The organism is Lichenibacterium minor, assembly GCF_004137685.1.
GTDB classification, from domain to species: domain Bacteria; phylum Pseudomonadota; class Alphaproteobacteria; order Rhizobiales; family Beijerinckiaceae; genus Lichenihabitans; species Lichenihabitans minor.
In genome coordinates, this window is the sequence record NZ_QYBB01000009.1 from 1 (window position 1) to 56,438 (window position 56,438).

The 56,438-nt window shown below is 72.5% G+C and carries 50 protein-coding genes (1 of these 50 running past the window's edge); 17 read left to right on the top strand and 33 right to left on the bottom strand.

Translation table 11 applies throughout. The features are described from left to right. Window positions 1-65: 65 nt before the first annotated feature. Both D3273_RS09880 and D3273_RS09885 read right to left on the bottom strand, forming a co-directional pair. Window positions 66-434, bottom strand: coding sequence for a hypothetical protein (locus D3273_RS09880; protein WP_129225979.1), 369 nt, complete (start codon window positions 432-434; stop codon window positions 66-68). A gap of 93 nt (window positions 435-527) precedes the next feature. Beyond that, complete coding sequence (locus D3273_RS09885; protein WP_129225981.1) at window positions 528-1,430, bottom strand: SDR family oxidoreductase; 903 nt, start codon at window positions 1,428-1,430, stop codon at window positions 528-530. A gap of 178 nt (window positions 1,431-1,608) precedes the next feature. Between D3273_RS09885 and D3273_RS09890 the strand changes: the two genes are divergently transcribed. From D3273_RS09890 to D3273_RS09900, 3 genes are all read left to right on the top strand, one after another. Beyond that, the gene (locus D3273_RS09890; protein ID WP_129225984.1) at window positions 1,609-3,645 is read left to right on the top strand and encodes an SDR family NAD(P)-dependent oxidoreductase; all 2,037 of its coding nucleotides are present in this window, start codon (window positions 1,609-1,611) and stop codon (window positions 3,643-3,645) included. A gap of 118 nt (window positions 3,646-3,763) precedes the next feature. Beyond that, window positions 3,764-4,189, top strand: a complete 426-nt coding sequence (locus tag D3273_RS09895) for a GtrA family protein (RefSeq protein WP_129225987.1) — start codon at window positions 3,764-3,766, stop codon at window positions 4,187-4,189. Window positions 4,190-4,250: 61 nt separating this feature from the next. Next, window positions 4,251-7,328: a rhamnosyltransferase WsaF family glycosyltransferase gene (locus tag D3273_RS09900; protein WP_129225990.1), complete on the top strand. Its 3,078-nt coding sequence runs from the start codon at window positions 4,251-4,253 to the stop codon at window positions 7,326-7,328. 112 nt (window positions 7,329-7,440) lie between these two features. Here the strand turns inward: D3273_RS09900 and D3273_RS09905 are convergent, their stop codons facing one another. Next, window positions 7,441-8,316 carry a peptidylprolyl isomerase gene (locus D3273_RS09905; RefSeq protein WP_129225993.1) on the bottom strand — a complete coding sequence of 292 codons (876 nt, stop codon included), beginning with the start codon at window positions 8,314-8,316 and terminating at the stop codon, window positions 7,441-7,443. A gap of 303 nt (window positions 8,317-8,619) precedes the next feature. On the opposite strand from D3273_RS09905, the gene secA reads away from it, so the two are divergent. Further along, window positions 8,620-11,448, top strand: a complete 2,829-nt coding sequence (gene secA, locus D3273_RS09910; protein WP_129225996.1) for a preprotein translocase subunit SecA — start codon at window positions 8,620-8,622, stop codon at window positions 11,446-11,448. Between the two features lie 132 nt (window positions 11,449-11,580). On the opposite strand, the gene D3273_RS09915 is transcribed toward secA, so the two are convergent. The 7 genes from D3273_RS09915 to D3273_RS09945 form a co-directional block, all read right to left on the bottom strand. After that, window positions 11,581-11,991 carry a hypothetical protein gene (locus D3273_RS09915; protein WP_129225999.1) on the bottom strand — a complete coding sequence of 137 codons (411 nt, stop codon included), beginning with the start codon at window positions 11,989-11,991 and terminating at the stop codon, window positions 11,581-11,583. A gap of 81 nt (window positions 11,992-12,072) precedes the next feature. Next, on the bottom strand, window positions 12,073-13,731 hold the full coding sequence (betA, locus tag D3273_RS09920) for a choline dehydrogenase (RefSeq protein ID WP_129226001.1): 1,659 nt from the start codon (window positions 13,729-13,731) through the stop codon (window positions 12,073-12,075). Window positions 13,732-13,836: 105 nt separating this feature from the next. Further along, window positions 13,837-14,943 carry a GlxA family transcriptional regulator gene (locus D3273_RS09925; RefSeq protein WP_129226003.1) on the bottom strand — a complete coding sequence of 369 codons (1,107 nt, stop codon included), beginning with the start codon at window positions 14,941-14,943 and terminating at the stop codon, window positions 13,837-13,839. A 264-nt stretch (window positions 14,944-15,207) separates the two neighbouring features. Continuing rightward, window positions 15,208-15,873 carry a TenA family protein gene (locus D3273_RS09930; protein WP_129226006.1) on the bottom strand — a complete coding sequence of 222 codons (666 nt, stop codon included), beginning with the start codon at window positions 15,871-15,873 and terminating at the stop codon, window positions 15,208-15,210. Between the two features lie 144 nt (window positions 15,874-16,017). Next, window positions 16,018-17,361, bottom strand: a complete 1,344-nt coding sequence (locus tag D3273_RS09935; protein WP_129226009.1) for an 8-oxoguanine deaminase — start codon at window positions 17,359-17,361, stop codon at window positions 16,018-16,020. Beyond that, the gene (locus D3273_RS09940) at window positions 17,358-17,840 is read right to left on the bottom strand and encodes a nucleoside deaminase (protein ID WP_129226012.1); all 483 of its coding nucleotides are present in this window, start codon (window positions 17,838-17,840) and stop codon (window positions 17,358-17,360) included. The genes D3273_RS09935 and D3273_RS09940 overlap by 4 nt, the downstream gene beginning before the upstream one ends. Before the next feature lie 87 nt (window positions 17,841-17,927). After that, a complete protein-coding gene (locus D3273_RS09945) occupies window positions 17,928-18,368 on the bottom strand; it encodes a VOC family protein (protein WP_129226015.1) in 441 nt (146 codons plus the stop codon). Between the two features lie 180 nt (window positions 18,369-18,548). Between D3273_RS09945 and D3273_RS09950 the strand changes: the two genes are divergently transcribed. Next, complete coding sequence (locus tag D3273_RS09950; protein ID WP_129226018.1) at window positions 18,549-19,139, top strand: hypothetical protein; 591 nt, start codon at window positions 18,549-18,551, stop codon at window positions 19,137-19,139. 13 nt (window positions 19,140-19,152) lie between these two features. Here D3273_RS09950 and D3273_RS09955 read toward each other — a convergent pair whose 3' ends face one another. Together D3273_RS09955 and D3273_RS09960 are read right to left on the bottom strand one after the other, a co-directional pair. Continuing rightward, window positions 19,153-19,896 carry a tRNA1(Val) (adenine(37)-N6)-methyltransferase gene (locus D3273_RS09955; RefSeq protein ID WP_245501092.1) on the bottom strand — a complete coding sequence of 248 codons (744 nt, stop codon included), beginning with the start codon at window positions 19,894-19,896 and terminating at the stop codon, window positions 19,153-19,155. Further along, complete coding sequence (locus D3273_RS09960; RefSeq protein WP_129226024.1) at window positions 19,889-20,113, bottom strand: putative signal transducing protein; 225 nt, start codon at window positions 20,111-20,113, stop codon at window positions 19,889-19,891. The genes D3273_RS09955 and D3273_RS09960 overlap by 8 nt, the downstream gene beginning before the upstream one ends. 146 nt (window positions 20,114-20,259) lie before the next feature. Here D3273_RS09960 and D3273_RS09965 point away from each other — a divergent pair, with 146 nt between their 5' ends. Further along, a complete protein-coding gene (locus tag D3273_RS09965; RefSeq protein WP_129226027.1) occupies window positions 20,260-21,273 on the top strand; it encodes a polyprenyl synthetase family protein in 1,014 nt (337 codons plus the stop codon). A 119-nt stretch (window positions 21,274-21,392) separates the two neighbouring features. Here D3273_RS09965 and D3273_RS09970 read toward each other — a convergent pair whose 3' ends face one another. From D3273_RS09970 to D3273_RS10000, 7 genes are all read right to left on the bottom strand, one after another. Next, window positions 21,393-22,949 (bottom strand): SpoVR family protein, encoded by a 1,557-nt coding sequence (locus D3273_RS09970; protein WP_129226030.1) that lies wholly within the window; start codon window positions 22,947-22,949, stop codon window positions 21,393-21,395. Beyond that, window positions 22,946-24,274 carry a YeaH/YhbH family protein gene (locus tag D3273_RS09975; protein ID WP_129226033.1) on the bottom strand — a complete coding sequence of 443 codons (1,329 nt, stop codon included), beginning with the start codon at window positions 24,272-24,274 and terminating at the stop codon, window positions 22,946-22,948. The genes D3273_RS09970 and D3273_RS09975 overlap by 4 nt, the downstream gene beginning before the upstream one ends. A gap of 25 nt (window positions 24,275-24,299) precedes the next feature. Beyond that, window positions 24,300-26,237, bottom strand: a complete 1,938-nt coding sequence (locus D3273_RS09980) for a PrkA family serine protein kinase (RefSeq protein ID WP_129226035.1) — start codon at window positions 26,235-26,237, stop codon at window positions 24,300-24,302. Window positions 26,238-26,867: 630 nt separating this feature from the next. Then, the gene (locus tag D3273_RS09985; protein WP_129226037.1) at window positions 26,868-27,737 is read right to left on the bottom strand and encodes a 4-(cytidine 5'-diphospho)-2-C-methyl-D-erythritol kinase; all 870 of its coding nucleotides are present in this window, start codon (window positions 27,735-27,737) and stop codon (window positions 26,868-26,870) included. Window positions 27,738-27,845: 108 nt separating this feature from the next. Continuing rightward, a complete protein-coding gene (locus D3273_RS09990) occupies window positions 27,846-29,612 on the bottom strand; it encodes a chloride channel protein (RefSeq protein WP_129226040.1) in 1,767 nt (588 codons plus the stop codon). A gap of 143 nt (window positions 29,613-29,755) precedes the next feature. After that, complete coding sequence (locus D3273_RS09995) at window positions 29,756-30,640, bottom strand: MBL fold metallo-hydrolase (protein WP_129226043.1); 885 nt, start codon at window positions 30,638-30,640, stop codon at window positions 29,756-29,758. A gap of 171 nt (window positions 30,641-30,811) precedes the next feature. Next, a complete protein-coding gene (locus D3273_RS10000) occupies window positions 30,812-31,231 on the bottom strand; it encodes a hypothetical protein (protein WP_129226046.1) in 420 nt (139 codons plus the stop codon). Between the two features lie 304 nt (window positions 31,232-31,535). On the opposite strand from D3273_RS10000, the gene D3273_RS10005 reads away from it, so the two are divergent. Next, on the top strand, window positions 31,536-32,003 hold the full coding sequence (locus D3273_RS10005) for a nuclear transport factor 2 family protein (protein WP_129226049.1): 468 nt from the start codon (window positions 31,536-31,538) through the stop codon (window positions 32,001-32,003). A 42-nt stretch (window positions 32,004-32,045) separates the two neighbouring features. On the opposite strand, the gene D3273_RS10010 is transcribed toward D3273_RS10005, so the two are convergent. Beyond that, a complete protein-coding gene (locus D3273_RS10010) occupies window positions 32,046-32,474 on the bottom strand; it encodes a hypothetical protein (RefSeq protein ID WP_129226052.1) in 429 nt (142 codons plus the stop codon). A gap of 301 nt (window positions 32,475-32,775) precedes the next feature. Between D3273_RS10010 and D3273_RS10015 the strand changes: the two genes are divergently transcribed. Beyond that, window positions 32,776-33,732, top strand: a complete 957-nt coding sequence (locus tag D3273_RS10015) for a ferritin-like domain-containing protein (RefSeq protein WP_129226054.1) — start codon at window positions 32,776-32,778, stop codon at window positions 33,730-33,732. Window positions 33,733-33,807: 75 nt separating this feature from the next. On the opposite strand, the gene gspM is transcribed toward D3273_RS10015, so the two are convergent. From gspM to gspD, 5 genes are read right to left on the bottom strand one after another with little or no spacing between them, the layout of a single operon-like run. Further along, window positions 33,808-34,395 (bottom strand): type II secretion system protein GspM, encoded by a 588-nt coding sequence (gene gspM / locus D3273_RS10020; protein ID WP_129226275.1) that lies wholly within the window; start codon window positions 34,393-34,395, stop codon window positions 33,808-33,810. Beyond that, window positions 34,392-35,489, bottom strand: coding sequence for a PilN domain-containing protein (locus tag D3273_RS10025; protein WP_129226057.1), 1,098 nt, complete (start codon window positions 35,487-35,489; stop codon window positions 34,392-34,394). The genes gspM and D3273_RS10025 overlap by 4 nt, the downstream gene beginning before the upstream one ends. Window positions 35,490-35,499: 10 nt before the next feature. Further along, window positions 35,500-36,522, bottom strand: a complete 1,023-nt coding sequence (locus tag D3273_RS10030) for a type II secretion system protein GspK (protein ID WP_129226059.1) — start codon at window positions 36,520-36,522, stop codon at window positions 35,500-35,502. Continuing rightward, a complete protein-coding gene (locus D3273_RS10035; RefSeq protein ID WP_129226061.1) occupies window positions 36,516-37,178 on the bottom strand; it encodes an A24 family peptidase in 663 nt (220 codons plus the stop codon). The genes D3273_RS10030 and D3273_RS10035 overlap by 7 nt, the downstream gene beginning before the upstream one ends. A gap of 12 nt (window positions 37,179-37,190) precedes the next feature. After that, on the bottom strand, window positions 37,191-39,515 hold the full coding sequence (gene gspD, locus D3273_RS10040; RefSeq protein WP_165359448.1) for a type II secretion system secretin GspD: 2,325 nt from the start codon (window positions 39,513-39,515) through the stop codon (window positions 37,191-37,193). A gap of 113 nt (window positions 39,516-39,628) precedes the next feature. Here gspD and D3273_RS10045 point away from each other — a divergent pair, with 113 nt between their 5' ends. From D3273_RS10045 to D3273_RS10070, 6 genes are read left to right on the top strand one after another with little or no spacing between them, the layout of a single operon-like run. Next, window positions 39,629-41,296: a GspE/PulE family protein gene (locus D3273_RS10045; RefSeq protein WP_129226067.1), complete on the top strand. Its 1,668-nt coding sequence runs from the start codon at window positions 39,629-39,631 to the stop codon at window positions 41,294-41,296. A 58-nt stretch (window positions 41,297-41,354) separates the two neighbouring features. After that, window positions 41,355-42,548 (top strand): type II secretion system F family protein, encoded by a 1,194-nt coding sequence (locus tag D3273_RS10050; RefSeq protein ID WP_129226070.1) that lies wholly within the window; start codon window positions 41,355-41,357, stop codon window positions 42,546-42,548. Further along, on the top strand, window positions 42,549-43,043 hold the full coding sequence (gene gspG, locus D3273_RS10055; protein ID WP_245501093.1) for a type II secretion system major pseudopilin GspG: 495 nt from the start codon (window positions 42,549-42,551) through the stop codon (window positions 43,041-43,043). Continuing rightward, complete coding sequence (locus D3273_RS10060; protein WP_129226073.1) at window positions 43,015-43,494, top strand: hypothetical protein; 480 nt, start codon at window positions 43,015-43,017, stop codon at window positions 43,492-43,494. Before gspG ends, D3273_RS10060 begins: the two co-directional genes overlap by 29 nt. After that, complete coding sequence (locus tag D3273_RS10065; RefSeq protein ID WP_129226075.1) at window positions 43,469-43,972, top strand: type IV pilus modification PilV family protein; 504 nt, start codon at window positions 43,469-43,471, stop codon at window positions 43,970-43,972. The genes D3273_RS10060 and D3273_RS10065 overlap by 26 nt, the downstream gene beginning before the upstream one ends. Continuing rightward, on the top strand, window positions 43,959-44,615 hold the full coding sequence (locus D3273_RS10070; protein WP_129226078.1) for a PulJ/GspJ family protein: 657 nt from the start codon (window positions 43,959-43,961) through the stop codon (window positions 44,613-44,615). The genes D3273_RS10065 and D3273_RS10070 overlap by 14 nt, the downstream gene beginning before the upstream one ends. 40 nt (window positions 44,616-44,655) lie before the next feature. Here the strand turns inward: D3273_RS10070 and D3273_RS10075 are convergent, their stop codons facing one another. From D3273_RS10075 to osmF, 5 genes are all read right to left on the bottom strand, one after another. Beyond that, window positions 44,656-46,749: a molybdopterin-containing oxidoreductase family protein gene (locus tag D3273_RS10075; RefSeq protein WP_129226081.1), complete on the bottom strand. Its 2,094-nt coding sequence runs from the start codon at window positions 46,747-46,749 to the stop codon at window positions 44,656-44,658. Window positions 46,750-46,770: 21 nt separating this feature from the next. Continuing rightward, window positions 46,771-47,496, bottom strand: a complete 726-nt coding sequence (locus tag D3273_RS10080) for an ABC transporter permease (RefSeq protein WP_129226278.1) — start codon at window positions 47,494-47,496, stop codon at window positions 46,771-46,773. Window positions 47,497-47,561: 65 nt separating this feature from the next. After that, window positions 47,562-48,512 (bottom strand): ABC transporter ATP-binding protein, encoded by a 951-nt coding sequence (locus D3273_RS10085; protein WP_129226084.1) that lies wholly within the window; start codon window positions 48,510-48,512, stop codon window positions 47,562-47,564. Beyond that, complete coding sequence (locus D3273_RS10090) at window positions 48,509-49,699, bottom strand: ABC transporter permease (protein ID WP_129226086.1); 1,191 nt, start codon at window positions 49,697-49,699, stop codon at window positions 48,509-48,511. Before D3273_RS10090 ends, D3273_RS10085 begins: the two co-directional genes overlap by 4 nt. Continuing rightward, the gene (gene osmF, locus D3273_RS10095; RefSeq protein WP_129226089.1) at window positions 49,696-50,622 is read right to left on the bottom strand and encodes a glycine betaine ABC transporter substrate-binding protein OsmF; all 927 of its coding nucleotides are present in this window, start codon (window positions 50,620-50,622) and stop codon (window positions 49,696-49,698) included. Before osmF ends, D3273_RS10090 begins: the two co-directional genes overlap by 4 nt. A 206-nt stretch (window positions 50,623-50,828) precedes the next feature. On the opposite strand from osmF, the gene D3273_RS10100 reads away from it, so the two are divergent. Beyond that, entirely contained in the window at window positions 50,829-51,311 is a 483-nt protein-coding gene (locus tag D3273_RS10100; protein WP_165359449.1) for an NUDIX hydrolase, read from the top strand. Between the two features lie 27 nt (window positions 51,312-51,338). Here D3273_RS10100 and D3273_RS10105 read toward each other — a convergent pair whose 3' ends face one another. The 3 genes from D3273_RS10105 to gshB all read right to left on the bottom strand — a co-directional run bounded on the left by D3273_RS10105 (window position 51,339) and on the right by gshB (window position 54,561). Continuing rightward, on the bottom strand, window positions 51,339-52,574 hold the full coding sequence (locus tag D3273_RS10105) for a HAMP domain-containing sensor histidine kinase (protein ID WP_129226090.1): 1,236 nt from the start codon (window positions 52,572-52,574) through the stop codon (window positions 51,339-51,341). After that, a complete protein-coding gene (locus D3273_RS10110; protein ID WP_129226093.1) occupies window positions 52,571-53,305 on the bottom strand; it encodes a response regulator in 735 nt (244 codons plus the stop codon). The genes D3273_RS10105 and D3273_RS10110 overlap by 4 nt, the downstream gene beginning before the upstream one ends. A gap of 308 nt (window positions 53,306-53,613) precedes the next feature. Beyond that, a complete protein-coding gene (gshB, locus tag D3273_RS10115; RefSeq protein WP_129226096.1) occupies window positions 53,614-54,561 on the bottom strand; it encodes a glutathione synthase in 948 nt (315 codons plus the stop codon). Window positions 54,562-54,788: 227 nt separating this feature from the next. Here gshB and D3273_RS10120 point away from each other — a divergent pair, with 227 nt between their 5' ends. Both D3273_RS10120 and D3273_RS10125 read left to right on the top strand, forming a co-directional pair. Continuing rightward, the gene (locus tag D3273_RS10120; RefSeq protein WP_129226099.1) at window positions 54,789-55,454 is read left to right on the top strand and encodes a gluconate 2-dehydrogenase subunit 3 family protein; all 666 of its coding nucleotides are present in this window, start codon (window positions 54,789-54,791) and stop codon (window positions 55,452-55,454) included. After that, window positions 55,451-56,438, top strand: the 5' portion of a protein-coding gene (locus tag D3273_RS10125; RefSeq protein ID WP_207210752.1) for a GMC family oxidoreductase. The gene runs 563 nt beyond the window's last position; the window shows 988 of its 1,551 coding nt (coding positions 1-988); the start codon lies at window positions 55,451-55,453; the stop codon falls past the right edge of the window. The genes D3273_RS10120 and D3273_RS10125 overlap by 4 nt, the downstream gene beginning before the upstream one ends.

Genomic DNA, 56,438 nt, shown 5'->3' on the forward strand with positions numbered 1-56,438 from the left:
CCTTCATCTGGACCGCCTCAGCCGCCAGCGTCATGGCCAAGCTCAGGGTGCATCAAACGAATGACTCAGAGCACTAGGGCGAGGTAAAGCACCGCAATCGATAGGTAGCCTGTGCCGTCTGCGAGCCACAGGTCGAGCAGAAACACGGCGCGGGCCGTCGCGATCCGATGCTCGTTATGCTGCGCCACGAGGTCGGCAAAGCCGAAGCGGCCGGCCTGTATATCGTTGATCCTGCGCACAAACTCCCATTGATCGTAGAACGGAACGGGGCGGCTCAAGTGATAGCCGAGGGAGAGGGAGGTCACAATCAGAACGGCGCTGACGAGCGCGCAGAAACACAGTACGGCGGCGCGCCAGGATCGCACGCCATAGATCGATCTTGCCGACACTTCGGATGCACCCATTCCGATCGGGGCGACCCCGTCGACCTTCAACCGTTCCTTTGCAGTCGTGAGCCCACGACTGTCAACGCTCGCCTGGGCGGACCACCTCAAACGTGTCCGGCGTGGCGTGCGCGGCAAGCCCGGTCAGCCCGTCCAGCGCGGCGGCTGGAAGCCTCGCGGCGCGTAGCCGAGCACATCCAGGCCCTCCGCCACGTCGAAGACGAGGTCCTGGTTCATGCGGGCGAAGACGGCGCTGCCGAAGCCCGTTTCGCGCAGGATGCCCACCCGCGCCGCGGCGCCGAAGGCGAAGCGCAGCAGCGGCACCGGCAGGACGACGAAGCGGGGTTTCAGGCCCTGGCTGGCGAACACGCGCTCCGCCATCGCCCGGTAGGTCAGGACCTCGCCGCCCGCGATGTCGAAGGCGCGGTCCGCCGCGCGGGGCTCGTCCAACGCCCCCAGGATGGCCTTGGCGATGTCGTCGACGTGGATGGGCTGGCGCAGGCCCGAGGAGGGCCGCGCGATCGGCAGCACGCGGGCGCGGCGGACGAGCCGGATCATGCGGGCGACGTTGCGGTCCCCGCGGCCGTCGTAGACCAGCGTCGGGCGCAGCACCGTCCATGTCGCGCCGTGGCGGCCGCACCAATCCGCGAGGGTCGCTTCGGCGCGCCCGAGCTTGCGGGCGGTGGCGCGGTCCTTCGGGTCGTCGCTGTCGGCCTTGGAATGCAGGCTCGTCGACCCGATGGCGACGACCGACCGCGCGCCGCGCAGCCGGTCGAGCGACGTGGCGAGCAGCGCCAAGGGCAGCACGCTGACCACGGCCGCGCCGGGCGGGACCGTCCAGGGCGCGTCCGCCTCGAAGTCGACCCGGGCGAAAGCGACGCCCGGCGGGAGCGCGACGTCGCGGCGCGCCACCGCGAGGGTTTCGACCCCGGCCGCCGCCAGGCGGGGCAGGAGGCGGCCCGCGATCAGGTTGCTCGCGCCCAGCACCACCACGGGGCCGCGCGGCGGCGGCTTCGCCGGGGTCGTCGTGTCGCCGTCCACCGCCATCCGCCCCCGCTCCCCGCGCCGCCGGGGCGGCACGAACCCCGCCGGTTTAACCCCCGCCCCTCCGCCGTGTCACCCCGGGCCGCCGCGAACACGGGGTGCTTTCGGCGGCGAGTTCCGCTAAACCGGCCGCCGACGATCGACGCCCCGGCACGGACCGGGGGTTCGGTGAAGGGGATCGATGACGAACCAACGTGACACGCCGGCCCTGTCGCAGTTCCTGAAGCGCGGCATCATCATCGCCCACGACCTCGTGGCGACGGCGCTGAGCTTCGGCGGGTGCCTGATCCTGCGCTACCAGTTCTGGCAGCTGGCGCCCATGTCCGACGAGATCGTCTGGATCATGCCGTTCTTCGTGGCGCTGGCCGCGGTCGTCTACCGCGTGTTCCCGCTCTACGCGTCGAAGTGGCGCTTCGCGTCCCTGCCCGACCTGTTCAACATCTTCAAGGCCGCGAGCCTGCTCGCCATCATCATGCTGGTCGGCGACTACGTGCTGCTGGCGCGCGGGCTCACCCCCTGGCTGATGTTCGGCGAGAAGACGGTGGCGATCTATTGGCTGCTGCAGATGTTCCTGCTCGGCGGCCCCCGCCTGGCCTACCGCTACCTGAAATACGTGCAGTCGCGCCGCGCCGGCGACCGCGAAAGCGCCAGTTCCGTCGTCATCCTGGGCCGCGCCACCGAGGCCGAGGTCGTGCTGCGCGCGCTCGAAACGGGCCTGCGCCGCCGCTTCGTGGCCCGCGCCATCCTGTCGCCCCAGCGCACCGACTACGGCACGTCCATCCGCAACGTGCCGGTGCTCGGCAACTACGCCGAACTCGAACGCGTGGTGGCCGAAGCGCAGGACGGCAACCAGCCCATCGCCCGCATCATCGTGGCGCCGAACGAGTTCGTGCCCGAAACGGAATCCGAGCTCCTGCTCGCCACCGCGAACCGCCTCGGCATCCCGCTGTCGCGCATGCAGACGATCGAGGAAGGCGCCAGCGTCGCCGCCGCCTTGAAGCCGGTCAACATCGAGGACCTGCTGTTCCGCCCCAGTGTCGAGGTGGACCGGGCCATGCTGGCCGACCTGCTCGCCGGCAAGCGCGCCATCGTGACGGGCGGCGGCGGCTCGATCGGCTCGGAGATCTGCGCCCGGCTGATCGCCTTCGGCATCTCGGACCTGCTGATCCTCGACCATTCGGAGCCGGCCCTCTATAACATCCTCGAAAGCCTCGCGCCGCTGTGCACCGGCGCCGTGCAGCTCGCGGGCAAGATCGCCGACGTCCGCGACCGCGAGCGCATCTTCACGCTCTTCCGGGACTTCAAGCCAGACCTCGTGTTCCACGCCGCGGCGCTGAAGCAGGTGCCCTTCCTCGAGGTCGACTGGACGGAAGCGATCAAGACCAACGTCTTCGGCTCGGTGAACATCGCCGACGCGGCGGCCGGAACCGCGGCCGCCGCGGTGCTGATCTCGACCGACAAGGCCGTCGACCCCGTGTCGATCCTGGGCGCCACCAAGCGCTTCTGCGAGATCTACGCCCAATTGCTCGACGCCGAGGCCGCCGCCACGCTGAAACCCGTGCGGCTCCTGTCGGTGCGCTTCGGCAACGTGCTGGGCTCCGTCGGCTCGGTGGTGCCGCGCTTCAAGGCGCAGATCGAGCGCGGCGGGCCCGTCACGGTCACGCATCCCGACATGGTGCGCTACTTCATGACCGTCCGGGAAGCCTGCGACCTCGTGCTCACGGCGTCGGCCCACGCGCTCGGCCGCAAGAACGCCAACAGCGAGCGCGCTTCCGTCTACGTGCTGAAGATGGGCCAGCCCGCCCGCATCGTCGACCTCGCCACGCGCATGATCCGCATGGCGGGGTTCGAGCCCGGCCGCGACATGGAGATCGTGTTCACCGGCGTGCGCAAGGGCGAGCGGCTCAACGAATACCTGTTCACCGGCGACGAACCCGTGCTCGACATCGGCGTCGACGGCGTCACGGCGGCCCGCACGGTCGGCTACGACCGCGCCCGGATCGCGCGCTGGCTCGACACGCTGGCGGGGTCCATCGCGTCGGGCAGCCGCGCCGATGCCGACCGGGTCTTCGCCGAAGCGATCCCGTCCTTCGCCAAGCTGCTGCGCGAGCGCGCCGGCGGCGTGGTGGTCGACCTCCAGGCCGCGCGGGCGCTGGGGCCCGAACGGCCCCCCCTGCCCGACGGCGAAGCCGGACTCGCCGGGGCGGCACGGACATGACACGGTCTCGCCACCACGGGCCGGGACGCTGTTGCGGACCGGCAACCTTTTTGCAAGCATCGCGTGCGATCGTGTCGCGCGAGCCCGGGACCGTCCGGGAGATGACGGGAGCTGCCCCATGAACCGCACGTCGCTGGCCCGGCGCCTCCGCCGCCCCGAAACGCGCCGCTTCGTCGCCTTCCTGCTGACCGGCGGGCTCGCCGCCGCCGTCAACGTCGCCAGCCGGGTGGTGTTCGACCTCGTCATGCCTTACGGCGCCGCCGTCGCGGTGGCCTACCTGGTCGGCATGACGACGGCCTTCTTCCTGGCCCGCCTGTTCGTCTTCGAAGCCTCGGGCCGCAGCCTGCACGTCGAATACGGCCGCTTCGCCCTCGTCAACGTCGCCGCGCTGGTCCAGGTGCTCGCCGTCAGCCTGGGCCTCGCCGAGCTGGCCTTCCCGGCCCTCGGCCTGTCCTGGCATGCCGAGCTCATCGCCCATGTGATCGGCGTGCTGAGCCCCGTCGTGGTCAGCTACCAGGGCCACAAGCGCTTCTCCTTCGCTTGACGCCCCGCCCGGCGTCGGCTTTCTGCCCGCTTCCGACAGCGACGGGGCAGGCCTGGGCACGATGACGAAGAACGACGGCGGGTCCGGAGCGCGCCCCATCCCCCTGCTCGCCCGCCTGCTGTCCGGGCTCTTCGGCGACGCCGACCGGCGCGCGCTGCGCCTCGAAGCGCGCCGCCTCGCCGATGCCGGCCTGATCGCCCCGCGCTTCTACCGCGCCGCCCGGCCCGGGCTGCGCGGTCCCGCCGCCGAGCACTACCTCCGCCACGGGCACGGCGCCGGGCACGACCCCCACCCCGCCATCTCGGCGCGCGCCCTGGCGGCCCTGTTCCCGGACGGCGGCGGCCCGAACCCGCTCGCGCTGTTCCTCGACCGGGCCGAAGCGCAGGACGCCGCGCTGCCCGACGCGCTGCGCTGCGCCGTCGAGCCGCTGCCGGACGCGATCCACACGGGGCTCGGCACGGCGGTGTTCGTGCGGGGCTGGGCCTATGCGCCGCGCGGCCGCATCCGCTTCCTCGACGTGACGGTGGGCGAGGCGCGCACACCCGTGGCGGACCATTCGCAGCCCCGCGCCGACGTGCTCGACGCCGAGCTCGAACACGACCCCGAGGGCAACAGCTTCTTCAGCGGCTTCGAGGCCGTGGTTCCCCTGCCCGCGGTGGCAGGGCCCGAGGACCGCGAGGTCCGCCTGAGGCTCGTCACCCGCGACGGCGCCGTGCTGGAGCGGGCCATCGGCACGATGACGCTGCTGCCCGGCGACGGCCGCTCGCCCGTCCCGGTCGTGTGGTCCGGCCGGGATACGGGCGACGGCCCGCGCGTCGCCATCTGCATGGCGACCCACAACCCGCCGCTCGACCTCTTCGCCGCGCAGGTCGCGTCCATCAAGGCGCAGACGCACCGCAACTGGATCTGCATCGTGTCGGACGACGCATCGCCCGACGTCGCGCTCCGGCGCATGGCGCCGATGCTCGACGACCCGCGGTTCGTGTTCCTGCGCAACCCGGACCGGCTCGACTTCTACGGCAACTTCGAGCGCGCCCTGCGGGCGGTGCCGCCCGACGCCGACATGGTGGCGCTGAGCGACCAAGACGACCGCTGGCACCCCGACAAGATCGCCACCCTGCTGGGCGCCATGGACGACGAGGCCCAGCTCGCCTATGCGGACGTCCGCATCGTCGACGGCGAAGGCCGCGCCCGCTCCGACACGTTCTGGGACGCGCGGCGCAACAACTTCACCAGCCTGCCGAGCCTGCTGTCGGCCAACACCGTGATGGGCGCCGCCAGCCTGTTCCGCGCCTCGCTGCTGCGGCAGATCCTGCCCTTCCCCGAGCGGCTCGGCGCCGCCTACCACGACCACTGGATCGGGCTGAACGCGCTCGCGGCCGGCGCCATCCGCTACGTCGACCGCCCGCTGCACGACTACGTGCAGCACGGCGGCAACGTCATCGGCCACAAGCGCGACGCCGACGCGCCGGGGCTCGCCGAGGCGGGCCGGGCGGTGGCGTCCGCCCTGCGGCGGCGCGGGCCCGTCGGCCAGGTGCTGCGCGACATCGTCGCCCGCGCCACGGTCGACCGCCAGTCGCTCGTGGCGCAGAAGGCCGTGCTGGCGCGCGTGCTCCTCCTGCGCCACCCCGGCGCGCGGCCCGGCGTCCGCCGCGTGCTGGAGCGGATGAGCGGGCTGACGCGCCTCGCCCCCGCGCTGCGCGAGCGCCTGCTGGCCGCCGTGGAGAAGCGCCCCACGCTGAACCACGAGGGCCACTTCCTGCGCGCCGTGCTGGTGTCCCGCGGGCGCCAGGCGGCCTACCGCGCCCTGCGCGGGCCGCAGATGAAGCGCATCCGGCGGCGGCGCATGGTGCACGGCATGCGCCACCTCCTGGCGAGCGGCGACGCCGCGGGGCGGATCGACTTCCGCCATTCGGGCCACGGCCGCGACATCCCCGCCATGAGCTTCGGCCATATCGGCTGGATCTTCCACAACGTGTCGCCGCTGACGCTGCGCCCGTCGCCCGACGAGCCGAAGCGCGTCAACCTGCTGCTGGCGACGATCAACTTCGACGTGCTGTTCGGCGGCTACATCGGCATGTTCAACTTGGCGCTCAGGCTCGGCCGGGACGGGCACGCGGTCCGCATCGTGCTCCTCGACGAGACGGACGTGAACCTCGCCGACTGGCGGGCCCGCATCGCCCGGTACCCCGGCCTCGGCCACCTCTTCGACGCCGTGGAGGTCGCCTACCGCCACGACCGCGCGATTCCGCTCGCCGTGTCGCCGGACGACCGCTTCGTGGCGACGAGCGGGTGGAGCGCCCACGTGGCCCACAAGGCGACGGCCGCGCTGGGCCAGGGGCGCTTCGTGTTCCTGATCCAGGAGTTCGAACCCTTCTTCGGCCCCATGAACACCAACACGGCGCTGCTGCGGCAGGCCTACGACTTCCCGCAGTTCGGGCTGTTCTCGACCGCCCTGCTGCGCGACTATTTCCGGGACAACCGCATCGGGCTGTTCGAGGCCGAGGGCGGCGACGAGCGCGCCGCGGTCTTCTCCAACGCCATCCAGCGCTTCGCGCCGACGCGGGCGCAGCTCGAGCGGCGCGGCCGCCGCATCCTGTTCTACGCGCGCCCGGAGGACCACGCGGCGCGCAACATGTTCGAGATGGGCATCGCCGCGCTGGTGGCGCTGTTCTCCGACCCGGCGGTCGTGGCGGCGGGCTGGACGGCGCACGGCATCGGCTCCATCGCGACGGCCGACCGGCTGGAGCTCGTGCCCGGCACCTTCCTGACGATGGTGCCGAAGACCAGCCTTCAGGGCTACATCGACATGCTGCCGGGCTTCGACGTCGGCCTGTCGCTGATGCTGACCCCGCACCCGAGCCTCGTGCCGCTGGAGATGGCGGCGGCGGGGCTGCCCACCGTCACCAACACCTTCGCCAACAAGACCGAGGCGGCGCTCCGCGCCATCTCGCCGAACCTCATCGGCGTGAAGCCGACGCTGGACGGCATCGTGGACGGGTTGCGCGCCGCTATCGCGCGGGTCGACGACGTGGACGCGCGGCTCGCAGGCGCGGGGGTCATGACGTGGCCGACCGATTGGGACGAGGCCTTCCCGGCGGACGCGATGGAGCGGGTGAACGCGGTCCTGACGGAGTGAGGCCGGGTCCGGCCGCGCAGGCCGGGCCCGACGTTTCGAGCCTGGGCGGCGCCCGAGCGATGCCGCCTTCGTTTCTCCCGGGGCCTGGGCGACCGGAGCCGCCCCGCCGTCGTCAGGGCTTCGGGGCGGGGGCGGCCGGGGCGGGCGCCGCCGGGGCGGGCGCGGGGACCGGGGTCATGCGGTCGATCTTGGCGGCCTCGCGCAGCTTGGTGATGTCGTCGCTCTGCGCCTTCTGGGCGACGTAGCGGGCCACCTGGTCCTTGACCTGGTCGAAGGGCGGGAAGGCCTTCTCGCGCTTGCCCTCGACCTTGATGACGTGCCAGCCGAACTCGCTCTTCACGGGGTCGGACACCTGGCCCGGCTCCATCTTGAAGGCCGCGGCGGCGAATTCTGGCACCATCTTGTCCTTGGTGAACCAGCCGAGGTCGCCGCCCTGGGAACCCGGGTCCTTCGACACTTCGTCGGCCACCTTGGCGAAGTCCTCGCCCTTCTTCACGCGCTCCAGCGCCGCCTTGGCTTCGGCCTCGGTCGGCACCAGGATGTGGCGGGCGTGGATCTCGGTCTCGGGCGGCTGCGCCTTGGCGGCGTCGTCGTAGACCTTCTTCTCGGCGTCGGGCGTCACGGCCGTCTTGGCGATGTTGCCGAGCAGGGTCTCCATGAGGACCTTGTCGTGGTAGTAGGCCATCTTCTTGGCGAAGTCGGGGTCTTCGCCGAGCTTCTGCTGGGTCGCCTGCCCGGCGGCCAGCTTCAGGTCGATCAGGTAGTCGACCACGTAGGCTTCGCGCTGCTGGCCCTGGAGCTGCTGGGGCAGCGACGGGCCGAGGTCGGCGGCCGCGATCCGGACGTCATCGTCGGTGATGTCGGAGCCGTTGACGGTGGCGAGCGTCTTGGCGGCGGCAGCCGTGACCGTCGCCGAGCCGACCAGGGCGGTGGCGGCGAGCATCGCGGCCGCCAGCAGGCGCAGCGGGGCGTCGTATCGTTTCAACATGGGAAGGGTCCTCGAAACACCGGTGAACGCGGGAGATGGAGGTCGCCACCGGTTCGGGCAACGCCTGCCCGCCCCGGGCCCGTCGAGCCTCGACCCGCGATTGACAGGCTTTGGGCCGGCTCATATCCGTCCCGGGGATCCAAAGCCACCGCTTTCTCGGGGGCCCCCTCCGCGCGTTGCGGCGCCCCCCGGCGCGCCTTACATGCGCGGGTGCCGCCACGATCGTGCTAAAGAAGCGCGGACTGACGGAAGGTTCAGCCGCGCGCATCCGATGGCGCGCGGCCCAGACAGGGTTTTCGACGGATGCTCGGCTCGCTCGCAAGCAAGATTTTCGGCACGGCCAACGGGCGTCGGTTGAAGTCCTACGTCCCCAAGGTCGCCGCCATCAATGCCCTGGAGCCCGAGGTCGCCGCCCTGTCGGACGAGCGGCTGGCCGCCCGCACGGCCGAGTTCCGCGAGCAGCTCGCGGCCGGCAAGAGCCTCGACGACCTGCTCGTGCCCGCCTTCGCGACCGTGCGGGAGGCCGCCAAGCGCGTGCTCGGGCAGCGCCACTTCGACGTGCAGCTGATCGGCGGCATGGTGCTGCACGAGGGCGGCATCTCCGAGATGCGCACCGGCGAAGGCAAGACCCTGGTGGCCACGCTGGCCTGCTACCTCAACGCACTGCCGGGCAAGGGCGTGCACGTCGTCACCGTCAACGACTACCTCGCCCGCCGCGACGCCGAATGGATGGGGCGCGTCTACAACTTCCTCGGCCTCGGCTACGGCGTCATCGTCCACGGCCTCGACGACGCCGAGCGCAAGGCCTCCTACGCGGCCGACATCACCTACGGCACCAACAACGAGTTCGGCTTCGACTACCTCCGTGACAACATGAAATACGAGCTGGAGCAGATGTGCCAGCGCGGCCACGCCTACGCGATCGTCGACGAGGTCGACTCGATCCTCATCGACGAGGCCCGCACGCCGCTGATCATCTCCGGCCCGTCGGAGGACAAGTCCGACCTCTACAACGCGATCGACAAGTTCATCCCGCGCCTCGTCAAGGAGGATTTCGAGGTCGACGAGAAGCAGCGCACCGCCAACCTCACCGAAGCCGGCAACGAGCATATCGAGGCCATGCTGGGGGAAGCGGGGCTGCTGACCGAGGGCTCGCTCTACGAGGCCGCCAATTCCACCCTGGTGCACCACGTCCAGCAGGCGCTGAAGGCGCACAAGCTGTTCACGCTCGACAAGGACTACATCGTCCGCAACGGCGAGCTCGTCATCATCGACGAGTTTTCCGGCCGCATGATGCCGGGCCGCCGCTATTCGGAAGGGCTGCACCAGGCGCTCGAGGCCAAGGAAGGCGTGCAGGTCCAGCCCGAGAACGTCACGCTGGCGTCCATCACCTTCCAGAACTACTTCCGCCTCTACAAGAAGCTCGCCGGCATGACCGGCACGGCCTCGACCGAGGCGGACGAGTTCGCCGAAATCTACAAGCTCGAAGTGGTCGAGATCCCGACCAACCGCCCCGTGTCGCGGCTGGACGAGCACGACGAGGTGTACCGGTCGCCGGCCGAGAAGCTGAAGGCCATCGTCAAGGAGATCGAGACCGCCAGCGCCACCATGCAGCCCATGCTGGTCGGCACGACTTCGATCGAGAAGTCCGAGCAGCTCGGCGAGATGATGACGGCCGCGGGCTTCACCCGCATCGACTTCTCGGACCCCGCGGCGGCCTTGAAGGGGCTCTACGCGGCGGCCCGGACCGGCACGCCGTCGAAGCTCTTCGCCATCCTCAACGCCCGCTTCCACGAGCAGGAAGCCACCATCGTGGCCGAGGCCGGCGTGCCCGGCGCCATCACGATCGCCACCAACATGGCGGGCCGCGGCACCGACATCAAGCTCGGCGGCTCCGACGACATGCGCGTCGCGACCGAATGCGCCGGCCTCGAGCCGGGCCCCGAGCGCGACGCGAAGGAAGCGGAGATCCGCGCCGAGGTGGCGGCCTTCAAGGAGAAGGCGATCGCGGCCGGCGGCCTCTACATCGTCGGCACCGAGCGCCACGAGAGCCGCCGCATCGACAACCAGCTCCGCGGCCGCTCCGGCCGCCAGGGCGACAAGGGCCGCTCCAAGTTCTTCCTGTCGCTGCAGGACGACCTGATGCGGATCTTCGGCTCCGACCGCATGGACATGGTGCTGAAGCGGCTCGGCCTGCAGGAGGACGAGGCCATCGTCCATCCCTGGATCAACAAGGCGCTGGAGAAGGCGCAGCAGAAGGTCGAAGCCCGCAACTTCGACATGCGCAAGAACGTGCTGAAGTACGACGACGTGATGAACGACCAGCGCCGCGTCGTGTTCGAGCAGCGCCGCGACATGATGGGCCAGGACTCGCTGGAGGAGATGATCGGCGAGATGCGCCAGGGCGTCGTCGACGACCTCGTGGCCCGCTTCATGCCGCACGACGCCTACCCCGAGGCCTGGGACATCGCGGGGCTGAAGGCGGCGCTGAAGGACGGGCTCAACATGGAGCCGCCCGTCGAGGACTGGGCCAAGGAGGAGGGCATCGCCGACGAGGAGATGCGCGAGCGCCTCCACGCGGCGGCCGACGCAGTCTTCGCGTCCCGCGTCGAGAAGAACGGCGCGGAGCTCAGCCGCTACGTCGAGAAGCAGATCGTCCTGCAGGTGCTCGACCACCTGTGGCGCGAGCACCTCGTGACGCTGGACCACCTGCGGCAGGTGATCGGCTGGCGCGGCGTGGCGCAGCGCGATCCCTTGAACGAGTACAAGTCCGAAGCCTTCGAGATGTTCGACGGCCTCATCACCCGGCTGCGCGAGATCGTCACCGCCCAGATCATGCGCGTCGAGGTGGCCTACGAGCAGCCGATGGTGGGCGGCGACCTGCCCCCCATGTTCGCCACCCACCAGGACCCGCTGACGGGCGACGACGACGTGGCCATCGCCGACATGAACGCGCGGCTGGCCGCGGGCGATTTCGACACCGGCGGCGCCCTGCTGTCGACGCTGGAGCGCACCGAACCCACGACGCGCGACCCTGCGGACCCCGAAAGCTGGGGCAAGGTCAGCCGCAACGAGAGCTGCCCCTGCGGCTCTGGCAAGAAGTACAAGCACTGCCACGGCGTGCTGGCGTGATCGCGGTTCTGTCTCCACCCCTGCCTGGGGTGGAGATGGCCTGAATGGAAGTCTCTTCCGGGAGGAGGGGGAGAACGGCGAACCGTTTCGCCTCGGGGTTGGACTCCGTCGGGAAACGCGACACTCGGGAGTTCATGTGGCCTCAAATGGCCTCGCGACGAGCCAGAACACGATGCCTGCACCGCAGCCACAGAAGAAGGCCGGGATCGCCGTCTCCCACAAGACCCCTAGCGCCTCAGAAACGCGACCCGAGCCGATCAGAACGATCGTCGAGATGAAGGTCCACGGAAGGCTCGCGACCAAGGAACCCACGAGTGCCGAGGTGATGAGCTTGGATCTCCTGGACTTCTTGAAGATGAAATATGCCGGCACTCCCAGCATGATGGCCGGTGGGTAGCCTCCGACCATCAGCGGAGCGACGAACGTGAAGATGTTGCCCCTGTCGTAGGGCACTGCATTGACATGATCGCTGATGGCCGCCCCTGCGGTGAACAGGGCTGCGCCCGCCGCCGGTGCCAGCAGAAAAGCGATGAAGACCCGCATGGCCGCGCTCCCAACACCGTCGGGTCCCGCTCCACCCGGCTCGAAGTCGATTTGAACCCCAGGGAGGATAGGTCCCCGGTCTCACCGCTGCGCCGTCTCCCACCCTTCCGCGCGGAAGAACGGCAGGTTCGAGGGCGGCAGCGGTCGCATCCCGCGGATGTGGTCCGACGCCTTCTCGGCCAGCATGATGGTGGGCGCGTTGAGGTTGCCCGTGGTGATGGTCGGGAACACCGATGAATCCGCCACGCGCAGCCCTTCGACGCCGATCACCCGCGCGTCCGGCCCCACCACGGCGTGCGGATCGGTGTCCGCCCCCATGCGGCAGGTCGAGCAGGGGTGATAGGCGCTCTCGACGTGGCGGCGGATGAAGGCGTCGATGGCCTCGTCGCCCGTCGCGTCGGCGCCGGGCGAGATCTCCTCGCCGCGGTAGGGCGCGAAGGCGTCCTGGGCGAAGATCTCGCGCGTCAGCCGCACGGCGGCGCGCATCTCCGTCCAGTCGTCGGGATGGCTCATGTAGTTGAAGCGGATCTCCGGCGCGTCACCGGCCTCGGCCGAGCGCAGCGACACGCGGCCCCGGCTCTTCGAGCGCATCGGCCCGACATGGGCCTGATACCCGTGCTGCTCGGCCAGGTCCTTGCCGTTGTAGGAGATGGCGGCCGGGAGGAAGTGGTACTGCAGGTCCGGCCATTCCACGCCCGGGCGCGAGCGGATGAAGCCGCAGCTTTCGAAGTGGTTGGTGGCGCCGAGCCCGTCGCGCTTCACGAGCCAGCGGGCGCCGATCTTCGCCTGCCTCAGCCGGCCGAGCGCGCCGTAGAGGGTGATAGGCTCGCGGCAGGCCACCTGGAAATAGAACTCGAGGTGGTCGGTGAGGTTGCCGCCGACGCCGGGCCGGTCGGCCACGACCGGGATGCCGTGCTCGGCGAGATGCGCGCCCGGCCCGATGCCGGACAGCATGAGGAGTTGCGGCGAGTTGATGGCCCCTCCGGCGAGCACCACCTCGCGCCGCGCCCGGGCTTCGACGCGATGCGCCGCGATGCGGCCGGCGAGCCCGACGGCACGCCGCCCCTCGAACAGCACCCGCTCGGCGAGGCAACCCGTCCACACGGTCAGGTTCGGCCTCGCGCGCGCGCGGTCGAGATAGGCGCGGGCGGCGCTCCAGCGCACCCCGTCGTGCACCGTACGGTCCATCCGCCCGAAGCCCTCCTGCTGGAAGCCGTTGACGTCCTCCGTCACGGGGTAGCCGGCCTGGCGCCCCGCTTCCACGAAGGCGCCGTAGAGCGGGTTGGCGAGCGGCCCGTAGCTCGTGTGCAAGGGGCCGTCCGAGCCGCGGTAGCCGTCCCCGCCCTCCTCCCGCGCTTCCGCGCGCTTGAAGTAGGGCAGCACGTCGGCATAGGCCCAGCCCCGCGCGCCGGCCCGGTCCCAGCTCTCGAAGTCCATGGCGTTGCCGCGGATGTAGACCATGCCGTTGATCGACGAGGAACCGCCGATCACCCGCCCGCGCGGGCAGGTGATGCGCCGGCCGTCGAGGTGCGGCTCGGGCTCGGACCGGTAGTTCCAGTTCGCCCGCTCGATGTTCATCGCCAGGGCGAGGGCGCTCGGCATGCGGATGAGGGGCGACCAATCGTTGCCGCCGCTTTCGACCAGCAGCACGGAAGCGGAGCCGTCTTCCGTCAGGCGGTCGGCCAGGACGCATCCGGCGGAACCCGCGCCGACGATGACGTAGTCGAAGTCTGTGGACACGGTGCGGGCCCCGCTCAGGATGGAGGGCGGACGAGGGTTCGCCCCTGCGATCCCGACCCATAGCCCGTCGGGACCGAACCGTCTGTCGGGAAGCCGACGCTCCCTTCAGCGGTGGGGGCGCCGTTCCTGCGACGGGGTCCGGTCGAAGTGCTCGGAATAGCATTTCGAGAAATGCGACGCCGACACGAAGCCGCAGGCCAGGCCGATGGACAGGATCGGCATGGAGGTCTGCAGCAGGAGCTGGCGGGCCCGGACGAGGCGCAGGCCGAGGTAGTAGCGGGTCGGCACCTGGCCGATGTATTTGCGGAACAGCCGCTCCAGCTGCCGCGTCGACAGGCCGGCGCCCTCCGCGAGGTCGACGCAGGACAGCGGCTGCTCGATGCAGCGCTCCATCTCGGCCACCACGCTGATGAGCTTGGGATGCGCGACGCCGAGCCGCGAGCGCAGCTCCATGCGCTGGCGCTCGTCGCCGTCGCGCATGCGGTGGTGGATGAGCTGGTCGGTGACGCCGGACGCCACCTCCTGGCCGAGCTGGCGGGCGATCAGCGCCAGCATCATGTCGATGGCGGCTGTCCCGCCCGCGCAGGTGAAGCGCGTGCGGTCGATCTCGAACAGCTCCTCGGTGAGGTCGATCTCCGGGAACTGCTCGCGCAGGGAATCCTGGTTCTCCCAATGGACCGTGCAGCGGTGGTCGTCGAGGAGCCCGGCCTTGGCCAGCACGTAGGTGCCGGTGCAGACGGCGCCGACCGGCACGCCGCGCGACGCGACGCCCCGGAGCCGGGCGATCATGTCCCGATGGTCGAAGGTTTGCACGTCGAGGCCGGAGCAGACCACGGCCGCGGTGGCGCCGCCGAGGTCGGCGAAGCTGCCCCCGACGGCGATCTCGACGCCGTTCGAGGCCGCGACGGGCCGCCCGTCGACCGACAGCACGCGCCACGAGAAGGTGTCGTGCCCCTCGATGCGGTTGGCGAGGCGCAGCGGCTCGACCGCCGACGAGAAGGCGATCATCGAGAAGGACGGCACGAGCAGGAAGGCCACGGAAGTGATGTCCGCCAGGGCGCGGGCTCGCCCGGCCTCGCCGGGCCGGCCGCCCTCGTCGGCGCCGCGGCGGCGGCGGGCCGAAGCGGAGGCCGGGAGCGAGCCCGGGGCCGGGGGGCGGGCGCGCCCCGTCTTCAAAGCGAGGTCGCCGGCGTCCGCTTTGCTGATGGACATGTCGAAGGACCGATCATGCAGCCTGAGAAAGGGCGTCCACGGGGACGAGCGCTCCGGTCCGGCGTCCGCCAGCCGCCCTGGCCAGCGTCGCAACCGAAGCCCTCATGCCCGCGGGACCCGGACAGCGGGCCGGGATCCCGGCTGGGCCGGATCGGCGCCGCGACTCCGTCGGAGCGAGGATGGCCCAGGCCCGACGAATGTCAAACGAGCAAGAGGCTTGCCAGCCGTCTCCGCCGCGCCCGACGGAAGCTTCGGCCGCCGGCATCAGGCGGGCCAGCGCTCGCGCCGGTGGGCCGAGTCCCAGAACATCCATTCGAGCTGCATGGCCCGGGTGAAGGCGGCGTGCATGGCCTGCAGTTCCGCCGGCGACGCGGCGGCGGCCAGGGCGTCCGTGGTGGCGATCATGGCGTCCACGGCGGCGGCGAAGTCGTCGCCCGCGTAGGTGTCGATCCAGGCGCGGTAGGGGTTGGCGGGCGCCGCCCGGCCGTGGATGAAGGTGCCGACCTCGCGGTACACCCAGAAGCAGGGCAGCAGCGCCGCAGCGACCACGGGCAAGGGCTCGCGGAACGCCGTGGCGAGCAGGAAGGACGTGTAGTGGTGGCAGGCCGGCGACATCGGCCTCGCCGCCACCGTGGCGGCGTCGAGGCCGAAGCGGCCGAAATAGTCCTCGTGCAGGCCGCGCTCGACCACCACCGCTTCGCGGGCCGCGCCGGCGAAGAGCACGATGCCGTCGGGGTCGTCGGACTTCGCCGCCGCGACCGCCAGCGCCTGGCCGAACGCGATCAGATATTTGGCGTCCTGGACGATGTAGTGGCGGAACGCTTCGAGCGGCAGGCGGCCCTCGGCCAGCTCCGCGTTGAAGGGCATCGACAGGGTCGCGTCGTAGAGGGCGAGGTTGCGGGACCAGGCGTCGGCGGAGAAGGCGGGCATCGGCTTTCCGGTTCTTGGGCCCTCCCCCCGCGACGGGGAGACGGCGTTCGGCAGGTCGGAGGAAGGACGGGGGCGCCCCCGCCCCTCCTCCGACCGGGCGTCGCCCCGCCATCTTCCCCCGCGGCGCGGGAGAAGGGAAGCGCGTCATGCGAAGCGCTTCGCCGCCTGGCGCTGGTCGGCGATCATCTTCGCGAGGTCGAGCCCGACGGGCTGGCCGTCCTCGACGCGCCAGCGCCCGCCCACCATCACGCGGTCGGCGCGGTGGGCGTTGCACAGGACCAGCGCCGCGATGGGGTCGTGCGCCCCGGCGAAGCGCGTCTCGTCGAGGGTGAAGAGCGCGAGGTCGGCCTGGAGGCCGGGCGCGATCCGCCCGATGTCGTCGCGCCCGAGGCAGCGGGCGGAGCCTTCCGTTCCCCAGCGGATGACGTCGCGGTGCGTGACCTTGTCGGCGCCGTAGCGCAGGCGGCCGATCATCAGCGCCTGGCGCAGCGCTTCCATCATGTTGGATGCGTCGTTGGACGCCGATCCGTCGACCCCGAGCCCCACCTTGGCGCCGGCGGCTTCCAGTTCCACCGTGCGGCAGATGCCGGACGCCAGCACCATGTTGGACGCCGCGCAGTGGCACACGCCGACGCCGTGCCGGCCGAGCCGCTCGACCTCGCCGTCGTCGAAGTGGATGCCGTGCGCCACCCAGGTGCGGGGCACCAGCCAGCCGTTGCGTTCGAGGAGGTCGACGGGCCGGCAGCCGTAGCGGGCCTCGCAGAAGCGCGTCTCGTCGGCGGTTTCGGCGAGATGGGTGTGCAGCGCGCAATCGTGGCGCTCGGCCATCGCGGCCGTTTCGCGCATCAGCCGCTCCGTCACGGTGAAGGGCGAGCAGGGCGCGAGCCCGATGCGGATGTCCGCCCCCGGCGCGGGGTCGTGGAACAGGTTCAGCACGCGCTCGCTGTCGCGCAGGATCGCGTCCTCGTCCTGCACGACGGCGTCGGGCGGCAGGCCGCCGTCCTTCTCGGACAGGTTCATCGAGCCGCGCGTCACCGTCATGCGCAGGCCGACCTCGCGCGCCGCCTCGACCTCGATGTCGACGGCCCGCTCCAGCCCGGCGGGGTACAGGTAGTGGTGGTCGGCCGCCGTGGTGCAGCCCGACATCAGCAGCTCGACCAGGGCGATGCGAACGGCCGAGCGCAGGTCGTCCGGCGTCAGCCGCGCCCACAGCGGGTAGAGCGCCTGCAGCCACGGGAACAGCGGCTTGTTGATCGCGGCCGGATGGGCCCGCGTCAGCGTCTGGTAGAAGTGGTGGTGGGTGTTGACGAGGCCCGGGAGCACCACGTGCCGCGACGCGTCGAAGACGGAACAGGGCGCCGCCGGCTCCGCGCCCGCGGGGACGAGCTCGGCGATCGTGCGCCCTTCGACGACGAGGCCCCGCTCGGCCCCTTCCCCGAAGACCGCGATCGGGTCCTTGATCCAGAGGCGGCCGGGAGCCGGGCTCAATAGCTCACCTTGTCGGCCTTGGCCGCCCAGGCGCCGAACGTGGCCTCGGCTTCGGGGGTGGGGAGGTGGCGCGTCGGCAACGAGCGCGCGAGCGGCGGCTTCGGCACCTCGTCGTAGAGGAAAGCGTCGTCGAAGCCGATGGCGGCGGCCTGGTCGCGCGTGTTGGCGTAGACGAGCCGGCCGATGCGCGCCCAATAGATGGCGGACAGGCACATCGGGCAGGGTTCGCAGCTGGAATACAGGGTGGCGCCGGCGAGCGAGAAGTCGTCCACGGCCGCGCAGGCGCGGCGGATGGCGGTGACCTCGGCGTGGGCGGTCGGGTCCTTGGCGGAGGTCACGGCGTTCCAGCCCTCTGCCAGCACGGCGCCGTCCCGCACGATCACCGCCCCGAAGGGCCCGCCGTGGCCGGCCTCCATGCGGGAGCGCGACAGCGCCACCGCCTGGGCCAGGTATCGCGCGTCATCGTCGTCCGTCGTCATCGCTGATCTCCTCCCCGCCACCGTCGCCCGAACCGGGCGGCGGCGCAATCGCGGGGCGGAATCGGGGCGAGGCAGGCCGGCGTCGGCTCACCACTCCCCGGTGTTCTTCATCGAGGTCCAGGGCTCCGCCGGCTCCTTCGGGCCGCCCTTCTGCAGCAGTTCCAGCGAGATGCCGTCCGGCGTGCGGACGAAGGCCATGTGGCCGTCGCGGGGCGGACGGTTGATCGTCACGCCGGCGTCCATCAGCTTGCCGCAGAGCGCGTAGATGTCGTCGACCTCGTAGGCCAGGTGGCCGAAGTTGCGGCCCCCTTTGTACTCCTCCGGATCCCAGTTGTGGGTCAGCTCGACCAGCGGCGCCTTGTCGGCGCGGCCGCGCTCGACGTCGTCGGATGCCGCGAGGAACACCAGGGTGAAGCGGCCCTTCTCGTTGTCGATACGGCGCGTTTCGGTCATGCCGAGCAGCGTTTCGAAGAAGTGCAGCGTCTTGTCGAGGTCGGTGACGCGGATCATCGTGTGCAGGTAGCGCATGGGCGTGGCCTTGGGTTGGACCGTGGGATCGCGGTCCGGGAACGCCGACCCGCCGCGAAAGGTGCCGCGGCGGTGAACCGCCGGTGAAGCGCCGGCTCAGGCCGCATTCAGCCGGTGGGCGCCACGCTGCGAACGAGCATGCGGTCCGGCCTCGGGGGCCGGCCGTCCAGGGAGTTCGCCATGGCATCCTTCGTCACTTCCACCCGGGGCGCCTTCAAGGCGGCCCTGACGGCCGGCGCCGTCGCCCTCACGGTCGCGGGGGCCACCCTCGCCACCGCGGCGCCCGCGGAAGCCTTCGTCCGCCACGGGGGCGGGTTCGGCGGCTTCCACCACGGGGGCTTCCATCGCGGCGGCTTCCACCGCGGCGGCTACGGGTTCGGCCGGCCCTTCGGCGGCTACGGCGTGCGGCGGGGCGTCGTCGGCTATCGCGGTTTCGGCTTGCGCCGCTTCGCCTACGGGGTCGGCCTGCCCTTCGGCGGCTACGGCTTCCGCCGCTGCGCCATCGGGCGCCATCTCGTGCCGGGCCTCGGCTGCCGCCTGAACGCCGCCTACGGCTACCGCGGCTTCGGCTATCGCCCCTACGGCTACGGGGTGCGCCGCATCGTGCGGCCCGTGTTCGGCTACGGCGTCGGCCGCTTCGGCTACGGTGTCGGCCGGCCCTTCGGCGGCGGTCGCCACGGCTTCCGTCACGCCGGCTTCGGCAGGTTCGGGCACGCAGGCTTCGGCCACCGCGGCGGGTTCGGCCACGGCGGCCACGTCCGCCACCGCTGAGCGGGCCGCGCCGTCACACCGCCACGAGGGCGTCGCCGCGATGGATCGCCTCGGCCTCGGCGGTGAAGGCGCCGTCGGGGCCGTGGAGGACGAGCGGCGCCGCGAAGCGCAGCGGCGCCCGGCTGCCCTTGACCCCGGCGAGGAGGATGCGGACGGCGTCCGCGCCGTCCCGCGGCAGCACGGGGCGGATCGCGACGCCCCCGAGCCGCCCCTCGCAGGCGGCGAGGAGCGCCGGCAGGGCGTCGGGACGGTGGATCATCACGAGCCGCCCCTTGGGGGCCAGCAGCGCCGCCGCGGCGGCGAGCCAGTCCCCGTGCCCGCGCGGCCCGGCCACGTGGGCGGCGGCGCGGGCCGGGTTCGGCGACGGGCGGACCGCGCCCGCGTCGAAGAACGGCGGGTTGGTGAGCACCAGCGACGCCGCTTCGGGGCGGAGCGCCGCGGGCCGGTGGAGCGCGCGGGCGAACAGGTCCGCTTCCACCACCGCGACCCGGTCCCCCACCCCGTTCAGAGCCGCATTGCGGCGCGCCAGCTCCGCCGCCGCGCTGTCGGCTTCGAGCAGCAGGCCGGACGCGCCGGGGCACCGCAGCGCCACGGCCAGCCCGGCGGTGCCGACCCCGGCGCCGACGTCGACGAAGCTGTCGCCCGCCGCGAGCGCCGACGCCGCGGCGAGCAGCACCGCGTCGGTGCCGGCGCGGTGGCCCGCCGGGGGCTGGAACAGCGACAGCCGCCCGCCCAGCAGGCGATCCGGCTCACACACGCCGCAGTTCCTCGCCGAAGCCCGCATCGACGAGCAGGCGCCGGGCGCGGGACGCGGCGTCGCGCTCCACCATGATGCGGCGCGCCAGGAAGCCCGACGAGCCCTCGATGACGCTCATGTGCTGGTCGGCGACGAAATAAGCGATGTGCGACTCGTCCAGGATCGAGGACACCACCGAGATCAGGACGATGTCGTTGGTGCGCATGATCTCGATCATCGGGGGCGCGGTCTCGATCTGGCCGGATGCCGCGCTGCGGGAACATCCTCCCGCCGGCTGCTTTATCCGCGCCGATAAGGCGTGTTGCGGCAGGGCCACCCCGGCCTTATGGTCCGCGCGCGCATCAGTGACAAGGAAGTGTGCCTTTGGGCGTGGTGATCCCCCTCGGTGAAACGGCCCAAGAGGCCGGCATCGGAAAGCTCTGGTCCCTCGTCCGGGCCGACATGGAACGGGTGAACCAGGCCATCGTGGCCCGGACCGGGTCCGACGTCGCCATGATCCCCGAGGTCGCCAACCACCTCATCGAGTCGGGCGGCAAGCGCCTGCGCCCGATGATGACGCTCGCCGCCGCGGGCCTGTGCGGCTACGCGGGCGACGGCCACGTCAAGCTCGCCGCGTCCGTCGAGTTCATGCACACCGCGACGCTGCTGCACGACGACGTCGTCGACCAGAGCGACATGCGCCGCGGCAAGCTCGCCGCCCGCATGCTGTGGGGCAACGAGGCGTCCGTGCTGGTGGGCGACTTCCTGCTCGGCCAGGCCTTCCGCATGATGGTCGAGGTCGGGTCCCTGCCCTGCCTGTCCGTCCTGGCCGACGCCGCGGCGGTGATCGCCGAGGGCGAGGTGATGCAGATCTCCGCCGCCAAGGACACCGCCACCACAGAGGACGACTACGTCGCGGTGATCCGCGCCAAGACGGCCGCGCTTTTCGCCGCCGCCTGCGAGGTCGGGCCGATCCTGGCCGGGCGCCCCAAGGCCGAGATGGCGGCCTGCCGCGCCTACGGCACCAACCTCGGCATCGCGTTCCAGCTCATCGACGACGCGCTGGACTACGGCGGGTCGAGCTCGGCGCTGGGCAAGAACGTCGGCGACGACTTCCGCGAGGGCAAGATCACGCTCCCCGTGGTGCTGTCCTTCCGCCGGGGCTCCCCCGAGGAGCGCGGCTTCTGGAGCCGGACGCTGGAGAAGGGCGAGATCGCCGAGGGCGACCTCGAGACCGCCATCGCGACGATGCGGCGCCACCGCGCCATCGAGGACACGATCGAGCGGGCGCGGCACTACGGCGCCATGGCGCGCGACGCGCTGGAGCTGTTCCCCGCCTCGGACCACAAGGCGGCGCTGCTCGACGTGGTGGAGTTCTGCGTCAGGCGCGCGAACTGAACCGGGGTTCCGAAGGACGTGCCCTTCGGCCGATCTCAGGACGACAATCCGAGGGCCATCGATCGATGTTCAGGGCTCTGCCCTGAAACCCGCCAAAGGCCGAAGGCCTTTGGAAACCATCACCCTCCCTGCAGGAAGTTCGCGCGCGCGCTGGCGCTGTGCTCCTTCACCACCTTGCCGGCCGCGGCGTCGACCTCCTTCAGGTGCACGTCGTAGCCCCACAGGTCGGCCAGGTGCTGCAGCACCTCGCGGGTTTCGCGCTCGCTCATCAGCACGCCGTTCAGCACGTTGTGCTGCAGCATCAGCCGCCGGTCGCCCGCGAGGTCGACGTCGACCACCTGGATGTCCGGGTCCTGCCAGGCGACGTCGTAGTGCCGCGACAGAGCGCGCCGCAGGCCCCGGTAGCCGCGCTCGTCGTGGATCGCCGCGACCTTCAGGTCCTTCTTCGGGTCGCCCCCGTCCTGAACGTGGAACAGCTTCCACCGCCGCATCAGCGCCGGGCTGAGGAACTGCGACACGAAGCTCTCGTCGCGGTAGTTGGCCCACACGTCGGCCAGCACCGCGGCGGGGTCTCCCCGCCCCGCGATGTCGGGGAACCATTCCCGGTCCTCGTCCTCCGGTTTCGTCACGATGCGCTCGATGTCCTGCATCATGGCGAAGCCGAGCGCGTAGGGGTTGATGCCGCCGAACCGCTTGTCGTCGTATTCGGGCTGCATCACCACATTGGTGTGGGAGCCCAGGAACTCGAGGTAGGACCCTTCCGTGATCTGCCCCGTCTCGTAGAGCTTGCCCATGATCTGGTAGTGGCAGTAGGTCGCGCAGCCCTCGTTCATCAGCTTGGTCTGCCCCTGCGGGTAGAAATACTGGGCGATGAGGCGGACGATGCGGATGATCTCGCGCTGCCAGGGGGCCAGGCGCGGCGCGGTCTTCTCCACGAAGTACAGGATGTTTTCCTGCGGCAGCTCCAGCAGCGCCTTGCGGCGGTCGTCGCTGAGGTTGCCAGGCTTGTTCTTCTCCTTCTCGGGCACGGTGCGCCACAGGTCGTTGAACATCTGCTCCTGGTGTTCGCGCCGGTCCCGCTCGCGGCGCTGCTCGGAGGCGAGGTCCGGCTTGCGCTTGCGCGGATAGCGATGGACGCCGTGGCTCTGCAGCGCGTGGGCGGCGTCGAGCACCCGCTCGACGGCGACGTGGCCGTAGCGCTCCTCGCAGTCGGCGATGAAGCTCTTGGCGAAATCGAGGTAGCCGACGATGCTTTCGGCCTGCGTCCATTGCTTGAACAGATAGTTGTTCTTGAAGAAATGGTTGTGCCCGAACGCCGCGTGGGCGATCACCAGCGTCTGCATCGTGGCGGAGTTCTCCTCCATGATGTAGCTGATGCAGGGGTTGGAGTTGATGACGATCTCGTAGGCGAGGCCGCGCAGGCCCTTGCGGTATCCGGCCTCGTGGTGGGCGAAGCTCTTGCCGAAGCTCCAATGGCCGTAGAACAGCGGCATGCCGACGGACGAATAGGCGTCGAGCATCTGCTCGGTGGTGATGATCTCGATCTGGTTCGGGTAGGTCTTGAGGCCGAGTTCGCCGTGCGCGATGGCTTCGCAGGCGTCATTGATCCGCTGCAGCGTCTCGTAGGTCCAGTCCGCGCCCTCGAACAGCAGCGGGCTCCCGCTCATGGAATTCATGCCGAAGCTCCCCTGGCGGTCGCGCCGCCGGCTGCGCCCTTCTCCTTGCGTTCGAAGAGCTTGCGGAACACGGGATAGATTTCGGCGCGGTGGCGCACCTTGCACATGGCGAAGTCGGCGCCCGATTTCGCCACCGCCTCGTAGGTCCGCCACAGCTCCGTTTGGCGCTGCACGAAGCCCATGTGCGGCGTCTCGTTCTCGCGCCCGACCTCGAGGTAGGCGAAATACTGGCACAGCGGCAGCACCCCGTCGCGCAGCGTGGTGGCGGTGCGCTCGGTGTCGCCCGACGAGTTGTCGCCGTCCGAGGCCTGGGCCGTGTAGATGTTCCAGTCGCCGGGCGGATAGCGCGCCTCCACCACGCGGATCATCTCGTCGAGCGCCGAGGACACCACCGTGCCGCCCGTTTCGGGCGAGGAGAAGAACGTGTCCTCGTCCACTTCCCGGGCTTCGTGGGTGTGGCGGATGAAGACGATGTCGACGTTCTTGTAGCGGCGCTTCAGGAAGATGTAGAGCAGCGAGAAGAACCGCTTCGCGAGGTCCTTCATGTGCTCGGTCATCGAGGCCGAGGTGTCCATCAGGCAGAACATGACCGCCTGCGCGACGGGTTTCGGCACCGGGTTGAAGCGCCGGTAGCGGATGTCGATCGGGTCGACGAAGGACACCCGCCGCGTCCGCTCCACGAGGTGCGCGAGCTCGGCCCGCAGCGCGTCGAGGCGGCCGGGGTCGAGGCCGGATTCGGCCAGGGCCTCGACCTCGGCCTCCAGCGCCCGCACGTCCTCGCCCTTGGGGCGCTTCAGGGCGATGCGCCGCGACAGCGAATTGCGCATCGTGCGGGTGAGCGACATGTTGGCGGGCGAGCCGGCGGTGGAATATCCCGCCCGGCTCAGCGACTGGGATTCCGCCGTCGCCAGCTTCTTCTTGGCGAGGTCGGGCAGTTCGAGGTCGTCGAAGAACAGGTCGAGGTATTCTTCGCGCGACAGGACGAAGCGGAAGTCGTCCTCGCCCGAGCCGTCCTCGGCGCCCTCGTTGCCGCGGCCGCCCCCGCCGGACGGGTCGCGCGGGATGGTGTCGCCCTCGACGAACCTCTTGTTGCCGGGGAAGAGCCCTTCGCGCACCCCGCCCTTGGAGGAGCGGCGCAGGCGGGGCTCGCGGACGCCGTCGACCGGGATGGACACTTCCCCGCCCTGGTCGAGGTCCTTGATGGACCGGTCCTTCGAGGAGTTCCTCACCGCCTGCCGCACCAGGGTCTTGGCGCGGCGCAGGAAGCGCTGCCGGTTGGCGAGGCTCTTGCCGCTCCCGTTGAGGCGGCGGTCGACGATATGCATGGGGCCTCGCTCGATCGTTGCTCGCTCAACCGGCCTTCTTGTGGCGCATGTACCATTCGACGAGGCGCCGCACCTGGCGCTCGGTGTAGCCCCGCTCGACCATGCGCTGGACGAACTCGCCGTGCTTCTTCTCGGTGTCGCTGTCGCGCTTGGACGTGAAGCTGATCACCGGCAGCAGTTCCTCGACCTGGGAGAACATGCGACGCTCGATCACGTCCCGCAGCTTCTCGTAGGAGGTCCAGGACGGGTTGCGGCCGGAATTGTGGGCCCGGGCGCGCAGCGAGAACTTCACCACCTCGTTGCGGAAGTCCTTCGGGTTGGCGATGCCGGCGGGCTTCTCGATCTTGGTCAGCTCCTGGTTCAGGAGCTCGCGGTTGAGGAGCTGCCCGGTGTCGGGGTCCTTGAAGTCCTGGTCCTCGATCCAGGCGTCGGCATAGTCGACGTAGCGGTCGAACAGGTTCTGGCCGTAGTCGTGGTAGGATTCGAGATAGGCCTTCTGGATCTCGTGGCCGATGAACTCGGCATAGCGCGGGGCGAGGTCGGCCTTGATGAACTCGCGGTAGCGCTTCTCGACGTCGTCGGGGAGCTGCTCGCGGCGGATCGACTGTTCCAGCACGTACATGAGGTGGACGGGGTCGGCGACGACCTCGGTGGTGTCGTGGTTGAAGGTGGCCGCCAGCACCTTGAAGGCGAAGCGGGTCGAGATGCCGTCCATCCCCTCGTCGACGCCCGCCGCGTCCTTGTATTCCTGCATGGAGCGGGCGCGGGGGTCGACCTCGCGCAGGCTTTCGCCGTCGTAGACGCGCATCTTCGAATAGGTGTTCGAGTTCTCGTGCTCGCGCAGCCGCGACAGCACGGAGAAGCGCGCCAGCATGTCGAGCGTGCCCGGCGCGCAGGGCGCGTCCGCCAGTTCGGAGGTGCGGATCAGCTTGTCGTAGATCGACTTCTCCTCCGACACGCGCAGGCAGTACGGCACCTTGATGACGTAGATGCGGTCGATGAAGGCTTCGTTGTTCTTGTTCTGCCGGAAGGTCTGCCACTCGGCCTCGTTCGAGTGGGCCATGATGATGCCGGTGAAGGGGATCGCGCCGATGTTCTCGGTGCCGACGTAGTTGCCCTCCTGCGTGGCGGTGAGCAGCGGGTGCAGCATCTTGATCGGCGCCTTGAACATCTCGACGAACTCGAGCATGCCCTGGTTGGCGCGGTTGAGGCCGCCCGAATAGCTGTAGGCGTCGGGGTCGGCCTGCGACAGCGATTCCAGCTTGCGGATGTCCACCTTGCCGACGAGGGACGAGATGTCCTGGTTGTTCTCGTCGCCGGGCTCGGTCTTGGACAGCGCGATCTGGCGCAGCCGCGACGGGTTGATCTTGACGACCTTGAACTTCGAGACGTCCCCGTTGAACTCGTCGAGGCGCTTCAGCGCCCAGGGGCTCATCAGGCCGGTGAGGCGACGGCGCGGGATGCCGTAGCGGTCCTCGATCTGCTCGCCCATCGTGTCGGGATCGAAGAGGCCGAGCGGGCTTTCGAACACCGGGCTGAGCTCGCTGCCGGCCTTGAGCACGTAGACGGGATGGTGCTCGATCAGCGCCTTCAACCGCTCGGCGAGCGAGGACTTGCCGCCGCCGACGGGCCCCAGCAGGTAGAGGATCTGCTTGCGCTCCTCCAGGCCCTGCGCGGCGTGGCGGAAGAAGGACACGATGCGCTCGATCGTTTCCTCCATGCCGTAGAATTCGGAGAAGGCGGGGTAGAGCCGCACGGTGCGGTTCATGAAGATGCGGCCGAGGCGCGGGTCCTTGGCGGTGTCCACCATCTCGGCGGCGCCGATGGCGGCCAGGATGCGCTCCGGCGCGCTGGCGTACATCATCGGGTCGGAGCGGCAGCCCTGCAGGTAGTCGGCGAGCGACATGTCGGCCGCCCGTCGGGCGTCGTAGGACCGCGCGAAGCTCGTGAACAGGTCGTCCATCAAAGGGCCCTCTCATCCGCGGGTGGTCCGGCGGCGCCGGACGTCGAAGAGTCTTGGAGATACGAACCGGGCTGCAGACCGTGTGCCAGTTTCGGGCCGGAAGCCCTTCGGGCGCGTGGTCACAGTCAACGTGTGGCGGGTGTCCGTTCTGTGGCGTCCCCCTGCGGCGTCTGCACCTGCGGGGAGTGTGCTCCCCGCCACGACGTCCATGCAAGGACAGCTTTCGCCCGCTGGCAAGCGCCGGACTCGCGTCCAAGACCACGCGTCGCGCGTCAAAAGGTGCGGAATGTCGGCTGAAGGGGCGGTGAATGCCGCAAAAGCCGTCACTTGAGACGTCGGATGCGGGCTCGGCCGCAAAGCCTTGGCCGGGCGGCGGAAGGCGCCCCGGGGGCGCTCGGGGCCGCGCGCGGGGGACGGGCCGGCCGCCATCGCCGGTCAGCCTCGGATGCCGCGGTCCGGCCCTGCGGTGAAAGGCGGCAAGCGGCCGGGCCCGCCCGTTCGATCCGCCCGGCGAGGACCGCTTACCTCACGGGTGCGACATGGCTGCAACAGCGGAGGTGCGGAGGTGCCCCGGCGGCGGCACGGCGCCGGCCGCGGCGGCTACGGGCCCGCCCGCCGGGCCGGGCCCCGTCAGCGCAGCGCGGTCGACCGCACCCACCAGTCCGGCCGGGCGCCGGCGACACGGGCCGCGGCGGCGCGGGCCGCGCGCCGGTCGTCGTAGAGGGCGAAGCAGGTCGAGCCCGAGCCCGACATCCGCACCACGCGGTGGTCCGCCGTGGCGCCGAGCACGTCGATGGCGTCGCCGATCGCGGGAGCGAGCGACAGCGCCGCCGCTTCCATGTCGTTGCGGCCGCCGCGCACGAGGTCGACGAAGGCGCCGTGGCCGAGCCCGTCGTGCGGCACGGGGTGCTCGCCGAGGTGTCGCGCTTCCCCGGGCTCGAACCCCATGCGCTTGAACACCGCTGGCGTCGGCAGGTGGACGCCCGGGTTGGCCAACACGGCGTAGAGCGGGCGCGCCATCAGCGGCAGGCCGAGCCGGTCGCCCGTGCCCGCCATCATGCGCGAGCGCGGATGGACGCAGACGGGCACGTCCGAGCCGGTGGCGCGGGCGGCCGAGCGGACGCGCTCGTCGTCGAGGCCGAGGCCGTTCAGCCGGGCGAGCAGGCGCAGCGCCGCCGCGGCGTCCGACGATCCGCCGCCGATGCCGGCCCCCACCGGCAGGCGCTTCGTCAGGCGGAAGCCGCCCGTGCGCAGGCCGGGCACGCGCCCGGCCAGCGCGCGGGCGGCCTTGAGCACGAGGTTGCCCTCCGTGTCGCCGGCGTCCGTGGCGGTGGGGCCCGACACCGCGAGGCCGAGCGGCGCCGCGGGGTCGAGCGCCAGGACGTCGGCGACGCCGGCGAAGATCACCAGGCTTTCGAGGTCGTGGAAGCCGTCGGGGCGCCGCCGCACGACATGGAGGGTCAGGTTGATCTTGGCGGGGGCGCGGGTCAGCAGGAGCATGCGGCTGCATGGCCCGAAGGTGGCGGACGGGTCAAGGCGAGCGCGGCGGCGGCCGGCTTGCGCAGCACGCCACGGCGGCAGGGCGAGCCGCCCGGCAGGCCGGGGCCGTCACCGCAGCACGTTGTCGGGCTGCTGGCGCTCCAGTTCCTCGCCGTAGCGGCGCAGCGCGTGCGATTCGGTCATCGTGCCGACGACGCGGCGCGTGGCTTCGTGGTCCACCACCACGAGGGCGTCGGCCTCGCCCTTCTCGAACAGGTCGAGCGCTTCGCGCACCGTCATCCACGGCAGGAGCATGCGGTCGCCGAAGCGGCACAGCGTCGACAGCGCGTCGCCGCCGCGGTCGAGCGGCGCGGTGTGGAGGTCGTCCAGCATGACGAGGCCGGCGTATCGGCCGCCCCCGTCCACCACGGCCACCTGCTTGACGGAGCCCAGCGGGAACTTCAGCCGCGCTTCGCGCAGGCTGAGGTCGTGGGCCGCCGTGCGGACGTTGGGCTGCATCAGCGTCTTCACCGACAGTTCGCGCATCCAGCCGACGTCGTGGGGGCCGCGGATGGCTTCCCCGCGCAGGTGGAAGCGCCAGGTCGCGAAGGAATAGCCGAACAGTTCGCGCACGATCAGCGACGACACCACCGCGCCGATCAGCGCCGCGATGGTGATGGGGAAGTTGCCGGTGGTTTCCAGCGCCAGCGCCGTCATGGTCACGGGCGCGCCGATCACCCCGGTGCCCAGCGCCGCCATGCCGGTCAGCGCCGCCAGGTCGGGGTCGAAGTCGAGGTCGGGGAAGAGCTGGAAGCCGACGTCGTGGTACAGGCGGCCGATCAGCGCCCCGATCAGCAGCGACGCGTAGAACAGGCCGCCGCGGAAGCCCGAGCCGAGCGACACCGCCGATGCCGCGCCCTTGAGGGCGATGATGCCCAGGATGGTGAGGGGCGCCAGCGAGGCCACGAGGTCGGTCGACATGGCGCCGTGGCCGGCCCCCAGCACCTGCGGGGTCAGGAGGCCCATGCCGCCGATGAGCAGGCCGCCGATGGGCATGCGCCACGGCGCCGGCACCTTGAGGCGGCGGAACAGCGTTTCGCTGCCCGCCACCGACACCATCAGCACGATGCCGGCGAAGCCGCACAGCGCCCCGATGGCGACGATGTGGCCGAGGTCGCCCGCCCCGATGGTGGCGAGCGAGCCGGGGCGGATGAGGAAGCCGCCGTTCTCGAAGTTGCGGGCGATCTGGCTCGCCACCAGCGCCGAGGTGGCGACGGGCGCCAGCGCCGACACCGTGTAGGTGCCGAGGACGACCTCGAACCCGTAGAAGGCGCCGGCCAGCGGCGCCCCGAAGGCCGCCGCGATGGCGCCGGCCGCCCCGCAGGCGACGAGGAGGCGGAGGTCGCCGCGCCGCGCCGCGAGGGCCAGCCCGAGCCGGGACGCCACCGCCGACGAGATCTGGGCGTAGCCGGCTTCGAGCCCGACGGACCCGCCGGTGCCGCAGGACACCACCGTCTGCACGGTGACGAGCAGGCTGCCCGTCAGCGACAAGCGCCCGCCGAACAGCGCGTTGGCCTCGATGGCGTCGGCGAGCCGCCCCGACATGCGCCGGGCGTAGCGCGACAGCGCCATGAGGGCGAAGCCGCCCGCCACGGGGATCAGCAGCGCCCGCCAGCGCGTCAGGTGCAGGGTGGCGCTGAGCCGCTGGCCGTGCGGCAGGTTGAACAGCACCTCGTGCATGGCCTGCACCGCCCAGCCCATCAGGGCGACGAGGCCGCCCGCCGCGACGCCGATCACCAGGGCGGCCAGCACGAGGCCCGCTTCGCGCGTCCGCACGAAGGTGCGCAGCCATGACGGCAGTTGCCTGCCGGAAATCTTCTGCTCGACGTTGGACAAGGCCCGTCCGGCTGGAAGCACGCGGTCCCGCCTTCATCCTCGTCCGCACATGTGCGCGGGATGAACGGGCGACGGGGCCATCCTTTAAAGATCGACCGCCGCGGTGCAACGGCCGATGTGCGAGGGGGCGGCGCCGGGCGGGCTCACGCCCCGTGCGCCGCGGCGGCCCGCTGCCGTTCCCGGTACACCAGGGTCTGGCCTTCGCGGGCCACGAAGGAGCCCGGCAGGGCGGCGGCGAGTTCGGCTTCGATGCCCGCCAGCACGGCGTCGTCGTGGCCCTTGTGGTGGTGGTAGGCCGCCAGCGCCCGGGCGCCCGCGGCCCGGCACAGCGCCACGCCGGCGTTCCAGGTGGAATGGCCCCAGCCGCGGCAGCGCGGAAGCTCGGCTTCGGTGAACATGGCGTCGTAGATGACGAGGTCGGCGTCGCGGCAGAACGCCACCACATCGGCGTCGGGGCCGGCGTCGGCGTGTTCCATGTCGGACACGTAGCACACGCGCCGCCCGGCGTGGTCAAAGCGATAGGCCGTGGCCCCGCCGGGGTGGCGCAGCGGGCAGGTGGCCACCGTCACGCCGTCCTCGAAGGTCAGCGTTTCCCCCGCCCGGAACCCGACGTGCTCGATGCGGCCCGGCAGCACGTCGAGCGTCACGGGGAACAGGGGTGGGGCGAACATGTGATCCAGCGCCGCCTTGGCGCTGTCCCCCCCCTGGTTGCCGCAGAAGATGCGCAGGCAGCCCTTGTCCTTGAGGATCGGCGAGAAGAACGGCAGGCCGGCGACATGGTCGTGGTGGAGGTGGCTGAGCAGGAGGTCGATGCGGCCCGCGCCGGCGCCGAGCAGCGCCATGGCGCGCCCCGCCGCCTCGAAGCCGCTGCCGGCGTCCACGACGAAGAGGCGCCGGCCCAGGCGGACCTCGACGCAGCAGGTGTTGCCGCCGTAGACGACCGTGCCGGGACCCGGCATCGGCAGGGAACCCCGCGTGCCCCAGAACCGCACCGACAGGTCGCCGTCCACGCCCCGTTCAGGCTCCATGGTGTCGCCGCCGTCGCGCCATCGATCGCACTCTTCCCCCCGGCGACCGCCCCCTCGTCCGCTGTCGTTGGGCCGCCGACCGATGGTCGCGCAAGCAGAAGCGTTGCGCAAGTCGCGCGTGGAATTGTCGGACCGTTTCCGTTGGACGGCGCCGGCGGCGCGCGGGCCGGCTCAGGCGGGGTGCCGCGCCATGCCGAGGCAGGAGGTCGCCGCCATGAGCACCAGGCTGAAGGTGCGGATGGTGTTGCGCGACGAACGGTAGCGGCTCGTGACGATGTCGACGAGCTCCTCGAGGATGAGGTCGTTGGCGTCGTCCACCAGCCCGTCGGGCAGGCCGAGGCTGTCGGCGGCGCGGCGGAGCTCCTCCAGGGCCGCCGACACGGTGGCGGGGTGGTTGAACAGCACCATGCGCCACAGGCGGCAGTGCTTGCGCGCCATCGCCACCGTGCCGGCCTCGTCGACCATGCGGGCGTAGCTTTCGACGGCGCGGTCGATGACGATCGGCTCCGCCCATTGCCACATGGTGCGGCGCGCCTCGTCCAGGTTGGCGGACCGGCGGTCGAAGGACGAGAACTCGGGGTGGATCCCCATGGTGCGGCTCCGCGATCGGCCCGACCCCATCGCGCGATCGCCGACGAGCCCCGACCTCCAGTTGCGAGACCGTCCGCGACCCCCGCGGCGAAGCCCCGCTTCGACGCCGGCCCGACGGGCTCCGGATCGACCCGGCGGACGGCCGGCGTCGCGGCGGCGTCGGGTCGATGCGGGACCATCGCGGATCAGGGTAAACGAACGCTCAACGGCACCGCGCCCCGCCGCCGGCGCCCGGCGCCCCCCTTGGCGGCGGCGGCGGCCCGTCCCATGCTCGAAGCCCGTCCCCGCGCCGAGGTTCCGCCGCATGACCGCCCGCCCGCCCCTGCCCCCCTTCACCGCCGACACCGCCGCCGTGAAGGCGCGCCGCGCCGAGGACGCCTGGAACGGGCGCGACCCCGCCGCCGTGGCGCTCGCCTACACGGAGGACAGCGAATGGCGGAACCGCTCCGAGTTCCTCGTCGGCCGCGACGCCATCCGGGCCTTCCTGGAGCGGAAATGGGCGCTGGAGTTGGATTACCGGCTCATCAAGGAGGTGTGGGCCTTCGCGGGAAGCCGGATCGCGGTGCGCTTCGCCTACGAATGGCGCGACGACGCGGGATCCTGGTTCCGCTCCTACGGCAACGAGAACTGGGACTTCGACGCGCAGGGGCTGATGCGCCGCCGCATCGCGTCCATCAACGACCTGCCGATCGCGGCGAGCGACCGCAAGTTCCACTGGCCCGCCGGGCCGCGGCCGGACGGCCACCCGGGCCTGACCGACCTCGGGCTGTGACGCCGGCGGCCCCCTGGTCGGGCCGTCGGGACGTGCCGGGCTTCACCGCGCGGGTGTGGGCAGGCCCACCGTCACGCTGCGGGCATCGCGCGTGAGGACGATGGCGCGGGGCCGGATCTCCGCCACGGTCCAGCCGTCCACGGTGCCCCCCAGGGCCACGTGGATCGGCGCCGCATCCTGGGGCCGACGGACCAGCGCGATGCCGCTCCCGCCCCCGGTGATGACGCCGCTGAGCGTCAGGTCGGGGGGCGGGAGGGGAAGCGCGGCCGGCGCCGGTGCGTCGAGCGGAGCGGGGGGAGCCGCGGGGGGCCGCCGGGTGGGCGAGAACAGCGGCCGCTCGACCATCGCCCGGAACCGGCCGTCCGGCGCGGGATCGGCCCGCGCCGGCACCGGCGGGAAAGCCAGCGCGGCCGCCGAAGCGGCGGCCAGGGCGGCAAACGGCGCGGCGCGGCGCATCGCTCGTGTCACCATGGCCCGCCTCCCGCCCGCGTTTCGCGGCGGGAGCGATAGCACGGCGGGCCCCCCGGCGCGACGGCGGCACCGGCGGCCGCGGGACGCCGGCGCGGCGCTCCCTGCGACATATTCACAGCCAAACTGTCATGGAGTGATGTATTTCTGCCACAAGATTGGGCTGGCCGCACAGAATTTCGACGCCTTTCGGCCTGCATCTTGTCAGGGCTCTTTCCACCGCTAGCCTAACTCGGGGCACGGGAGTTCATCGATGGAAGGCTGGTCAGCGCCATCGGACCGAAGCACCAGGGAGACGAAGAGCATGTCTGACAACAAAGACCTCGAAGCCGCCATCGCCAAGCCGACCATCGACCTCGAAGCCGGCCGCCGCGCCTTTCTGAAGACCGCCGGCATGGGCACCGCCCTCGCGGCGCTCGCGGCCGTCGGTTCCGGCGAGGCCCAGGCGGCCACCGCCGACTACGACGTGGCGATCCTGAACTTCGCCCTCAACCTCGAATATCTCGAGGCCGAATTCTATCAGCGCGCCGTGTACGGCGTCGGCCTGCCGTCGAGCCTGACGGGCGGCATCGGCACGCAGGGCGGCGGCGTCCGCGGCGGCAGCAAGGTGCCGTTCAAGAATTCCGTGGTCCAGAGCCTCGCGGCCGAGATCGCCAACGACGAGAAGAACCACGTCATCTTCCTGAAGAACGCGCTGGGCAGCCAGGCGGTCGCCGAGCCGGTCATCTCGCTCGACTCGTCCTTCACGGCGCTGGCCCAGGCCGCCGGCATCCCGGGCACGTTCAACCCCTACGCCGACGACACCAGCTTCCTGCTCGCCGCCTACGTGTTCGAGGACGTCGGCACCACCGCCTACAACGGCGCGGCGCCCTTCATCACCAACAAGAGCTACCTCGCGGCCGCGGCCTCCATCCTGGCCGTCGAGGCCTATCACGCCGCCACCATCCGCACGACGCTGTTCTCCCAGCAGAACGGCACCGTGACGGGCATCACCGGGCTGATCTCGAACCTCCGGGCGAAGCTGTCGCAGGCGGCCGACGACCAGGGCATCGGCGCCAGCGAGAGCACGCTCGACGGCGGCTTCCCGTCCCCGGTCAACATCACGCCGACGGACCCGAACGGCCTCGTCTTCGCCCGCACGCCCCGCCAGGTTCTCAACGTGGTGTACGGCGGCATCGGCGCGTCGAGCGGCGTGTTCTTCCCGAACGGCGCCAACGGCGGCCCGGGCTTCAACGCCCTGCTGAAGGCCACCGGCGGCTAGTCCACACGGCAACACGGCCGGCGCCCTGCGCCGGCCCTTCCGGGGGGCGGACGGCCGCGAGGCCGCCCGCCCCTTCTATTTCGGCGCCGCCGCACCCGGCCGCCAGAAGGCGCCGAGCGTCAGGCTCATCCGGAGCCGCGGCGATTGCGGGTCGCCCAGGGCCGCCTGGTCGACCTCGGCGGGCTCGATCGCGAGGCCGTCGACCAGCACGGTCGGGGTGCCGCCCTCGAGCCTGACCAGGAAGGCCTGCAGGGCATCGTTCGGCCCTTCCACCACCGCCTGGTCCTCGATGCGGGTGCCGAGGCCGGCATCCGCGCCGCCCGGCTCGTCCGGCTTGGCGTCCGCCCGGTTCGACAGGAGCGACAGGCCCGCCGCGGCGGCGAGCGCGCGCAGGTTCGAGTCGACGGCCGCCGCCGCCAGGGTGGCGCTGTCGGCCGCCACGAAGGGATCGGCGAGGCGCGCCGCGGGGGCCACCTGGGCGCGCCGGCTCGCCGCGACGCCGCGCTCGAGCAGGTCCGCCTTGGCGTCCCGCTCCTCGCCAGCCGCCGACAGGTCGGCCCAGCTCGCCCCGACGGCGGCCAGCGCGCCGAGCAGAAGCGCCCCGAGCAGCAGGGTGGCGCCGAGCGGCCGGCCGAGGGTGATGGAAACGTTGCGCGGCGTCACGGCGCGGCCCGCGCCACGGGGGAAGCGGCGTCGCCCTGCGGCGGCCCGGCATGGTCGGACCGCGGCGGCAGGGCCTTCATCTCCAGCGTGAAGCGGTCGCCGCCGCCCGCCTCGGCCCGCGTCGTCGCGGCACCGAAGGCCACGGCCGCGAAGTCGCCGGAGGTTTCGAGCGCGGGCACCAGCGCCGACGGCTCGCCCGACACGCCCGCCACCGTGACGTGGTCGCCGTCGATCGACAGCGCGGTGAGGTGGGCCGAATCCGGCAGGGCGGCCGACAGGGCGTCGATCACGGCGACGGCCGACGGCCGCGCTTCCCGCAGGGCCCGCAGCTTCCCGGCCGCAGCGCCGCCGGGGTCGGCGGCCCGCCGCTCGCGCGCCAGCACGGCCTTGCGCCCGTCGAGCACGCGGTCCTGCTCGTCGATGTCGTCGCGCACCTGGGCGCCCTGCCATTGCAGCACGCCGACGAGGGCCACGGCGGCGAGGGCCAGCGCGCCGAGCCCCCCCACCACGCCGCGGCGCAGCGCGGCGGCTTGGTGCGACCGCCCCCCGCCGATCGAGATGGCGGCAGCCCCGGCGGGGTCGTCGGCGCCGCGAAGCCGCACCCCCTTCGGGTGCAGCGGTTCCACGGCGGCGAGCGCGCGGGCGACGAGCCGCTTCGGCATCACCGCCACCGCCACGGCGAGGCGGGCCGGATCGTCCGGCATCGGGCGGTCGAGGATGCGGTAATGCGTGTCGCCGACGCGCCACGGCGTCACGCGCTCGATCTGGTGGCGCACGAAGGCGTCGAGGAAGGGCCGGCTCGCCAGCGCCACGGGGTCGAGTTCGCGGCGCGCGATCCAGGCCGCGGGCACCACCACGTCCACGGCGGCGCCCGCCAGGCGGCGCGGCAGGTCGGCGGGCTCGAACAGGGCCGGCCCGTCGCCGGGCGTCAACCGGCCGAGCCGGGCCCCGTCGGCGCCCAACACGGCGACCTCGGGACCGCCGAACTCGATGCGGACCGGCGCCGCACGGCGCGCGCGGTCGAGCCCCCACAGCAGGGCCTCGACGAGCCCCTCGACGAACCAGGTCCACCACGTCCCGAGCTTGCTCAGCATCGATGCACCATCAGGGCAGCACGCGCCACGACACCACGACCGGCAGGGCATTCCCGCCGCCCGGCCCGGGCGGGGCGCCCGGCGGCGGGCTCGAAGCCCCCGGCGGGGGCGCCCCGGAGGGCGGGTCGGCGGGAGGCGCCAGGACGATCTCGTAGCGCCGCTCGTAGCGGTTCGCCACCCGCACCCGCGCCACGGCCCGCACGGCTTCGGAATCGGTGAAGCCGACGAAGTCGCGCGACGGGATCGGGAGCAGCGCCAGCGCCGATTCCTTGTCGACGAACCCCGCCCGCCGGCGCCGCAGGTAGTCGTCGGCCCGCTCGTCGCCGCCGAGCAGCGCCATCAGCACCGTGCGGTCGGCCAGGACGGGATCGACGGTGGCGGCGCCGCTGCTCACCGTCAGCGACGGCAGCACGCGGCGCGCCAGCGCGTCGGACAGGCCCCAGTCGGCCGCGACTTCGGACAGGTCGCGGATCGCGGCGGGGCCGGACGCGGCCTTGGGCTTGGCGGCCGGCCCGAGGGCATCCACGGAAGCGCGGATCGCCGCCAGCCCGCCGAGCGGCGGGGCGGAGCCGTCGCCCCCGCCGGGCTGGGCCGGCTTGGCGCGGGCCGCCGCCTCGGCGCGGAACCGCGCCACGCGGGCCGCGACGGCGGCGGCCTCCGAGGGCTCGGCGCCGCAGGCGGCGAGGAGCGCCGCCACCAGCGGCACCGGCGCCGCGTTGGCATCCACGCGGGCCGATTCCGACAAGTAATCGATCGTCACGTCGGCGCCGGGCAGCCGGAGCCCGATGGCCCCGCCGCGCTTCGCCGCGGCGTCGCCGGTGGCGAGGCGGTAGGCCAGCGCGTCGGCGGCGCCGCGGCCGAGCGCGTCGGCCCGCACGCCGTCGGCGAAGACCGCGGCGGCGCGGGCCCCGCTGAGGCCCGTCCGCATGGCGCTCGCCGCCAAGGTCGCCAGAAAGGCGGAGAACATCAGCACGACGAACAGCGCGGCCCCGCGCCGCGGGTCGCGCGCCGGGACCCGGGCCGCCGTCACCACGGGAACAGCCCGGCATCGCGCAGCGGCGGAGCCAACACGAGCACCAGCCAGGCGGCGGGCGCCAGGAAGGCGCCGAAGGGCACGGCGGTGTCGCGCAGGGTGCCGCCGCGGCGGGTGGCCAGCAGCACCGCGATGGCGCCGAGCGCCGCGACCTCCAGCGCCAGCGCGGCGTCGGCCGGCGTCAGCGACACCGCGCAGGCGCCGGCGAGCTTCACATCGCCGAAGCCGAGCGCGTCGCGCCCCCCGGCGCGGAAGGCCGCCCCGATGGCCCAGAAGACCGCGAAGGCCCCCGCGCCGGCCGCGGCAGCGTCGCGCAGCGCGGCGGAGGCCGCGGCGATCCCCTCGCCCGACAGCCAGGGCACCCCGGCGGCCGTCGCCAGGCCCAGGGCCGCGAGGGCGAGCGAGGCTTCGTCGGGGATGACGAAATGCAGGCGATCGGAGTGCACGACCGCCACCGCGACCGCCCAGAAGGCGAGCGCCGCGGCGAGCATCAGGGCCGCCGCCCTCTCGCCGCCGCCGGGCGACAGGACCGGCGGCAGGAGCACCGCCAGGGCCAGGGCCCAGCCGGCCAGCAGCGCCGCCCATTCGGCCCGCCGCCAGGGCGTCGGTGCGGCGTCGCCGAGGGTCGCGGGGGCTTCGGCCGGGAAGCAGCGCATGGCGCCCGCCCGTCAGTAGCGGCGGACGATCGGCCGGTCGGGCGTGCGCTGCATCGACTGGAGCCGGTCGTGGAACTCTTCCGTCACCTGCTCGGCGTCGGCGGCGTTGGAGATGATCTGCGGCTTGATGAAGATGATGATCTCGGTGCGGTTCACCGCCGAATCGTGGCTGGTCAGCAGGTCGTTGAGGAAGGCGATCGAGCCGACGCCCGGGATGCCGGACCGGTCGTTGGAGCGCGTGTCGCTGATCAGGCCCGCCAGCATCACGGTTTGGCCGTTCGACACCGCCACGGAGGAGCGCACGCGACGCTGGGAGATGGTGGGCGTGAGGGTGGACGAGTCGGTCGCCACCACGGCGCTCACCTGCTGCTCGATGTCCAGCGTGACGACGCCGTTGGCGTTCACCTTGGGCAGGACGTTGAGGATGATGCCGGTATCCTTGTAGTCGACGTTGTTGACCACGGGGGACAGCGAGTTTTCCGTGGACTGCGCCGTGCGGGTGAGGATGGGCACCTGGTTGCCGACCTGAAGGACGGCGGGCTGGCGGTCCAGCACCACCAGCGACGGCGACGACAGGATCTTGACGCTGGTGTAGCCCTGCAGCGCGTTGACCAGGACGCGCGGGCTCGCGAGGCCGCCGGCGAGCAGGTTCAGCCCGGCCGTGTTGAGGCTCGACACCTGGAGGTTCTGCGCGCCGCTGAGCCCCAGCGTGCGGTTGCCCTGCAGGAAGAACTGCACGCCGTACTGGAGCTGGTCGGTCAGCGTCACCTCGGCGATGGTGGCCTCGATGTCGACCTGCACGGGCTGCCGGTCCATCTGGTGGATGGCGCGCTCGATGAGCTTGTAGTCGGGCGCGCTGGCGTTGATCAGCAGCGAGTTGCTGTTGGGGTCCGCGGTGACGCGGACCTTGGCGCCGCCCCCGGCACCGCCGCCGCCGCGCAGCGCGGCGGTGTCGGCGCTCGACGCCGCCGCGGAGCCCCCGCCCCCGCCGCCGCTCGCCATGGCGGCCTTCAGCACCCCGAAGGGCGAGCCCGCGCCGCCGTTGGCGGCATCCGCCCCGCCGCCGCCGCCGAGGGTCGCGCCCGTTCCCGAGCCGGTGCCGGTCCTGGTGCCGCCCGTGGCGGGCGCCTGGCTCGACACGGAGCCGTAGCCGCTGGGCTCGAGCTGGTCCTTGTCGGAATCGCCCTGGGACGAGCCGCCGCCCCCGCCCGAGCCGAACAGGTCGTTCAGCGCCGCCGCCACGGCCTTGGCCTGGGCATATTGCAGCTTGTAGACCTTGACGCCGCCGGCCCCCGCGTCGCCGCGGTCGAGCCGCGCGACCCATTTGCGCACGAGGTCGATGCCGCCGCCCGTGCGGGCCACCGCCAGCACGGCGTTGGCCCGCGTCATGGGCTGGAGCTGGATGGCGCCCTGCGCCATGCCGCCCTCGCCGCTGTCGATGATGCGGTTGAGCTCGGAGATGATCGTGTCGGGCGCGGTGTTGGCGACCGGCAGGATGGCGACCGACTTCGAGCGGAGCCAGTCGACGTCGACCGTGTTGGCGGCCTCGATGGCGGAGCGGCGCTCGGACGCCGTGCCGGTGATGATGACGAGGTTGGTGCCCGGATCGGTCTTGATCGAGCCCGGGCGGCTGCCGAAGCCTTCCAGCAGCTTGCCGAGGTTCGCGGCCGGCATGTAGCGGGCGGTGATGACCGAGGTGCCGTAGCCTTCCCCGACCTCGCGGCCCGTCACGGTGCCGATGCCGCCGGGGTCGGCGGTGGGCACCACGCGGTACAGGTCCTGGTCCTTGACCACGGTGGCGCCGAGGCTCGACAGCGCCGTTTCCAGCAGCGGCACGAGCCGGGCCTTGGCGACGGGCTGCGACGACGTCAGCGTGACCTGCCCGACCACGCGCTTGTCGACGAGGAAGTTGGCGTGGAGGATGTCGCCGAGGATCGCCTTGGCGACCGCGCCGACATCGGCGCTTTCGAAGTTGAGCTGGTAGCCGTTGCCGGCGGGCGTCACGCCGTCGACCGTCGCCACGGCCTCGGCGGGCGAGGCGGCGTCGGCCGCGCTCACCGCCACGGCGGCGGCGGGCGGCGCGGCGCCGGACGCCGCCGCCGAGCCGCGGTACATGGCGGCATCCTGGCGCGGCGAACCGGTCAGGTCGCCGTAGCGGCCCTTGGGGATCGGGCCGCGGGCGGCGAAATCCGGGCTGGGGATGTTGTCGGCGCCCGTGGCGCCGAGATTCGGCGACAGCGGCCCGTCACATCCCGCCAGCGCCAGGGCCCACAGGCCCAGCGCGACGGTCCCAAGTAACCGGCGGCCGCGCGATTGGGGTGAAACCGTGTCTGTCAAGCATCGATTCCGAAGAGGGACCGCACCGGCGCCGTCTTTTTTTGGACTAGACGAGGAATTTAACGTTAGAGTAACGCCCAGATGCTGTCCAGATCGCCGGGTCCCCTGCCGCCATGAGCCATCAGGCATTCGCTGAAAAATTGGTTAACATCGGGCTGCTGACGCCCGGGCAGATCGAGCCCGCGCGGCCCGAGCGCGGCGGCCGGGTCGCCTGGGGCAAGCGGCTGCTCGCGGCGTCGCGCCTGCGGCCGGGCGACTTTGCCGACCTGCTGGCCGAAGCGCAGAACCTGCCCCGCGCCCGGCTCGACGCGCTGCGCCGCGGCACGTCGCTGGCGTCGGAATTCTCCGTGCCCTTCCTGCACGAGGTGGGGCTGTTCCCGTATCGCGCCGCCGACGGCAGCCTCCGCCTCGCCGCCGCCGACCCCTTCGACGCCGACGCCGTGGACGCCGTGACGATGACGCTCGGCGGCGAGGTGGTGCTCGAAGTGGCCTCCTTCGAGGACGTCGAGATCGCGCTCGACGCCGAAGTCCGGCCCGAAGGCGACGACGCCAAGGAGGACGCGCCCGACGCGGGCCCCGACAATTCCGACAGCCTGCGCGACCTCGCCAGCGGCGCCCCGGTGGTGCGGGCGCTCGACGACGTGTTCGACCAGGCGGTGTCGCTCCGGGCGTCGGACATCCATTTCGAGCCGCTCGGCCGCGACATCCAGGTGCGGGTGCGCGTCGACGGCGTGCTGAGGACGATCCCCGCCCCGCGCTCGGCGCCGGCGCGCGCCATCGTGTCGCGCATCAAGATCCTGGCCGGGCTCAACATCGCGGAGCACCGCCAGCCGCAGGATGGGCGCATGCGCATCAAGGTGCGGGCGCGGGACTTCGACGTCCGCGTCGCCACCATGCCGACCACCCGCGGGGAAGCCGCGATCCTGCGCCTGCTCGACCGCGGCGGCCGGCTGCCCGCCTTCGCCGACCTCGGCTTCAACCCGCGCGACCGCGCCGTGCTGGCCGACAAGCTGACGCAGCCCCACGGCATGATCGTGGTGACGGGGCCGACCGGCTCCGGCAAGACCACAACGCTGACGGCGGCGCTGGCCTCCCTCAACGATTCCACCCGCAAGATCCTCACCGTCGAGGACCCGGTGGAATACGAGATCGAGGGGGTGAACCAGAGCCAGGTGCGCCCCGCCGTGGGGCTCACCTTCGCGACGGCGCTGCGCGCCTTCATGCGGCAGGACCCCGACGTCATCATGGTGGGCGAGGTGCGCGACCCCGAGACCGCCAAGATCGCCGTCCAGGCGTCGCTGACCGGCCATCTCGTGATGACGACGCTGCACACCAACACGGCGGCGGCGGCCGTGACGCGCCTCGTCGACATCGGCGTGGAGCGCTACCTCATCGCGTCCACGCTGTCGGCCGTGGTGGGGCAGCGGCTGGTGCGCACGCTCTGCCTCGAATGCCGCCGGCCGTTCACGGTGACGGCCGAGGACGTGGCCCGCAACCCGCGCATCGCCGGGCTGGGGCTCCAGGCCGGCACGGCGCTGTTCGAGCCCGTCGGCTGCGAGCGCTGCGGCGGCACCGGCTACCGGGGGCGACGCCCGATCTTCGAATGCTTGGAGATCACCGAAGCGGTGCGGCGGGAAATCCTGGCCGGCGCCGACGACGCCGCCATCGAGCGGGCCGGCATCGCGGGCGGCATGGCGACGCTGGTCGAGGACGGCAAGGCCCGCGCCCTCGAAGGGCTGACCTCCGTCGACGAGGTGTTCCGCGTGGCGGCGCTGCGGTGACGGGCGCCGTGCCGGCGCTGGACGCGAGGCGCGGCCCCCGCCCCGGCCGGGCCGGCTGATGGCGCGCTTCCGCTACACCGCCGTCGGCCCCGACGGGCGCGCCATGGCGGGCGAGATCGAGGCGCCCGACCCGGCCGCCGCCGCCGCGGATTTCGGCACGCGCGGCGTCATGCTGCAGTCGCTCGACCGGCTGAAGGAGGACGGCACGGGCCTGCTGTCCTCGCCGCCGAGCCCGCGCGCCATCACGCGCTTCCTCGGCGAGCTCGCCCTGATGCTGCGCTCCGGCCTGCCGCTCGACGAAGCGCTGGCGCTGAGCGCGGAAGGCCAGCCCGCGAGGCTCGGCCGCATCGTGCTCGGCGTGCGGCGCGAGGTGCTGGGGGGCGCGAGCTTCGTCCAGGCGCTGGAGCGCCACCCGGAAGTGTTCACCAGGGATGTCGTCGCGATGGCGCGGATCGCCGACGCGACCGGCGACCTCGCGGGCGTGTTCGCCGCCGTGGCGGCGCAGCGCGAGCGCAACCACCGCCTGGCCGAGAAGGTGACGGGCTCGCTGCGCTACCCGGCCTTCCTCGTCGTGTCCGCCGTGGGCGTGCTGGTCTTCTTCCTGGTCAACGTCATCCCCAACTTTTCCGGCCTGTTCGCGGATTCGGGCAGCGACCCCGGCGCGCTGGTGCGCTTCGTGCTCGCCCTGTCGGACGGGCTCATCGCCAACGAGACGAACCTGGAAGCCGGGCTCGCCGGGCTGCTGCTGCTCGGGTTCCTGGCGTGGCGCACGGCGTCGGTGCGCCGCGCGCTCTTCGCCGGCTTCCTGCGCCTGCCCGGCATCCGCAACATCTGGGGCCTGTGGCGGACGTCGCGATTCCTGTCCAACCTGTCGGTGCTGCTCGGCCAGGGCGTGCCCCTGACGGAAGCCCTGAAGGTGCTGGAGGACGCCGTCGGGGCGGACGGCCGCGCCATGCTGGCCACCGTCGGCGACGCCGTGCGGCGCGGCGGGCGTTTGCACGAGGCCCTCGCTCAGGTAAAGCTGCTGCCGCCGGTGGCGACCCGCATGGTGCGCATCGGCGAGGAGACGGGCGAGCTGTCCAAGGTCGCGGGCGAAGCCGGCGGCCTCTACGCGGTGCAGCTCGAGAAGAGGCTCGACGCCCTGTCGGCGGTCATCGGGCCGACCGCGATCGTGTTCATCGCGGGGCTGATCGGCGGGCTGATGGTCACCATCATGTCGGCCCTGGTCAGCGTCAACCAGGCGGTGCTGTAGATGACGGACGGGATGGACGGGCGGGTGTCGGCCGGCACGGGGATCGCGCTGCGCGACCGCGCCGGGCGGCTGCGGCGGGTGGCGGTGCGCACGGCGGGCTTCACCCTGGTCGAGATGCTGGTGGTGCTGGCCATCATCGGGTTGCTGGTGGGGCTGGTCGCGCCGCGCGTCTTCGGCCAGCTCGCCGAAGCCAAGGTCCGCACCGCCCACATCCAGATCGAAAGCTTCAAGAACGCCCTCGACCTGTTCTACCTCGACGCCGGCCGCTACCCGACGACCCAGGAAGGCCTGCAGGCGCTGAACACCCGGCCGTCCAACGTGGCGAGCTGGGGCGGCCCCTACGTCAAGGGCACCAACGTGCCGAAGGACCCCTGGAACCGCGCCTACAATTACCGGGCGCCGGGCGGCAACGGCCGCCCCTACGACATCACCTCCGACGGGCCCAACGGCAAGGGAGGCGAACCCGATGGCGCGAACCAGATCGCCAGCTATTGAGCGGCCGGCCGACTCGTCGCGGGGCGGCTACGTCCTGATCGAGGCGCTGGCCGCGCTGGCGATCACGATCCTGCTCCTGTCCTTCGCCTACCCGCTGGTGGCGGGGGGCACGACGCCGCCGCGGATGCTGGCGCTCGTCAGCTCCTCCGTGTCGCTGCTGCGCGACGCCCGCACGGCCGCGATGGCGAGCGGAAAGCCCGTCGCGGCGCGGTTCGACGCCGGCCGCCGTCGCCTGTCCGCGCGGAACGCCGGCGTGACGATCCCCGCCGACGTCGCCTTCAGCCTCACGGCGGGCGGCAACTGCCGCACCGGCGAAGGCGCCGCCGCCGTGCTGTTCCGGCCGGACGGGTCCGGCTGCGGCGCGGTGCTGCGCTTCGCGAAGGGGCCGCAGGTGCTGCGGGCGCGCGTCAACTGGGCGGACGGCCATGTCGACGTCGTCCAGGGCGGGTAGAGGGAGCCGGCGCGGCTTCACGCTGGTCGAAGCGCTTGTGGCGCTGGTCGTGGCCGGGCTGGTCCTGCCGGCGCTGGCGCGCGCCATGGGGGGCGCCTGGAGCGCGACGCGCGCGCCCATGGACGTCGTGTCGGCCATCGTGCTGGCCCGCGACGTCGCCGAAGGCGGCGCGGTTCCGCCCGACGCGCGGGGTCGCGGCTACGCGGCCGAGCGGCGCGACAGCGCCGCGACCGTGCTGGTGCTGGCGTCCGACGTCGCTCCCGCGCCGCGCGACGCCGGCAAGGGCGAGGACGCGTCCGACCTCCACCCGGAAGCCACGCCGTCCGCCATCAGGCTGGCCGTGCCGAAGGGCCTCGGCGGGCCGCCGCCCGGCGCGGCGCCGAGCGTGCAGCTCCGGCGCGTGTCCGTGTCGGTCCGCACGCCCGCGGGGCGGCGTGTGACGCTCGACACCGTGAAGGTCGCCGATGCGCCGAACTGACGCCCGTCGGTCCCGCGACCCGCGCGCCGGCTTCACGCTGATCGAGGTGCTGGCCGCGCTGGTGGTGACGGGGGCCGTCGTGGCGGTGGTGCTGCCCTACGCGGCCCGCCTCGCGACCCATTGGTGGATCGGGGAAGCGACGGTGGAAGCGGCGGACGGCTGGATGCAGGCGGTGAGCCGCATGGGGGACGACGTGGCCCAGGCGGTGCCCTACGGGCTCGGCGACGGCGACGGCGCGCCGGCCGCGGCGTTCCAGGCCGGGCCGGACGGCATCGCCTTCGTGCGGCCGGCGCTGGGCGGGGGCGCGGCGCTCGAAGCCGTGAGCTACGAGGTGCGCGCGTCGCCCGCCGGCGGCGCGCTGGTGCGGCGGAGCCGACCCTTCGACCCGGCCACCTTCGGGCGCGGCGTGGGCGGCACGTCGGCGACGCTGCTCGACGGGCCGTTCCGCTTCCGCATCGTGGAAGTGGCGGCGGACGGCAGCCGGCGCCGCGGCTGGGCCCCGGCGGACGGCATGCCGGCCGCGGTGGAACTGTCCGCGGAGGGGACGGGGCGCGCGCCCGTGCCCGCCGCCCCCGTGCTGATGCCGATCCCCGCGCGCGCGCCCGCGGTGGCGAGATCGGCGGCCGCGGGCGGGAAAGGCTGAAACCCGCGGACCGCGGCCGACGGCGCCGGCCCGCGCCGCTTCACCCGTCCGCCAGCGCCCGGATCGTCACGGCGTTGTCGTGCACCGCGGCGCCGCCGAGCGGGGGCGGCGCGTCGGCGCCCGTGAGGGTGTTGATGCCGCGGCCGTCCGCGTGGGCGCCGTTGGGCCAGATCGATTCGGCGATCAGCACGCCGCGCCGCACCCCGTCGAACAGCTTGGCGTGGAGCCGCACCGCGCCGCGCGCGTTCGACAGCTCCACCGCCGTGCCGTCGCCGATGCCGAGGGGTGCCGCATCCTCCGGGTGGATCATCACGCTCGGCCGCTCCTCTTTGGCGAGGCCCGTGCGGGTTTCGGTGAAGGAGGAGTTGAGGAAGTTGCGCGCCGGGCTCGTCGTCATGCGGAACGGATGCGCGGCATCGGCCTCCTCGATGACGGCCCAATGGTCGGGGAAGGCCGGCATGGCGGACGCGTCGCCGCCGCCCGGCATGGCCGCCGCGGCGCCGGCCCAGTCGGGCCGGAACCGGAACCGCCCGTCCGGCCAGCCGAAGCCGTCGCGGAAATGCGCCCGGCCGGGATCTTGAGCGCAGTCGATCCAGCGCGCGTCCTCGAGCGCGGCCAGGCTGCCGCGCCCGGACGCCCGCAGCGTGTCGTCGATGAGGTCGCGGGCGCTCAGCGCGAAGGACGGGTGGTCGACGCCGAGGCGCCGCGCCAGGCCGGCCAGCACCTCGTGGTTCGACAGGCAGTCGCCCGGCGGCTCGATGAGCTTGGGGCCGAGCAGGATGTGGGTCTGGCCGCCGGCCTGGTACACGTCGTCGTGTTCGACGAACATGGTCGCCGGCAGCACGAGGTCGGCCATGCGGCTCGTGTCCGTCATCACCTGCTCGTGCACCACGGTGAACAGGTCCTCGCGGGCGAAGCCGCGCTTCACCACCTCCTGGTCGGGCGCCACCGACACGGGGTTGGTGTTCTGGATCAGCAGCGCCGTCACGGGCGGCCCGCCCCGCAGCGCCGCGGCGTCGCCGGTCAGCACCGCGCCGATGCGCGACTGGTCGAGGCTGCGGACGGACGGATCGCGCAGGTCCAGCCCCTCGATGGCGCGCTTGTCCCAACCGAACATGCCGGAATTGGTGTGCAGCGCGCCGCCGCCCTCGCGGTCCCAGGCGCCGAGCACCACCGGCAGGCAGGTCACGGCATGCATCGCCACGGCGCCGTTGCGCTGGCGCGCGAAGCCGTAGCCGATGCGGAAGAAGGTCGCGGGCCGGGCCCCGATGAGATGCGCGAAGGCGACGATGTCGGCGGCCGGCACGCCGCAGATGGCGGACGCCCATTCGGGCGTGCGGGACGCGAGGTGGGCTTCCAGGCCCGCGGGGTCGTCGGCGTAGCGGGCCATGTAGGCACGGTCGGCGAAGCCGTCGCGGAACAGGACGTGCATGACGCCGCAGGCCAGCGCGGCATCCGTGCCGGGGCGGACGAGGAGCTTCACGTCGGCCTGCTTCATCGTGGCGTTGTCGTACACGTCGACCGCCACGATGGGGGCGCCCCGGGCCTTGCGGGCCTTCACGGCGTGGGTCATGACGTTGACCTGGGTCACCACCGCGTTGGTGCCCCACAGCACGACGCAGTCGGAGCGCTCCATCTCGCGCGGGTCGAGGCCCGTCATGCGGCCGTGGCCGGCCTTGTAGCCGGCCCAGGACAGGGCCGTGCAGATGGTGGAATACTGGTCCGAATAGCGCTTGGCGTGGCGCAGGCGGTTGATGCCGTCGCGCTGCACGAGGCCCATGGTGCCGGCGTAATAGTAGGGCCACACGCTTTCGGCGCCGTGCCGCGCTTCCGCGGCGGCGAGCCCCTCGGCGGCGCGGTCCAGCGCTTCCTCGATGCCGATGGCGCGGAACTGGTTCGAGCCCTTCGGGCCGGTGCGCAGCAGCGCCGTCGTCAGCCGGTCCGGGTTGTGCACGCGCTCGGCGTAGCGCGCCACCTTGGCGCAGATGACGCCCGCCGTGTAGCTGTTCTCCGCCGCACCGTAGACGCGGCCCATCGTGCGCGGGTCGAGCACCTCGACCTCCAGCGCGCAGGTGGACGGGCAATCGTGCGGGCAGGCCGTGGCGCGGCGGGGCGGCTTCAGCGGGGCGTTCACGGGCGACGGCTCCTGGACGGATCAGGCGCGGCCGGCGCGGGCCGCGAGGCGGGCCTCGAGGAGGCCGAGCGCATCATAGACCAGCACGGCGAGCAAGCCCACGATGATGCCGCCTTGCAAGATGAAGGCCGTGTTGCCCGTCCCGAGCCCCGCCAGGATGACCTCGCCCAGGCCCTTGGCGGCGACCGTCGACCCGATGGTCGCGGTGCCGATGTTGATCACGGCCGAAAGCCGGATGCCCGCCAGGATGAGCGGCATGGCCAGCGGCAGCTCGACGGACAGGAAGCGCCGGCGCGGGTCGAGGCCCATGCCGCGCGCGGCGTCCATCACGGCGGCGGGCACGCCGTCGAGGCCCGCCACCGTGTTCTCGAAGATCGGCAGCAGCCCGTAGAGCACGAGCGCGATGAGGGTCGGCTCCAGCCCGAAGCCGACCAGCGGCACCGCCACGGCCAGCACCGCCACGGGCGGGAACACCTGGCCGACGTTCACCAGGGTGCGGCTGAGCGGCAGGAAATCGCGCCCCGACGGGCGGGTGACCAGCACGCCCAGCACCACCGCCACGATGGCGCTCGCGGCCGTCGACCCCGCCACGAGCGCGACGTGGTCGAGCGTGAGCTGGAGCAGGCTGCCCTGGTCGTAGATGGCGGGAGCGCCGTCCTCCGCGAGGAGCCGGAACGCGGGGGCGAACAGGCGCGGGGCGAGGACGAGCAGGAGCAGCAGCGCCGCGGCGCAGAGCCGCCCGGCGATCGCCGCCGGCGACGCGCGCCGGACGGCCCGGGTCCCCGCGACGCGCAGCGTTTCGCCCGAGCGGCTCACGCGGGGCGCCCGGCGCGGCGCAGCACGGCGGACAGCGTGAGGCGGCCGCGCGGGGCGCCGTCGGCTGCGACGACGGGGAGGCTGTCCACCCCCCGCCACAGCAGCAGGCCGAGCGCGTCCCGAAGGTCGAGCGTTTCCGGAACGGGGGCGACGTCGGCCCCGACGTCCGCGGGGCCGTCGTCCCGGGCGTCGGCCACCGTCAGCAGCGACAGGAGCTGGAACGGGCGGTCCGCTCCCCCCATCAGGCGCTCGACGTAGCCCGGCGCGGGGCGGGCCAGCAGCTCGGCCGGGGGCGCGTATTGCAGGAGGCGGCCGCGCTCCATCACGCCGATGCGGTGCCCGAGCCGGATCGCCTCCTCCATGTCGTGCGTGACCAGCACCACCGTGATGCCCAGGCGGCGCTGCAGGGCGACGAGGTCGTCCTGCGCCTTGGCGCGGATGAGGGGGTCGAGCGCCCCGAAGGGCTCGTCCATGAGGAGCAGCTTCGGTTCGGCCGCCAAGGCGCGCGCCACGCCGACGCGCTGCTGCTGCCCGCCCGACAGCTCGTGCGGGAGCTTCGCGGCGTAGACGTCCGGATCGAGGTCGAACAGGCGCAGCAGTTCGTCGACGCGGCGGGCGATGCGCGCCCGGTCCCAGCCCAGCAGGGCCGGGACGGTGGCGACGTTGCGCGACACGGTCCAGTGCGGGAACAGGCCGTAGCCCTGGATGACGTAGCCGATGCCGCGGCGCAGGGCCTCGCCCGGCACGGAAGCCGCGTCGCGCCCGTCGATCCGCACCGTGCCGGCGGAAGGCTCGATCAGGCGGTTGATCATGCGCAGCAGGGTCGACTTGCCGCTGCCCGAAGCGCCCACCAGCGCCGTCACGGTGCCGGCTTCGACCCGCAGCGACACGTCGTCCACCGCCAGGGTGTCGCCGAAGCGGCGCGAAACGCCCTCGATCTCGATCACGCGGGGGTCCTCCCGGCGGCCTCGGCTGCGGCGTCGAGCAGGACCGCGGCGGTGAAGGCCAGGACCACGGTCGGCACGGCGCCGAGCAGCACCAGGTCGATCGCCGCCTGGCTGGTGCCCTGGAACACGAAGGTGCCGAAGCCGCCGCCGCCGATCAGCGCCGCGACGGTGACGAGCCCGATGTTCTGCACCAGGACGATGCGGACGCCGGTGAGGATGACGGGCGCGGCCAGCGGCAGCTCGACGGCGCGAAGCCGCCGCGCCCCGCCCATTCCCATGCCGCGCGCGGCCTCGACCGCGTCGCGCGGGACGCCGTCGAGCCCCACCGCGGTGTTGGCGACGACCGGGAGCAGCGCGTAGAGGAATAGCGCCAGCCCGGCCGGCGCCGCCCCGATGCCGCGGATGCCGAGCGCGCCCAAGAACGGCACCGCCCCGGCGAGCAGGCCCAGCGGCACCATCATCAGCCCGTACATGGCGATCGACGGGATGGTCTGGATCACGTTGAGGGCGGGCAGCGCCGCGCCGCGCAGCCGGGGCATGCGCGCGCAGGCGACGCCGAGCGGCAGCCCGACCAGGAGGGCGGCGAACAGCGAGCCGAAGGCCAGCCCCCCGTGGGTGACGGCTTCCGCCCAGAATCCGTCGCGATGGGCGGCATATTCCTTGAGGATCGACAGGCCGTTCCACCATCCCGAGGCGAACAGCCCGGCCAGCGCCAGCAGCACGGCGCCGAGCAGCAGGACGCGGGGCCCGGGCCGCAGCGCCAAGCGCGCCGACCCGTCCGCCGCCATGATCCCGAAGGCCAGGAGCAGCGTCCAGAAACCCGCCGCGAAGCTCACGCGGGCATAGGGCATCCCGGGGAGCGCCACCGCGCCCGGCGCGAGCCCCACCAGGCCGGCCAGCGCCGCGAGCGCGACGAGCGCCAGGCCGAGGCGCGATGCCGGCGCGACGCGCAGGCAGGCGGCGAGGCCGATCAGGAGCAGGAGCAGCCCGCCCGCCGCGGCGGCGGCCGGCGGCAGCGCCGCCCAGAACGCGACGCCCCGCCCCGCCGCGATGCGGTTCGGCTTGAACGTCACCAGCGGCAGCGCCAGGGCCAGCGCCGCCAGCGCGGCCGGCACGACGCCCACGCGGTCGAACCCGGGGAAGCGCGCGCGCGGGACCCGCCCGGCCGCCGCCCCGCTCGCCGTCACTTCACGAGGCCCTTCGACGTCAGGTAGGCGCGCGCCACGTCGGCGGCGGGCTCGCCGTTGACCTGGATGCGCGCGTTGAGCTCCTGCAGGGTCTTCAGGTCGAGGCCGGCGAAGACGGGCTTGAGGATCTCGGCGATCTTCGGGTTGGCCTTCAGGACCTCGTCGCGGACGATCGGCGTCGGCGCGTAGACGGGCTGGACGTTCTTGTCGTCGTCGAGCACGACGAGGTCGGCCGCCTCGATGCCGCCGTCCGTGCCGAACACCATGGCGGCGTCGACGCCGTCGGTCTTCTGCGCGGCCGCCTGGATGGTGGCGGCCGTGCCGCCGCCCGACAGGACGAGGAGCTGGTCGGGCCTGAGCGTGAAGCCGTAGGCCTTCTGGAAGGCCGGAAGGGCGGCGGCGCTGTTGACGAACTCGGCCGAGCCGACGAGCTTGGCGGTGCCGCCGCTCGTCACCCACTTGCCGAAGTCGCTCATCGTCTTGACGTTGTTGGGGGCCGCCACGTCGGCGCGCAGGCCGATCGCCCAGGTGTTGTTGGCGGGCGCCGGGGTGAGCCAGTCGATGTGGTTGGCGTCGGAATCGAGCTGCTTGACGAGCTCGTAGCCCTTGGCGGCGTCGTGCCAGGCCGGGTCGTCGGGCTTGTTGAAGAAGAACGCGCCGTTGCCGGTGTATTCCGGGTAGATGTCCACCTCGCCCGCCGTTATGGCCTTGCGCAGCACCGGCGTGGTGCCCAGCTGCACGCGGTTCCTGACCGGGATGCCGTTCGCCGCCAGCGTTTGCGCGATCATGTCGCCGAGCAGGCTTCCTTCCGTGTCGATCTTGGACGACACCACGACGTCGGCGGCCAGCGCCCCGGACGTGGCGGCCAGCGGCGCGAGCGCCAGAATGGCCGCGGCGGCCAGCGGCTTCAAGGGCGAGATCATGTTCGACACTCCTGGTTTTGCGACAAGCCGACCCGAAGGTCGCGATTCCGACAGCCTGGGTCGCAGGACTACACGACACGTTCCGCCCCACAAGGCCCTATCTGTATGACGGCGCGGCGGCCGGCCGGCCGCCGCCCGGCCCCCCACCCTTCCCCGTCACGACCGTCCCCCCTCCGCCCGGATCGGGGCGCGCCCGCGATCCGCCCATGAAGCAGTTCAAGCCCAAGGTGAAGAAGCAGGTCGCCGCCCTGCCCGTCAGGCTCGACGCCGCGGGGCGGACGCGCGTGCTGCTGATCACGTCGCGCGAAACCAAGCGGCTGATCGTCCCCAAGGGCTGGCCCATGAAGGGCCACAAGGATTATCGCGCCGCCGCCATCGAGGCGCAGGAGGAGGCCGGCGTGATCGGCCGGGTCGGCAAGAGGCCGATCGGCAGCTACACCTACTGGAAACGGCGGCCGGACCATTTCGACCTGTGCCGCGTCAAGGTCTACATCCTGGCGGTGGAGCGGCAGCTGCCGGCCTGGCGCGAGAAGGGCGAGCGCCAATGTGCCTGGTTCCTGGTCGACGATGCCGCCGACCTCGTCGACGACGCCGGGCTCGTCACCATCCTGCGCGGCCTCGCCGACGTGTGGCCGCGGAAGGGCTCGAAGCGGGGCGAAGGCGCGGCGCGGCCCCCCGCCAAGGCGTGACGGCGGGGGACGGGACCGGGGCGCCCGTCACGTCGCCGGGAGGGCGATCCGGCATCGCAGCCCATGGGGCTCGCGGTTGCTCAGCGTGAAGGTGCCGCCGTGCGCCTGCACGATGGCCTGCACGATCGGCAGGCCGAGCCCGAAACCCGAAGGCTGGGGCCGCGCGCCGTCGTCCGTGCCGCGCCGGAAGGGCTGCATCACCTCGTGCAGCCGCTCGGGCGGGATGCCCGGTCCGTCGTCGCTCACCGTCACCGCCACGGTGCCGTCCGCCTCGCGGACCAGCTCCACCACGGCCTCGGCCTCGACCCGCGCCGCGTTGTCGACGAGGTTGCCCACGGCGCGGCGCAGCTCGTCCTCGTGGCCGCGGATCACGAAATGGTCGGGCCCGCCGTAGCGCGCCCGGTGGCCCATGTCGGCGGCCTCGTCGCACACGGTGCGCAGCAGGCTCGCGAGGTCGAGCCGCGCCGGCTCCCGCTCGATCGCCCCGTCGCGGATGAAGGACAGCGCGGCATGCACCAGCGCGTCCATCTGGCCGAGATCGCGCAGCATCAGGTCGCGCAGGGGCGCGTCCTCGACGAATTCCGCGCGGAGCCGCAGGCGGGTGATGGGCGTGCGCAGGTCGTGGCTGACGGCCGCCAGCATGCCGGTGCGCTCCGCCATCATGCGGGCGATGCGCGCCTGCATGCTGTTGAAGCCGCGCGCCAGGATGGCGATCTCGGCCGGCCCGTCCTCCGACAGCGCGCGGGGCTTGCGCAGCGACGTGGCGTCGCGGGCGAAGCCGTCCACCGCGTCGGCGACGCGGCCGAGCGGCGCCACGATGCCGCGCACCGCCCAGACCACGAAGAGCGTCGTCGACACCGCGACGAAGCACAGCGTCGCGAACGCGATCAGCGACGGGTCCGGCCCGCGCCTGAGCGACGCGCCCGTCACGGCGCTGAGAACCGTGCCGTCGCCGAGCCTCAGCGACTGGCGCCCGCCGGGGAGCGCCGCGCCCCGCTCCTCGGACCTCAGCCCGAGGTCCGGGTCGGCCAGCGCCACGGCGCGCAGCACCGCGGCCCGATCGGCGGGCGGGGCGGCCTCGACGAGCTCCACCGCGTGGTCGAGGCGGCTCACCATGCCGGGATGGAGCGGGCGGAACCAGCCGGCGCGGTTCAGCAGGAAGGCGCCGCTCATGCAGAAGTGGAAGATCACCGCCGACAGCGCCACGAGCAGGATGAGCTGCGTGGCGATGCGCCCCGGCAGGAACCGCCGGGCCCCCGTCACGGCAGGGTCTCGACGGCGGGGGAGAAGATGTAGCCGGACGACCGCACGGTCTGCACGAAATCGGGCTCGCGCGGGTTCTTCTCGATCTTCAAGCGCAGGCGGCTCACGACGATGTCGACGCTGCGGTCCTGGGACAGGCTCCCGGGCCCCTGCGTCAGGTCGAGCAGCCGCTCGCGCGACAGCACGCGGCCCGGATGGTCGCAGAAGGTGGACAGCAGGTCGAATTCCGCGCTGGTCAGCGCCACGCGGGCGCCGTCGGGGTCGGTGAGGCGACGGGCGCCGCGGTCCACCGTCCAGCCCGCGAAGCGCAGCACGCGGGCCGGGGCGGCGCTCGCGGGGGCTTCGGCGCCGGCGCCCTGGCGGCGCAGCACGGCACGGACGCGGGCCAGCAGCTCGCGCGGGTTGAAGGGCTTCGGCAGGTAATCGTCGGCCCCCATCTCCAGGCCGAGGATGCGATCCACATCCTCGCCCTTGGCGGTTACCATGATGACGGGCGGCCCGCCGGCGTTGCGCAGCCGCAGGCAGAGCGACAGCCCGTCCTCGCCCGGCAGGTTGATGTCGAGCACGATGAGGTCGGGCCGGCGGACCGCCATGCGGGCCTCCATGGCGGGGCCGTCGCGCGCCACCTCGGTGTCGAAGCCGTTGTCGCCGAGGTAGCGGGCCACGAGGGCGCTGATGTCCGGATCGTCCTCGACGATGAGGACCAGGGGGTCGTGTGCGTGGGTCGCCATGGATGTCCTCGTGCCTGCCCCCGCGGCCGCGCACGGCTGCATCCCGGTGCCGCGCCGCCGCAGGCCGTCCGGGGGAAGGGACGCGCCTTCCCGGCCGGGCGGGAAGCCACGACGGCCCGCCGGGAGGGGGCGGCGGGCGGCGGCGGGGCTCGCCCGGATCGTCCCCGCCGTGGGCGGCGCCCCGCCGGGGATGGGCGGCGCCCCGGCGGGGATGGGCAGCGCGACCTAGACGCGAATGTTGCGGGTTTCGTGGAGCCCTTGTTTCGGTGCGTTTCGGCCCGGTCGCGCCTTCGTTTCGGCGCGCGCCGTCAGCCCTGTCCCACCTTGCCCTCGATCGCGTCCCAGACGGCCTCGGACAGGTCCGGGCCGCCGAGCCGCTTGATCGCCCGCAGGCCGGTGGGCGAGGTGACGTTGATCTCGGTGAGGTGCCCGTCGATGACGTCGATGCCGGTGAACAGCAGGCCCCGGCGCTTCAGCTCCGGCCCAATGGTGGCGCAGATTTCGCGCTCGCGGGCCGACAGGTCGGTGGCGCCGGCGGCGCCGCCCCGCACCATGTTGGCGCGGATGTCGTCGGCGGCCGGCACGCGGTTCACCGCGCCCATCGCCACGCCGTCGACCAGGATGATGCGCTTGTCGCCCTCCGTCACCTTCGGCAGGAAGCGCTGGCACATCCAGGGCTCGCGGAAGGTGGCGGAGAAGAGGTCGAACAGCGAGCCGAAGTTCGGGTCCCGCACCGCCACCTTGAACACGGACGCGCCGCCGTTGCCGTAGAGCGGCTTCATGACGATGTCGCCGTGCTCGGCCCGGAACGCCTCGATGGCGGCGCGGTCGCGCGACACGAGCGTCGGCGGCATCAGCTCGGGATAGTCGAGCACGAAGAGCTTCTCGGGCGCGTTGCGCACGCCCGACGGGTCGTTGACCACCAGCGTCTTCGGGTGGACGCGCTCGAGCAGGTGCGTCGAGGTGATGTAGGCGAGGTCGAAGGGCGGGTCCTGGCGCAGCAGCACGACGTCGACCTCGCCGAGGTCGGTATGCCGGGGCTCGCCCAGCGTGAAATGGTCGCCCGGCTGGTCGCGGACGCTCAGCGGCTGCATCGGCGCGAAGACGCTGCCGGCGCGCTGCGACAGCTTTTCGGGCGTGTAATACAGCAGCGAGTGCCCGCGACCCTGCGCGGCGAGCAGGAGCGCGAAGGTCGAATCGCCCGCGATGGCGATGCGGTCGATGGGATCCATCTGGACCGCGACGGTGAGACCCATGGGACGTGTCCGAGCGTGAGGCCGGCGAGCCGGCGCGTGCGGGGCACTGTGCCGACGCGGGATCGTTCGTCAACTGCGGCCGTTCCCGGCGCGGCCGCGATACCGGTCGCCCACGACGGTCACGACAAATGTGAACCTGCGGCCATTCGGCCCCTCGACGCCCGGGACCGAAGCTCCATCTCGACCATTGTCATACCGCATCGCAACATGACCCCGGATCTGAGACCATGGACAAGGACACTTCAGCGGCCGTGCCGCGCCGCGATGGATCCGCGACCGCAGGCCTCCGGGACCACCGCTACCCTGCCGGCACCTTCGCGGGGCTGATCGGCACCCCCTTCGTCACCGCGCCGACCCGGGCCGCCCTGACGGCGCGCCTGGCCAAGCCCGCCGTGACGGCGCCGCGCTTCCTCGACGCGGGCGAGTTCGCCCTGCTCGGCGCCGTCTGCGACCGGCTGCTCGACCAGGACGGGGAGCGCCGCATCGACGTGCCCGGCGCCATCGACGCGCGCTTGGCGTCGGGCGAGACGGACGGCTGGCGCTACGACGAACTCCCGGACGACGGCAGCGCCATGAAGCGCGGCCTCGCGGGCTTCGACGAGACGGCGCGCGCCATGGCGGGCCGCGGGTTCCTCGAACTGCCGCTCGACGATCGCGACCGCGTGATCGAGGCCGTGCAGGGCGGCCACCCCGCCGGCCGCGCCTGGGCGGCCCTGCCCGCCAAGCGCTTCTTCGAGGACCTGCTGGCCGCCGCCACCGAGGCCTATTACGCCCACCCCCTCGCCCAGGAGGAGATCGGCTACGTCGGCTATGCCGACGCCCGCGGGTGGCAGCAGATCGAACTTGGACAGCGCGAAGCGCGCGAGCCCGAGCCCGTCGGAGCTGCGCTTTGAGCCGCATCCCCTACTCGCCCTCCGAGGAGGTCGACGCCGTCGTGGTCGGCACGGGCGCCGGCGGCTCGCCGTTGCTGGCGCGCCTCGCCGCCGCGGGCCTCAGTGTCGTGGCGCTGGAAGCCGGGCGGGTGCTCGACCCCGTCCGGGACTTCGCCCGCGACGAGGAAGCCCAGGGCTTCCTGTTCTGGAACGACGAGCGGCTGAGCGCCGGCGACGACCCGGTCGCCTTCGGCCGCAACAATTCCGGCACGGGCGTCGGCGGCTCGACGCTGCATTACACCGCCTACACGGTGCGGGCGCAGCCCGCCGACCTGCGGCTGAAGACCGATTTCGGCGTCGCCGAGGACTGGCCCTTCGACTACGAGGCGCTGGCCCCCTACTACGACGAGGTCGAGGCGACGATCGGCGTGTCCGGCCCTTCGCCCTACCCGTGGGGCCCGGCCCGCACGCCCTACCCCTTGAAGCCGCTGCCGCTCAACGGCGCCGCGCAGCTGATGCAGCGCGGCTGCGAGGCGCTCGGCATCCGGACGTCCCCGGCCGCCAACGCGGCGCTGTCGGGCTCCTACGCGACGGACGGCACGCATTTCCGCCCGGCCTGCCACAACTGCGGCTTCTGCCAGGCCGGCTGCGCCACCGGCGCCAAGGGCTCGGCCGACGTCACCTGGCTGCCGCTGGCGGTCGCGGCCGGCGCCGAGATCCGCCCGGAATGCTACGTCACGGGCTTCGAGCGCGACGGCACGGGGCGCATCACCGCCGTGGTGTACCGCACGCCGCGCGGCGACGAGCGCCAGCGCTGCCGGGCCGTGTTCCTGTGCGCCGGTGCCATCGAAACGCCGCGCCTGCTGCTGCTGAACGGGTTGGCCAACGGCAGCGGCCAGGTCGGCCGCAACTTCATGGCCCACACCGGCATCCAGGTGTGGGGGCAGTTCGACGATTTCGTGCGACCCTTCAAGGGCATCCCGGGCGGCCTCATCTCGGAAGACA

Excerpts from the sequence above, each read along its gene's own strand:
- D3273_RS09885 (WP_129225981.1), bottom strand. The coding sequence starts at position 1,430 with ATGGCGGTGGACGGCGACACGACGACCCCGGCGAAGCCGCCGCCGCGC.
- D3273_RS09890 (WP_129225984.1), top strand. The coding sequence starts at position 1,609 with ATGACGAACCAACGTGACACGCCGGCCCTGTCGCAGTTCCTGAAGCGC.
- D3273_RS09895 (WP_129225987.1), top strand. The coding sequence starts at position 3,764 with ATGAACCGCACGTCGCTGGCCCGGCGCCTCCGCCGCCCCGAAACGCGC.
- D3273_RS09900 (WP_129225990.1), top strand. The coding sequence starts at position 4,251 with ATGACGAAGAACGACGGCGGGTCCGGAGCGCGCCCCATCCCCCTGCTC.
- D3273_RS09905 (WP_129225993.1), bottom strand. The coding sequence starts at position 8,316 with ATGTTGAAACGATACGACGCCCCGCTGCGCCTGCTGGCGGCCGCGATG.
- secA (WP_129225996.1), top strand. The coding sequence starts at position 8,620 with ATGCTCGGCTCGCTCGCAAGCAAGATTTTCGGCACGGCCAACGGGCGT.
- D3273_RS09915 (WP_129225999.1), bottom strand. The coding sequence starts at position 11,991 with ATGCGGGTCTTCATCGCTTTTCTGCTGGCACCGGCGGCGGGCGCAGCC.
- D3273_RS09925 (WP_129226003.1), bottom strand. The coding sequence starts at position 14,943 with ATGTCCATCAGCAAAGCGGACGCCGGCGACCTCGCTTTGAAGACGGGG.
- D3273_RS09930 (WP_129226006.1), bottom strand. The coding sequence starts at position 15,873 with ATGCCCGCCTTCTCCGCCGACGCCTGGTCCCGCAACCTCGCCCTCTAC.
- D3273_RS09940 (WP_129226012.1), bottom strand. The coding sequence starts at position 17,840 with ATGACGACGGACGACGATGACGCGCGATACCTGGCCCAGGCGGTGGCG.
- D3273_RS09945 (WP_129226015.1), bottom strand. The coding sequence starts at position 18,368 with ATGCGCTACCTGCACACGATGATCCGCGTCACCGACCTCGACAAGACG.
- D3273_RS09950 (WP_129226018.1), top strand. The coding sequence starts at position 18,549 with ATGGCATCCTTCGTCACTTCCACCCGGGGCGCCTTCAAGGCGGCCCTG.
- D3273_RS09960 (WP_129226024.1), bottom strand. The coding sequence starts at position 20,113 with ATGATCGAGATCATGCGCACCAACGACATCGTCCTGATCTCGGTGGTG.
- D3273_RS09970 (WP_129226030.1), bottom strand. The coding sequence starts at position 22,949 with ATGAATTCCATGAGCGGGAGCCCGCTGCTGTTCGAGGGCGCGGACTGG.
- D3273_RS09975 (WP_129226033.1), bottom strand. The coding sequence starts at position 24,274 with ATGCATATCGTCGACCGCCGCCTCAACGGGAGCGGCAAGAGCCTCGCC.
- D3273_RS09980 (WP_129226035.1), bottom strand. The coding sequence starts at position 26,237 with ATGGACGACCTGTTCACGAGCTTCGCGCGGTCCTACGACGCCCGACGG.
- D3273_RS09985 (WP_129226037.1), bottom strand. The coding sequence starts at position 27,737 with ATGCTCCTGCTGACCCGCGCCCCCGCCAAGATCAACCTGACCCTCCAT.
- D3273_RS09995 (WP_129226043.1), bottom strand. The coding sequence starts at position 30,640 with ATGGAGCCTGAACGGGGCGTGGACGGCGACCTGTCGGTGCGGTTCTGG.
- D3273_RS10000 (WP_129226046.1), bottom strand. The coding sequence starts at position 31,231 with ATGGGGATCCACCCCGAGTTCTCGTCCTTCGACCGCCGGTCCGCCAAC.
- D3273_RS10005 (WP_129226049.1), top strand. The coding sequence starts at position 31,536 with ATGACCGCCCGCCCGCCCCTGCCCCCCTTCACCGCCGACACCGCCGCC.
- D3273_RS10010 (WP_129226052.1), bottom strand. The coding sequence starts at position 32,474 with ATGGTGACACGAGCGATGCGCCGCGCCGCGCCGTTTGCCGCCCTGGCC.
- D3273_RS10015 (WP_129226054.1), top strand. The coding sequence starts at position 32,776 with ATGTCTGACAACAAAGACCTCGAAGCCGCCATCGCCAAGCCGACCATC.
- D3273_RS10025 (WP_129226057.1), bottom strand. The coding sequence starts at position 35,489 with ATGCTGAGCAAGCTCGGGACGTGGTGGACCTGGTTCGTCGAGGGGCTC.
- D3273_RS10035 (WP_129226061.1), bottom strand. The coding sequence starts at position 37,178 with ATGCGCTGCTTCCCGGCCGAAGCCCCCGCGACCCTCGGCGACGCCGCA.
- D3273_RS10045 (WP_129226067.1), top strand. The coding sequence starts at position 39,629 with ATGAGCCATCAGGCATTCGCTGAAAAATTGGTTAACATCGGGCTGCTG.
- D3273_RS10050 (WP_129226070.1), top strand. The coding sequence starts at position 41,355 with ATGGCGCGCTTCCGCTACACCGCCGTCGGCCCCGACGGGCGCGCCATG.
- gspG (WP_245501093.1), top strand. The coding sequence starts at position 42,549 with ATGACGGACGGGATGGACGGGCGGGTGTCGGCCGGCACGGGGATCGCG.
- D3273_RS10060 (WP_129226073.1), top strand. The coding sequence starts at position 43,015 with ATGGCGCGAACCAGATCGCCAGCTATTGAGCGGCCGGCCGACTCGTCG.
- D3273_RS10065 (WP_129226075.1), top strand. The coding sequence starts at position 43,469 with ATGTCGACGTCGTCCAGGGCGGGTAGAGGGAGCCGGCGCGGCTTCACG.
- D3273_RS10070 (WP_129226078.1), top strand. The coding sequence starts at position 43,959 with ATGCGCCGAACTGACGCCCGTCGGTCCCGCGACCCGCGCGCCGGCTTC.
- osmF (WP_129226089.1), bottom strand. The coding sequence starts at position 50,622 with ATGATCTCGCCCTTGAAGCCGCTGGCCGCCGCGGCCATTCTGGCGCTC.
- D3273_RS10100 (WP_165359449.1), top strand. The coding sequence starts at position 50,829 with ATGAAGCAGTTCAAGCCCAAGGTGAAGAAGCAGGTCGCCGCCCTGCCC.
- D3273_RS10110 (WP_129226093.1), bottom strand. The coding sequence starts at position 53,305 with ATGGCGACCCACGCACACGACCCCCTGGTCCTCATCGTCGAGGACGAT.
- gshB (WP_129226096.1), bottom strand. The coding sequence starts at position 54,561 with ATGGGTCTCACCGTCGCGGTCCAGATGGATCCCATCGACCGCATCGCC.
- D3273_RS10120 (WP_129226099.1), top strand. The coding sequence starts at position 54,789 with ATGGACAAGGACACTTCAGCGGCCGTGCCGCGCCGCGATGGATCCGCG.